At 65.6% G+C, this 52409-nt stretch carries 40 protein-coding genes and 1 pseudogene; 25 read left to right on the forward strand and 16 right to left on the reverse strand.

Features of this window, described 5'->3' with window-relative positions; translation table 11 throughout:
• Positions 1-442 (forward strand): annotated as a pseudogene (locus E4L98_RS30175) (hypothetical protein); the annotation flags it as partial.
• Here E4L98_RS30175 and rsmI read toward each other — a convergent pair.
• Positions 439-1347 carry a 16S rRNA (cytidine(1402)-2'-O)-methyltransferase gene (gene rsmI / locus E4L98_RS24420; protein WP_135204137.1) on the reverse strand — a complete coding sequence of 303 codons (909 nt, stop codon included), beginning with the start codon at positions 1345-1347 and terminating at the stop codon, positions 439-441. The pseudogene E4L98_RS30175 and the gene rsmI overlap by 4 nt on opposite strands.
• Positions 1348-1495: 148 nt before the next feature.
• Here rsmI and E4L98_RS24425 point away from each other — a divergent pair, with 148 nt between their 5' ends.
• The 5 genes from E4L98_RS24425 to E4L98_RS24445 all read left to right on the forward strand — a co-directional run bounded on the left by E4L98_RS24425 (position 1496) and on the right by E4L98_RS24445 (position 8223).
• Complete coding sequence (locus E4L98_RS24425) at positions 1496-2344, forward strand: DUF3108 domain-containing protein (RefSeq protein ID WP_229257549.1); 849 nt, start codon at positions 1496-1498, stop codon at positions 2342-2344.
• Position 2345: 1 nt separating this feature from the next.
• The gene (locus E4L98_RS24430; protein WP_135204139.1) at positions 2346-3107 is read left to right on the forward strand and encodes a DUF3108 domain-containing protein; all 762 of its coding nucleotides are present in this window, start codon (positions 2346-2348) and stop codon (positions 3105-3107) included.
• 132 nt (positions 3108-3239) lie between these two features.
• On the forward strand, positions 3240-4619 hold the full coding sequence (locus E4L98_RS24435) for a hypothetical protein (protein ID WP_135204140.1): 1380 nt from the start codon (positions 3240-3242) through the stop codon (positions 4617-4619).
• Complete coding sequence (locus E4L98_RS24440; RefSeq protein WP_135204141.1) at positions 4612-5382, forward strand: hypothetical protein; 771 nt, start codon at positions 4612-4614, stop codon at positions 5380-5382. Before E4L98_RS24435 ends, E4L98_RS24440 begins: the two co-directional genes overlap by 8 nt.
• Positions 5383-5385: 3 nt before the next feature.
• Positions 5386-8223 carry an ATP-binding protein gene (locus E4L98_RS24445; RefSeq protein WP_135204142.1) on the forward strand — a complete coding sequence of 946 codons (2838 nt, stop codon included), beginning with the start codon at positions 5386-5388 and terminating at the stop codon, positions 8221-8223.
• On the opposite strand, the gene E4L98_RS24450 is transcribed toward E4L98_RS24445, so the two are convergent.
• Both E4L98_RS24450 and E4L98_RS24455 read right to left on the reverse strand, forming a co-directional pair.
• A complete protein-coding gene (locus tag E4L98_RS24450) occupies positions 8220-8735 on the reverse strand; it encodes a hypothetical protein (protein WP_135204143.1) in 516 nt (171 codons plus the stop codon). The genes E4L98_RS24445 and E4L98_RS24450 overlap by 4 nt on opposite strands.
• A gap of 86 nt (positions 8736-8821) precedes the next feature.
• Positions 8822-9349 (reverse strand): CcdC protein domain-containing protein, encoded by a 528-nt coding sequence (locus tag E4L98_RS24455; protein ID WP_229257550.1) that lies wholly within the window; start codon positions 9347-9349, stop codon positions 8822-8824.
• Between the two features lie 107 nt (positions 9350-9456).
• Between E4L98_RS24455 and E4L98_RS24460 the strand changes: the two genes are divergently transcribed.
• On the forward strand, positions 9457-11913 hold the full coding sequence (locus E4L98_RS24460; protein ID WP_135204145.1) for an alpha/beta hydrolase family protein: 2457 nt from the start codon (positions 9457-9459) through the stop codon (positions 11911-11913).
• Between the two features lie 146 nt (positions 11914-12059).
• Here the strand turns inward: E4L98_RS24460 and E4L98_RS24465 are convergent, their stop codons facing one another.
• Both E4L98_RS24465 and E4L98_RS24470 read right to left on the reverse strand, forming a co-directional pair.
• Entirely contained in the window at positions 12060-16583 is a 4524-nt protein-coding gene (locus E4L98_RS24465; RefSeq protein WP_135204146.1) for a translocation/assembly module TamB domain-containing protein, read from the reverse strand.
• A complete protein-coding gene (locus tag E4L98_RS24470; RefSeq protein WP_135204147.1) occupies positions 16583-18445 on the reverse strand; it encodes an autotransporter assembly complex protein TamA in 1863 nt (620 codons plus the stop codon). The genes E4L98_RS24465 and E4L98_RS24470 overlap by 1 nt, the downstream gene beginning before the upstream one ends.
• Before the next feature lie 101 nt (positions 18446-18546).
• Here E4L98_RS24470 and queC point away from each other — a divergent pair, with 101 nt between their 5' ends.
• Together queC and E4L98_RS24480 are read left to right on the forward strand one after the other, a co-directional pair.
• Positions 18547-19254: a 7-cyano-7-deazaguanine synthase QueC gene (gene queC / locus E4L98_RS24475; RefSeq protein WP_135204148.1), complete on the forward strand. Its 708-nt coding sequence runs from the start codon at positions 18547-18549 to the stop codon at positions 19252-19254.
• Positions 19255-22266, forward strand: a complete 3012-nt coding sequence (locus tag E4L98_RS24480) for a sensor domain-containing diguanylate cyclase (RefSeq protein ID WP_135204149.1) — start codon at positions 19255-19257, stop codon at positions 22264-22266. It begins immediately after the preceding gene.
• A 4-nt stretch (positions 22267-22270) separates the two neighbouring features.
• Here E4L98_RS24480 and E4L98_RS24485 read toward each other — a convergent pair whose 3' ends face one another.
• Both E4L98_RS24485 and E4L98_RS24490 read right to left on the reverse strand, forming a co-directional pair.
• On the reverse strand, positions 22271-22663 hold the full coding sequence (locus E4L98_RS24485; protein ID WP_135204150.1) for a hypothetical protein: 393 nt from the start codon (positions 22661-22663) through the stop codon (positions 22271-22273).
• Between the two features lie 492 nt (positions 22664-23155).
• Positions 23156-24226 carry a porin gene (locus tag E4L98_RS24490; protein ID WP_229257551.1) on the reverse strand — a complete coding sequence of 357 codons (1071 nt, stop codon included), beginning with the start codon at positions 24224-24226 and terminating at the stop codon, positions 23156-23158.
• 76 nt (positions 24227-24302) lie between these two features.
• Between E4L98_RS24490 and E4L98_RS24495 the strand changes: the two genes are divergently transcribed.
• The 3 genes from E4L98_RS24495 to E4L98_RS24505 all read left to right on the forward strand — a co-directional run bounded on the left by E4L98_RS24495 (position 24303) and on the right by E4L98_RS24505 (position 27564).
• Positions 24303-24791, forward strand: a complete 489-nt coding sequence (locus tag E4L98_RS24495) for a hypothetical protein (protein ID WP_135204151.1) — start codon at positions 24303-24305, stop codon at positions 24789-24791.
• A 180-nt stretch (positions 24792-24971) separates the two neighbouring features.
• Entirely contained in the window at positions 24972-25511 is a 540-nt protein-coding gene (locus tag E4L98_RS24500; protein WP_167761435.1) for an FxDxF family PEP-CTERM protein, read from the forward strand.
• A gap of 109 nt (positions 25512-25620) precedes the next feature.
• The gene (locus E4L98_RS24505) at positions 25621-27564 is read left to right on the forward strand and encodes a GAF domain-containing sensor histidine kinase (RefSeq protein WP_135204153.1); all 1944 of its coding nucleotides are present in this window, start codon (positions 25621-25623) and stop codon (positions 27562-27564) included.
• 92 nt (positions 27565-27656) lie between these two features.
• On the opposite strand, the gene E4L98_RS24510 is transcribed toward E4L98_RS24505, so the two are convergent.
• Positions 27657-28427, reverse strand: a complete 771-nt coding sequence (locus E4L98_RS24510; RefSeq protein WP_135204154.1) for an alpha/beta fold hydrolase — start codon at positions 28425-28427, stop codon at positions 27657-27659.
• A gap of 135 nt (positions 28428-28562) precedes the next feature.
• Here E4L98_RS24510 and E4L98_RS24515 point away from each other — a divergent pair, with 135 nt between their 5' ends.
• On the forward strand, positions 28563-29213 hold the full coding sequence (locus tag E4L98_RS24515) for a hypothetical protein (RefSeq protein ID WP_135204155.1): 651 nt from the start codon (positions 28563-28565) through the stop codon (positions 29211-29213).
• A gap of 132 nt (positions 29214-29345) precedes the next feature.
• Here the strand turns inward: E4L98_RS24515 and E4L98_RS24520 are convergent, their stop codons facing one another.
• Entirely contained in the window at positions 29346-30851 is a 1506-nt protein-coding gene (locus E4L98_RS24520; protein WP_135204156.1) for a response regulator, read from the reverse strand.
• 396 nt (positions 30852-31247) lie between these two features.
• Here E4L98_RS24520 and E4L98_RS24525 point away from each other — a divergent pair, with 396 nt between their 5' ends.
• Together E4L98_RS24525 and E4L98_RS24530 are read left to right on the forward strand one after the other, a co-directional pair.
• Positions 31248-33449 (forward strand): rhamnogalacturonan lyase family protein, encoded by a 2202-nt coding sequence (locus E4L98_RS24525; protein WP_229257552.1) that lies wholly within the window; start codon positions 31248-31250, stop codon positions 33447-33449.
• An 11-nt stretch (positions 33450-33460) separates the two neighbouring features.
• Positions 33461-34015 carry a PEP-CTERM sorting domain-containing protein gene (locus E4L98_RS24530; protein ID WP_167761437.1) on the forward strand — a complete coding sequence of 185 codons (555 nt, stop codon included), beginning with the start codon at positions 33461-33463 and terminating at the stop codon, positions 34013-34015.
• On the opposite strand, the gene E4L98_RS24535 is transcribed toward E4L98_RS24530, so the two are convergent.
• Complete coding sequence (locus E4L98_RS24535) at positions 33951-34871, reverse strand: LysR family transcriptional regulator (RefSeq protein ID WP_135204158.1); 921 nt, start codon at positions 34869-34871, stop codon at positions 33951-33953. The genes E4L98_RS24530 and E4L98_RS24535 overlap by 65 nt on opposite strands.
• A 101-nt stretch (positions 34872-34972) precedes the next feature.
• Here E4L98_RS24535 and E4L98_RS24540 point away from each other — a divergent pair, with 101 nt between their 5' ends.
• Complete coding sequence (locus E4L98_RS24540; protein WP_135204159.1) at positions 34973-36178, forward strand: MFS transporter; 1206 nt, start codon at positions 34973-34975, stop codon at positions 36176-36178.
• A 3-nt stretch (positions 36179-36181) separates the two neighbouring features.
• Here E4L98_RS24540 and E4L98_RS24545 read toward each other — a convergent pair whose 3' ends face one another.
• Complete coding sequence (locus E4L98_RS24545; RefSeq protein WP_135204160.1) at positions 36182-38104, reverse strand: PhoX family protein; 1923 nt, start codon at positions 38102-38104, stop codon at positions 36182-36184.
• Between the two features lie 209 nt (positions 38105-38313).
• Between E4L98_RS24545 and E4L98_RS24550 the strand changes: the two genes are divergently transcribed.
• Positions 38314-38799 (forward strand): DUF3016 domain-containing protein, encoded by a 486-nt coding sequence (locus E4L98_RS24550; protein ID WP_135204161.1) that lies wholly within the window; start codon positions 38314-38316, stop codon positions 38797-38799.
• Here E4L98_RS24550 and E4L98_RS24555 read toward each other — a convergent pair.
• A complete protein-coding gene (locus E4L98_RS24555) occupies positions 38796-39239 on the reverse strand; it encodes a thioesterase family protein (protein ID WP_135204162.1) in 444 nt (147 codons plus the stop codon). The genes E4L98_RS24550 and E4L98_RS24555 overlap by 4 nt on opposite strands.
• An 80-nt stretch (positions 39240-39319) precedes the next feature.
• On the opposite strand from E4L98_RS24555, the gene E4L98_RS24560 reads away from it, so the two are divergent.
• A complete protein-coding gene (locus E4L98_RS24560) occupies positions 39320-39793 on the forward strand; it encodes a hypothetical protein (protein WP_135204163.1) in 474 nt (157 codons plus the stop codon).
• 54 nt (positions 39794-39847) lie between these two features.
• Positions 39848-41686: a GGDEF domain-containing protein gene (locus E4L98_RS24565; protein WP_135204164.1), complete on the forward strand. Its 1839-nt coding sequence runs from the start codon at positions 39848-39850 to the stop codon at positions 41684-41686.
• A 100-nt stretch (positions 41687-41786) separates the two neighbouring features.
• Here E4L98_RS24565 and E4L98_RS24570 read toward each other — a convergent pair whose 3' ends face one another.
• The 3 genes from E4L98_RS24570 to E4L98_RS24580 all read right to left on the reverse strand — a co-directional run bounded on the left by E4L98_RS24570 (position 41787) and on the right by E4L98_RS24580 (position 47158).
• Entirely contained in the window at positions 41787-42488 is a 702-nt protein-coding gene (locus E4L98_RS24570) for a dienelactone hydrolase family protein (protein ID WP_135204165.1), read from the reverse strand.
• 77 nt (positions 42489-42565) lie between these two features.
• Entirely contained in the window at positions 42566-45472 is a 2907-nt protein-coding gene (locus E4L98_RS24575; protein ID WP_135204166.1) for a DUF6701 domain-containing protein, read from the reverse strand.
• A gap of 78 nt (positions 45473-45550) precedes the next feature.
• Positions 45551-47158 carry a M28 family peptidase gene (locus E4L98_RS24580; RefSeq protein WP_135204167.1) on the reverse strand — a complete coding sequence of 536 codons (1608 nt, stop codon included), beginning with the start codon at positions 47156-47158 and terminating at the stop codon, positions 45551-45553.
• A gap of 174 nt (positions 47159-47332) precedes the next feature.
• Between E4L98_RS24580 and E4L98_RS24585 the strand changes: the two genes are divergently transcribed.
• The 5 genes from E4L98_RS24585 to E4L98_RS24600 all read left to right on the forward strand — a co-directional run bounded on the left by E4L98_RS24585 (position 47333) and on the right by E4L98_RS24600 (position 49350).
• Positions 47333-47707, forward strand: coding sequence for a hypothetical protein (locus E4L98_RS24585; protein ID WP_135204168.1), 375 nt, complete (start codon positions 47333-47335; stop codon positions 47705-47707).
• Complete coding sequence (locus E4L98_RS30180) at positions 47704-47871, forward strand: hypothetical protein (RefSeq protein ID WP_167761438.1); 168 nt, start codon at positions 47704-47706, stop codon at positions 47869-47871. Before E4L98_RS24585 ends, E4L98_RS30180 begins: the two co-directional genes overlap by 4 nt.
• Positions 47868-48719: a hypothetical protein gene (locus E4L98_RS24590; protein WP_135204169.1), complete on the forward strand. Its 852-nt coding sequence runs from the start codon at positions 47868-47870 to the stop codon at positions 48717-48719. The genes E4L98_RS30180 and E4L98_RS24590 overlap by 4 nt, the downstream gene beginning before the upstream one ends.
• A 141-nt stretch (positions 48720-48860) precedes the next feature.
• Positions 48861-49079, forward strand: coding sequence for a hypothetical protein (locus tag E4L98_RS24595; RefSeq protein ID WP_135204170.1), 219 nt, complete (start codon positions 48861-48863; stop codon positions 49077-49079).
• Positions 49080-49119: 40 nt separating this feature from the next.
• Positions 49120-49350 (forward strand): hypothetical protein, encoded by a 231-nt coding sequence (locus tag E4L98_RS24600; RefSeq protein WP_135204171.1) that lies wholly within the window; start codon positions 49120-49122, stop codon positions 49348-49350.
• Positions 49351-49514: 164 nt separating this feature from the next.
• Here the strand turns inward: E4L98_RS24600 and E4L98_RS24605 are convergent, their stop codons facing one another.
• Positions 49515-50504: an alpha/beta fold hydrolase gene (locus tag E4L98_RS24605; protein WP_135204172.1), complete on the reverse strand. Its 990-nt coding sequence runs from the start codon at positions 50502-50504 to the stop codon at positions 49515-49517.
• Between the two features lie 169 nt (positions 50505-50673).
• Between E4L98_RS24605 and E4L98_RS24610 the strand changes: the two genes are divergently transcribed.
• A partial coding sequence (locus tag E4L98_RS24610) for a DEAD/DEAH box helicase (protein ID WP_135204173.1) occupies positions 50674-52409 on the forward strand: 1736 nt, incomplete at its 3' end.

Raw genomic sequence — 52409 nt, forward strand, 5'->3', positions numbered from 1 at the left:
CGCCAGGGCCGAGCCGCCGCCACCGCCCAAACAGCCGCCGCGCCAGAGGCAGAAGCGGGAACTGGCGCGTGCCGACCAGGCGCCACGCGCCAGCGCGCCGCTCTCGGCTCCGGCGGTGGTGGCCCAGCCCAAGCCCGCCGAATCGCAGGCCATCACGCTGCCGCCGGCCGCCGATCCTTTCCACCCTGAACAACAGCCGAAGCAATTCGACATCAACGCGGCGCTGAAAACCGCGCGCCAGGTGGCCAACGAGAAAGATCCCGCCCGCGCCGGCCTGCCGGTCGCGCAGCTGGAAGCGCATCCGCTCTATCCGCAAGATCACGAAACCAGGCTGCAAAAGGGCGTGGCCAGCGCCAAGAAATATGACTGTCTGCAGGCCGGTGCCGGCGCCGGCCTGCTGGCGCCGCTGGTCTGGATCGCCGACAAGCACTGCAAGTTTTAGCCGGCTGGTTTCAGCTCCAGCGCACGCTGGTACAGGGCGTTTTTCTTGCGGCCGGTGATCTGCGCCGCCAGCCCGGCGGCCTGTTTTACCGGCAACTCCGCCAGCAGGACTTGCAGCACGCGGTCGGCCTCGGCATCGTTTTCGCCGTCTTCGGGCAAGGCGCCTTCCAGCAGGATCACGAATTCGCCCTTTTCGCGGTGGCCGTCGGCCTTGATCCAGGCTTCCGCCTCGGCCAGCGGGCACCGGTGGATTTCCTCGAACATCTTGGTCAGCTCGCGCGCGAACACCACCTGGCGCCGCGGCTCGAACACGGTCGCCAGCGCATGGGCGCAATCGAGGATGCGGTGCGGCGCCTCGTAAAACACCATGGTGGCCGTCACCGCGCGCAGGCTGGACAGGACATTCTCGCGCTGTTTGGCCTTGGCCGGCAGAAAGCCGACAAAGTAAAACTGATCGTTCACCAGCCCGCTGGCCGACAGCGCCGTCACCGCCGCCGACGCACCCGGCAGCGGCAGCACGCGGAAACCGGCCGCGCGCACCGCGTCGACGATGCGCGCGCCCGGGTCCGACACCGCCGGCGTGCCGGCATCCGACACCAGCGCGATCCGCTCGCCCTCCCGCAGCCGCGCGATCAGCGTCTCGGCCGCCTCGCGCTCATTGTGCTGATGCGCGGCAATCAGCGGCTTCTGCAGGCCGAAGCGGCCCATCAGCGTCGCCGTATTGCGCGTGTCCTCACATGCCACCGCATTGACCAGGCTCAAAACGTGCAGCGCGCGCAGCGTAATATCGGTCACATTGCCTATGGGGGTCGCCACGACGTACAAGGTTGCGCTAGGATAGGTCTGATGCGCCGTTTCGCTCATGACGGGCAAACTGGCAATGAAACTGGATACGAGGTCGCTCATTGGAGGTAGGATGAAAAGTGTGAGGTTGACGCTGTTGTACTCATTGTGGTGCCTGAGCGCCGCAGTGCTGAGTGCGTGCAGTACGCCGTTTTGCGACGCGCCGGGAGGATTGTGCGCGCCCCAGACGGCAAAAACAAGTGCGCCACCGGTGATCGAATACAAACCGCAGCCGCAACCTCTGCCCAAGCCGCCGCCGGAACCGGAAGCGCCGGCGGCCGAAGTGTTTGCCGTCACCGCGCCGGGCGAGACCGCCGCGCCGGCCGCCGCGGACGGCGCGACACCATCGGCCGCCGTGCCGGTGGATGCGCCGCGCCAGGGCGGCCGGCGTTACAAGGTCAATCTGCCGCCATCGGCCAGCTTCGACGTGCACGTCGACCGCGTCGATGCCGACGGCACCAAATGGACGGGCTCCGCCACCATGTCGTGGCATACTGACGGCAGCCACTACACCGCCTCGGTGCAGGCGGGCGTCAGCCTGCTGATCGCCCGCATCAACCTGCTGTCGCTGCGCAGCGAAGGCACGATAGACGATTACGGCATCGCCCCGGCCACGTTCACCGAAAAGCGCGCGCGCCGCTCGGAGACCGCGACCCACTTCAACCGCGACGCCGGCACCATCACCTTCTCGGCGTCGGAGGCCAGCTACCCGCTGCTGGTGGGGGCGCAGGACAAGGCCACGGTGCCGTTCCAGCTGGGCGGCATCGGCCGGGCCGACGTCAACCAGTTCGGCAGCGATATCGATATCCAGGTTGGCGAAGACAAGGAAGCGACCATATTCCGCTTCCAGCTGGTGGGCGAAGATGAAATCGAAACCGACATGGGCAAGGTGGTCACCTGGCATCTGACCCGGCCACCCAAGCCCGGCACGTATTCGTCCAGGCTGGACATCTGGCTGGCGCCGGGACTGAACTGGTATCCGATCCGCATCCGCAACACGGAGGCGAGCGGCGCGCTGACCACGCAGACCATCACCAAAATGAAAGAATTGAGTAAATAGTATGAATAATATCACCCACTTCTGCGCTGCCCTGCTGCTGGCCGCGGCCGCCCACGGCGCCAGCGCCGCGCTGGAACCTGCGTCGGGCGAGCACCCGAGCGTCAAGCGGCCGACCAACATGCCGCCGTCGGCCGACCTCAGTTACAACCTGAAGATCAAGCAGAGCGGCCTGTCGCTGAACGGCGTGGCCACCATCCAGTGGCGCGCCGGCGACGGCCATTACTCGATCCTGACCGAAAGCCGCGCCTCCATCTTCGGCAAGGTGGTGGAAAACCGCAGCGAGGGCGCGCTGGACGAATTCGGCATCGCCCCGGTCACCTTCTATGAAAAACGGCTGCGCAAGGAACCGTACACCACCAGCTTCAAGCGCGACGCCAGGACCATTGCATTCACCGAAAGCGACGCCACCTATCCCATCCTGGGAGGGGAGCAGGATCGCAGCAGCGTGACCTGGCAGCTGGCCGCCATCGCGCGCGCGGCGCCGGACAAGTTCAAGCCGGGCAGCGAATTCCACCTGTTCGTGGCCGGCCGCCGCGACGCCGAGCAATGGAGCTTCAAGGTGATCAAGACCGAGAACGTGCAGACCGGCGCCGGCGAGATCAGCGCGGTCCACCTGGTCAAGGCGCCGCCGCCGGACGCCAAGGGGCAGCAGGTCGACCTGTGGCTGGCGCCATCCATGGACTGGTACCCGGTGCGGGTGATGTTCAACGACACCGACGGCGACTTCGTCGACCAGACGCTGGAAAAGGCCGTGAAGAAATAGCGTCCTGCTATACTGACGCCCCTCGCTTGAAGTCGGGGTCAGAGCCGACATTCGGACATTGAATCGCATGCGATTCAATGTCCGAATGTCGGCTCTGACCCCGAATTTGTGCATTGCGTAGAATGGCAAAGAATGATCGAACCGATAACAAGTGAAGCCGCGCCCGAGCAGGCGCCGGACCCGCAGCTGCAGAACGACGCGCTGCAGGCCCACTTCCAACCCCATATATCCGCCGATGAAATCGAGCAGGTGTATCACCTGAAGCGCGCGCAGCCGCTGCTGCAGGTGTTTACCGCGCTGTTCCACGGCGGCTTCGAGGGCGTGCTGGTGCGCCTGCTGGTGCTGCGCGAGCTGGCCTCGGACACCGGTTCGACCAGCTTTACCCGCGCCGACATCAATACCCGTCTGGCCTATCTGCTGCCGGAGTCGCTGGAGACGGTGCTGATCCGTCTGCGCTCGAATCAGCTGCTGGCCTGGGACGCGCAGCAGGCCGTGTACCGCGTGACGCCGATGGCGCGCAATGTGCTCTCGGCCATCGACAGCCTGCTGGCCATGGGCCGCGAGGAGGACGACAACGCCGAAATGGGCTTCCTGCTGTCGCAGGTGGCCGGCGCCCAGGTGATGGGCGGCGTCACCGTCGACCAGCTGCACCATCTGCTGGGCCGCCTGGTGGAACTGACGGAGGAATTCTCGGACGCCATCGCCTCCGGTTCGGAATTCCGTTTGCGCGCTTCGCAGGCCAAGTGGCACATGGCCTGCGACTGGGTGGAGAAGGGCTCGGAAATCCTGCGCGCCATCACCACCGACGAAAACGCCGACAGCGCCACCCACAAGGCGGCGCAGGCGATCGGCCGCGCGCAGTCGGCGCTGCTGAACATGCAGGGCATGTTCTCGCGCGCGCTCAACCAGATCGAGCGCCAGCGCGTGCACCTGGGCCAGTCCGGCCTGTCCACCACCGATATCAAGCGCTGGCTGCTGGAGCACGAAGACCTGGCTTCGCTGGCCACCGACGCCATTGACCAGCCGGTGGTGCCGTTGTTTATGACCCCCGCCGAGATGATCGACGTGGCTGAAACCGAACTGATGACCGACCGACCCGATCCCGCCGTGAATAACGGCCTGCCCACCGGCACCGATGCCCCGACCACCGTCAGCGACGGCCCCGCCATGCAGCAGGAGCTGGACGACTGGCTGGCGCGCCTGTCCGATTTCGCCGCCCTGGGCAATTTCCCCAGCGTCGCCGAGGAGGCGCCGAAAGCCATCGCGGTGCAGGATTCGCTGCTGCCGGCGTCGTTCGCCGTGGCGTCCTACCGCGCCTCGCTGCTGCCGCTGCTGGGCGACGCCGAGGAAGCGCGCCTGCAGGGCGCCACCGCCGAACTGGCGCGCCTGCCGATGAAACTCACGCTGCAAGATGAACTGGTCCAGCTGCCCGATCTCGAGGTGGCGGCCATGTCCCTGGCCTCCCTGTCACTGTCCTTGAATCCGGAAGGCGAGAAGAAGTCCGATGAATGATGATGCACAAATCCTGATCGCGCGCCTGCTGACGCACCAGACCCTGCGCCGCGACGACAAAGCCGTCAAGCGCGTGCTGTCGGATGAACAGTTCCGCGCCGAAGTCGATGCCCGTCTGCTGGCGGTCGGCATGAAGCTGCTCGATAACGTCTATGCCGACCACGTGACGCTGGCCCTGCACCGCGCCATCGAACCGAAGATTTTCGGCGCGCGCGATGTCTGGCAAAACAATAACTTCGGCTTGTCGCGCGACGGCGTGGCGCTGCTGGTGGTGCTGTGGGCGCAGATCATTCTGCCCAAGCGCGAACGCCAGGAGACGCACCAGCACGCGGAGGACGATCAGAACGATATGTTCGGCACCGAGAAGCCGCTGCCGCGCGCGGAAGACACCTCGATCGGCATCGCCTACAAGGCGCTGCTGGCCGACTTCGGCGACAAGCTGGGCAAGAAGACCCGCCTGGACATGAACCTCGGCATCCTGGGCAAGCTGGGCTTCATCGAGCGTCGCGGCGACGTGATCGTCGAGGGCCCGCTGCTGGACCTGCTGATGGATACCGATCTGCTGAAGGAACGCATCGTCAACGGCGCCCTGGCCGACGTGTTCAAGCGCGCGCCGGCGCAGATCATCGCCGTCCCGCGCAGCACGCCGCCGATCGCGGTGGAGGAAACCGCCGCCGCGCCGGTCGAGGAAGAAGACATTCTGCCGGCTTTCGAAGCGCCGCCGCCGGCGCCGCTCGACGACGACACTCCAGCCAAGGACTAAGCCATGTTTCAAATCAAATCGCTAGAACTGGTCCACTGGGATTACTGGCAACGCATCAAGAATATCCCGCTGGACGCCAAGATCATCACCATCGCCGGCCAGAACGGCTCCGGCAAGACCACCTTGCTGGACGCGCTGCGCACGCTGTTCGGCCTCGATTGCTCGATGGGCCGCACGTACAAGCACTACGCCCGTCACAGCGGCCAGCAGACCGCCTGGCTGCGCGCGGTGGTGGACAACAAGCCGGTCGGCCGCCAGCTGTCCAACCGGCCGTTCCGCAGCTCCGGCTTCTTCGCCGAAGACGAGGTGACGCTGTTCTGCCAGGTGCAGAAGAACGGCGGCGACTGGAAGCGTCAGTACCTGATGCGGCCCGGGAATGTGCAGATCGAGGAAGTCGGCGAAGCCACCGACTGGCTCGGCGTGGAAAACTACCGCAAGCGCCTGGCCAACGCCGGCCTGTCGCCGGCCATGGCGAAAGTGCTGGCGCTGGAGCAGGGCGAAACCGACAAGCTGTGCGAATACGCGCCGCGCCAGCTGCTGGACCTGGTGTTCCAGGTGTTCGGCGACAAGGAGGTGCTGGACGCCTACGACGAGGCCAAGCGCCACCAGCGCGACACCGAGACGGAGCTGAAGCGCTTCGAGGCGGAGCTGGAGGCTTCCCGCACCAATCTGGAAGGCTTGCGCCTGCGCGTCGCCAACTACCACCAGTGGGAGACGCTCAACCAGGAGCGCCGCAATCTGCAGGAAGAAGTGCTGCCGACGCTGGAATACCACGAGGTGCGCGAAAAGCACGCGAACCTGAGCCGCCAGCTGCGCGAAGCGCGCAAGCCGCTGATGCAGGCCGACGCCCAGCTGGCCGACAAGCGCGCCATGCTGGCCGCGCAGGCCAAGGCGCTGACCGACGCCCAGCAGCACGAAACGGTGCTGGAGCAGGAATCGACCTCGCTGCAGACGCGCCTGACGCACATCAACGGCAAGCTGAAGCCGCTGGAAAGCCTGCTCGAGCAGAAGGCGCGCCTGCAAAAGCTGGCGGCCGATTCCGGCGCCGACCTGGCCGAAGTGGCCAAGACGCTGCAGGAAAAGGAAATCGAACTGGCGCGCCAGCGCACCGCGCGCGACGCGGTGTCGGCCAAAATCGCCGGCGAGCTGTCGACCATCTCCGCATTGCAGGGCAAGACCGCGATGCCGGAACCGGAAGCGCAGCGCGCCATGCGCCGTGTGCTGAACGACGCCGGCATCGGTCACGTCATGTTGTCCGATATCGTCGAGGTGACCGACGCCAGGTGGCAGGGCGCGATCGAGGGTGTGCTGTCGGGCTATGCCTCGGTGGTGCTGCTGGATAAACCGTCCGACGCCTCGGCCGCCTACCGGCTGGCGGAGAAGGAACGCTATCGTCACTTCATCGTGCCGGACCTGGTGCACGCGCCGACCATCAAGGACGACAGCCTGATGTCGGTGGTGAAGTTCTCGGCCAAGGTGCCGGCGTGGCTGGTGGAACAGCTGTCGCGCATCACCCGCGTCGACAACGTCGATCAGGGCGCGAAGCTGGGCAGCCATGAAGAGTGGATCACGCCGGAAGCCTATCACCGTGAACGCCGCGGCGGCCGTTCGCTGTTCGTGGAAGTGTCGCGTTACCGCTTCGGCTCCGCCGGCCGTACCCAGCGTCTGGAGGCGATCCAGAAAGGCCTGCCGGCGCTGGAGGCGCAGGAAGACCAGCTGACGCTGGTGGTGTCCAAGCTGGCCGCCGAGATCAGCGCGCTGAAGACGCGCCTGGCCGGCGTCGATGCGGCCAAAGAGCTGTCGGCACGCTCGGAGGAATTCGACGAGGCGGAACGCAGCATCGCGCCGCTGCGCAACGAGCGCACCGAAGTCGGCGCGCGCCTGGGCGAGCTGCAGAACCTGATCAAGAACGCGGTGGTCACGCGCACGCGCGCCGACACCACCTGGCAGAACGCGCGCTTTGCGCTGTCGGAAGCGGAAGCGGGCATGCGCCTGAACCACAAGCGTCAGCTCGAGCAGCGCAGCGATCACGCGCGCGTGCTGCTGGGCATGCGCAAGAGCTGGCGTCATCTGCCGCAGGGCTGGCGCCGCATTGCGCGCCGCCTGGCGCTGGTGAAGGAACATCAGAACGCGCACCAGGTCACGTTGCGCATCCACAGTCTGGAAGCCAGCCTGGCGCGCAGCGACTGGGAACTGGATGCGACCGTGATCGACCAGTATCAGCGCCTGAACGACCAACTGAGCTCGCGCCAGTCGGAAACCGAGGAACGCCGCTACCAGAACAACCGCGCGATCGAGGCCACCGGCAACGCGCGCGGCGCCTACATCGAGCGTCTGCGTTACACCATCAAGACCTATGCGGCCAACATCAAGGAGCTGGGCCAGCTGGCCGGCATTGAGGTGCAGGCCGACCCGGTCAAGCTGGAAAACGACGACGTGCAGCTGGCGCAGGCCGGTCTGCATGTGCGCTTCAAGTTCGACGGCAAGGGCGTGATCGGCATGAACGACGGCGAGGCGTCCGGCGGCCAGCAGGTGATGAAATCGCTGGTGCTGCTGATTGGTTTGCTGAAATCGGACGAAGGTTCCGGCGGCTTCGTGTTCATCGACGAACCGTTCGCCCACCTGGATATCCGCAACATCCAGCTGGTCGGCGAGTTCCTGAAGAACACCGATGCGCAGTATCTGATGACGACGCCGCTGACCCACAACACCGACGTCTACGATCCTTCCGAACTGACGCTGATCACCAGCAAAAAGAAGAAGGATACGCAGTGGGCGCAGCCGATCTTCGTACTGCAGCGCCGCCAGCAGCAGGAGGCGCCGAAGAAGGCGGCCGCTTAAGAGGCCAACAGCTGATCGAGTTGCTGCACCAGCAGGGCCGCGGTATCGCGGCCCTTTGCTTTGGTGACGCCTTCCAGATAGGGCGTGCGCAGCTGGCGCAGGTCGTCCACGCTGCCGGCCTTTTCCACCTTCAGCTGCAGGGTGAAGCCGCGCAGGCCCATGGTGCTCTTGATGGTCTTGTTATAAAAGTCGTAGACCGACTGGAATTGCCGCACCTGCTCCGGCGTCGGCAACCCGGGCAGCGGCGCCGCCTCCGCTTCGGGCAAGGGTTCCGGCTCCGGCTCCGACAGGCTCGCGTAACTGGTGGCCAGCACGATGTAGCCGCCATCCAGCAGTTCCTGCAAGGCGCTGGCGGTCAGCCCCAGTCCCGCCACATTGCGCAGCAGTTCGTCCTCGGGCCGGCGGCCGTCCACCAGGACCAGCAAGGTGCGCAGCCGCGTCGCAAGCTGGTGCTTGCGGGTCGCGATCTCCTCCCTGCCTTTGGCAGTCTTGTCGTAGATGGACGTATTCATAAGCCGTGCAATCTTGTTGCCGTGCGGATAGATTCAGCATACCACCAAATCGCGGCCGCACCGCACGCTTACGATAGCACTGTGGCTTATTTAATGTCGAATATGTCTATCGGGCGCGGCACCGGCTTTTGCGTGCGGCGCCACTGGATCAGCAGCCAGGCGTACAGGCCGAAATAGCCGCCCAGCAGGCCGAACACCCAGGCCGATAGCGGATTACCCAGGAAATCCGGATCGAGCGGCATGCCATTGTGCATATGCAGATAGGCCTCAAATAAGCGGTAGATGAGGCGGCTGATGAACAGCATGGCCACCAGCAGGCTGAGGGTGCGGTTGGGCGTGTAGAAAAAGCCTTCGGCGCGGTTTTCCAAACGGGTCAGCTTCATGTTGCGCTGGCCGAGGAGGGCGCCGACGATGGCACCGGCCAGCAGCGCCGCCAGCGCGATCCAGTTGCCGAAGATGTTGATGGCCACGCCCAGCAGCATCACGCCCATCACGCACAAGGTCAGATAGTGATGCCACATTTCCGACTTGGTGCGGCTCATGAGGCGCTTGAGGCGCGAATAGATACGCCATACCGCCAGCGGCACCAGCAGCAGCAGTACGAGTGTGGTCATTTCCATAATCTGTCCGAATGCATGTACATGAAAACAGAGATTGTACGGCACGAATCGGCAATCGCGGCTAGGATAGACGAACTGAGCAACCTGACCGGAAGGATTCCATGAACCAGCCAACCTCTGAGTTGCAATCGAATACGGGCCTGATGGCCGCCTTGCCGCAAGCCGGCGCGGAGCCGGGTGGTTATCGCCTGCCGCCTGCCGCCTTGCAGGCCCTGGTCGACGCGCCGCGCGCGCCGGCACTGAGCCTGAGCCCTCAGCGCGACATGGTGGCGGTGATCCAGACGCCGGCGCTGCCCGGCATCGCCGAAGTGGCGCAGCCGGAGCTGAAGCTGGCCGGCCTGCGCATCAACCCGCGCATCCATGCTTCCTCCCGTTTTTCCTTCGGCACCGGCCTGAGTCTGATGGCGCTGGCGACGCGCGAGGAAATGGCGATCGGCGGTCTGCCGTCCGACCTGCGGGTGGCCGACTGGAGCTGGTCGCCGGACCAGCGCCACCTGGCGTTCAGCCACGTGGCGCTGGATGGCGAGGGCGGCGCCATGGAACTGTGGCTGGTCGATATCGCCGAACGCCGGGCGCGCAAGCTGTCGCCGCAGCCGCTGTCGGCGGTGCTGACGCGCGGCTTCAACTGGCTGCCGGACAGCAGCGGGCTGCTGGTCCACTGGCGTCCGGAAGGCATGAGCAAGCCGCCGGCCGCCAGCGGCATCCCGAACGGGCCGATACAGCAGGACAGTGACCCGGATGGCAATGTGCGCCAACTGCGCACCTATCAGGATCTGCTGAAGAACGAGGACGACGCGCGTCTGTTCGAATACTACATCACGGTACAGATGGTGCTGCTGGACCTGGACGGCCAGGCGCGCCCCATCGGCGCGCCGGACCAGTTCACGCGCACCTCGGTGGCGCCGGGCGGCGAGTATCTGCTCACGCAAAGCATCACGCGGCCGTATTCCTACATCGTGCCGGCGCATGGCTTCGGCGAGCGCATCGAAGTGCGCGACCTGCACGGCGAAGTGGTGCACGCGGTGGCCACGCTGCCGCTGGAAGAGGGGCTGCCGCCGGGGAACGACGCGGTGTCGGCCGGCGTGCGCCACGTGTCGTGGCGCGCCGATGCGCCGGCCAGCCTGGTATGGGCCGAGGCGCAGGACGGTGGCGATCCCGCGCGCGAGGTGGTGGACGGCATCCGCGATCTGGTGCTGTTGCACGCGGCGCCGTTCCGCGAGCCGCCGCTGGTGCTGGCGCGCCTGACCATGCGCTTCGCCGGCATCGCCTGGGGACGCGACGACGTGGCGCTGATCAATGAACGCTGGCACAAGACGCGCGCCTACAATCAGTGGATGATCGCGCCCGGCCATTTGTCGACGGCGCCGGAGCTGATCCACTCGGGGTCCTACGAGGATCGTTACAACAGCCCCGGCTCACCGGTCATGCGCGCCGATGCCAGCGGTTTCCCGCGGCTGGTGATCGGTCCCGGCACCACCATCCTGCTCGATGGCGCCGGCGCCACACCGGACGGCGAACGCCCTTTCATCGACCGTCTGAGCCTGACCACCAGGCAGAAGGAGCGCCTGTTCCAGAGCAGCGCGCCGTACTACGAAAACACGGCGGCGGTACTGAACGAGGATGGCACGCTGCTGCTCACCACGCGCGAATCGCCGACCGAACGGCCGAACTACTACATCCGCGATCTGACCAAACCGGAAGGCGGGCAGTTGACGGCGCTGACGCATTATCCGCATCCGACGCCGCAGCTGCGCGACGTCTACAAGGAGCAGATCCGCTACGTGCGTGAAGACGGTGTCGAACTGACCGCGACGCTGATGCTGCCGCCCGGTTACGATGCGCAGCGCGACGGTCCGCTGCCGCTGCTGATGTGGGCCTATCCGCAGGAATTCAAATCCACCGGCGCGGCCAGCCAGACCACCGGCTCGCCGTACCGCTTCAACGCCGTCAGCTACTGGGGGCCGGCGGCGTTTCTGGCCACCGGGTATGCGGTGCTGGACAATCCCTCCTTCCCCATCGTCGGCAGCGGCGACGAGGAGCCCAACGACACCTACCTGCAGCAGCTGGTGGCGTCCGCCCAGGCGGCGGTGGAGGAGGTGGTGCGGCGCGGCGTCGCCGACCGCCACCGCATCGCCGTCGGCGGCCATTCGTACGGCGCCTTCATGACCGGTAACCTGCTGGCGCACACGCGCCTGTTTCGCGCCGGGATCGCCCGCAGCGGCGCCTACAACCGCACGCTGACGCCGTTCGGCTTCCAGTCGGAAGACCGGCCGTTCTGGCAGGCGCAGGCCGTGTACCAGGCCATGTCGCCGTTCAATAACGCCGACAAGATCAAGGATGCGCTGCTGCTGATCCACGGCGCCGAGGACAACAACTCCGGCACCTTCCCGCTGCAGAGCGAGCGCATGTTCCAGGCCATCAAGGGATTGGGCGGCACGGCGCGGCTGGTGATGCTGCCGAACGAATCGCACGCCTACCGCGCGCGCGAGTCCATCATGCACATGCTGTACGAGACCGATGCGTGGCTGGAGAAATACGTGCGCAACGCAAGGGCGTAAAATAGGGCGCTGTGAATCCGACTGGAGCGACAGACCATGAAATTATTTCACCGCGCCCCCGATCCCATCCCGGCGGACGATCCCGTGCCGCCGAACCTGCCGCATCCGGTACCGCAGGATGATCCGGTGCCCGATCATAATCCGTCCTAATCGAAGGCCCAGGTGTAGAGCACGTCCAGCGCGTTGTTGGTGCCGGTCTGGAACTGCAGCGTGATGCGCGGGTTCAGCTTGTACTTCAGTTTGACCAGGCTGGTCGCGGTGCTGGCGCCCTGTTCGAAGCTCAGGTAGGCCCGCGCCGAGATGCGCTTGCCGACCGTGACCACGGTGTTTTGCAGCCCCGTGGCGGCGCCGGCGGTGGAGGTGCCGGCCGCCTGACCCAGGCCCAGTTCATCCACGCCCAGTTTGCTGGCCAGCTTGCCCTGGCCGCTGCCGCCGAACAGTGCGCCCGCGGCGGTGCCGAGCAAGGCCATCTCGTTGCCCTGGGTGTTGTCGATGCCGTGGCCGAGCACCAGCCAGGCCAGTTTGTCGCTGTCCGAAACGGTCGGGTTGGAGACCAGCTTGGCCTGCGGTGCCAGCGCCGTGCCGCGCACTTCGACGCCGGCTTCCACGTTGGTTTCGCTCAGCGCCTCGCCTTCCGGGCGGCGGCGCACGGCGAGGATGTTCAGGCCCGGATTGTCGTAGGCGCCGGTGAAGTTGATCACGCCGCGGTCGATCGCCAGTTTCTGTCCGTACGCCGCGTAGGTGCCGTTGACCACGCGGATGCTGCCGTTGACGCGTGGCGGACGGCGGTCGGCGATGCGGATGCGCAGCGTGCCGGCCAGTTGGGCTTCCAGTCCTTTGCCTTTCAGGTTGAAGTCGTCGCCGAGGTCCGCTTCCACGTCGATATTCAGCGGCATGCCTTGCGGCGCCTTGGCCGCCGGTTTGGATTTGCCGACGATGACCACGTCGTCGCTGAGCGTCGGCGTGTCGGCGCCGGCCAGTTCGATGTTGGCGCGGTCGGCGCGGAATTTGCCGTCCAGCTGGAAGTGCCTGGCGTCGCGCACCAGCGTGCTCTGGCCGCTCAGCGTGAGGATGCGGTCGGGGCGCGACAGCACTTCCAGTTTGTCGGCGCCGAGCTTGAGCTGCATGGTGGCCTCGTTGCCGGCGTAGCGTATCCAGCCATCGGCCTGCGCGCTGCCCTTGTTGCCGGTGAAGGCGAGCTTTTGCAGCTGCAGCTGGTCGCCGGTCAGGTGGGCCAGCAGCTGGCCGTTGCGCAGCTTGATGCCCTGGTCCAGCCAGTTGACGCTGAGATTGGCGCCGGTGATGTCGCCGTTCAGCTGCGGCGCGGCGATGGTGCCGCTGCCGCTGATGTCGGCCTTCAGCGTGCCGTCGATTTCCAGACCCGGCTGGCCGGCCAGTGGCGCCAGCCACGCCAGGGAGCCCATGTTGGCACTGCCGCTGACGGTGAAGCTGCTGTCGTCGGCCAGGCGGCCGTCGCGCAGCTGGGCACTGCCATCGAGTCTGGTCTGGCCGATACGCTCGCCGTCGACGTTGAGCTGCACGCGCAGGGTGCCGTTGTTGACGTCGGCGCGCGCGTCCAGCGTGCGCAGGCCGAGCGGCTGCGGCAGGTCGGCGCCGGTGATGGTCATGTCGCCCTGTTCGCGGTAGACGTGCGCCATGCCGGCCAGCGTTTTGGTCGCGGCTTGCAGGTCCAGGTTCCATTCGGCGCCGATGGCCAGGTTGCTGCGGACATTTTCGCGCCAGGCGTCGGAGAGCTGGGCACGGTAGTTGACGGGGACGCCGGCGGCCTGGCCCTTGCTGCGCCAGGCGGCGCCATTCTTTTCCAGGTAGTCGATGCGCAGCGCGCCTTTGGGCAGGTTGATGGTGGCGCCGCCCAGCGCGATCCGCTCTGGTTTGGACAGACCGGCGACGCCGGTACCTTCCGGTGCGACCAGCTTCAGCGACGCCGGCGCGGCCAGCGTGAACCCGAAGCGACCCTTGTTTTGCAGGGTGTCGATGGCGCCGGTCCAGGTGTCGTTGGCCCAGCCGCCTTTGACGCGTAGCGCGGCGTCGAAGTCGGGATTGCTGGCCGTTAGCTGGATGGTGTGGGCGGAGCGCGTGCCGCTGGTCTGCAGCCGCGCCTTGTCGAGCGAAATCGCCGGCGCGACGTAGCGAGTGATTTCGAGGTCGCTGACCAGCGGTACGTCGGCCATGACATCCGCTGCCGCAGCGTTGCGCCGCGCAGCATCGCCCGTCGTTACACTCCGACCAGACGTGGCGCCGCCCGCCGCGCCGCGCCGCGTGGCTGCGTCGCTGCCTGCCGCCGTTGAACTGGCGGCGTTGGCCATGGCGATGGTGTTGCCGAGAGTGGCGCTGCCGTGGATGGCGCCGATCTGCTGCTGGCCCGGTGCGCGGATGTCCTTGCCGTCCAGCGTAACGGCTACCGCCGGCCGCGCCGTGGTGCCCGATAGTGTGCCGTTGGCGCGCAATGCGCCGCCGAACTGCGGCCCCAGTGCGCCCAGCTGCGGCGCGTCGAGCCGCCATTCCAGCTTGTCCAGCGCGCTGCCGAAGCTGCCCTTGGCCTGCAGGCTGTTGGATGCCAGATGCAGATCGATATCCGCATCGCCGATGATATTGCCCTTGGAGGCCGTCAGCTTCGCGTGGCCGGACAGCGGTGCGTTGGCAAACGTGGATGGCTGCAGCGACACGTTTGCGCTGGCGCGCCAGACCTCGGCCAGATGCGCTTCCGCGCTGAAGGTCGCGTTGACCGAACCCGCCTGCGCGGCGCCGAAGCTGGCCGGGTTCACGCGCTGTACGCTGCCGTTCATCTTCAGCTCCGGCGTGCCCTTGACCATGGCCACATCGCCGCTCGCATGGATCGCGCTGTCAGAGGGGCGCTTGGCGGAAGCGAAAGCCAGCCCCTTGGCGTCGGCTTCGAAACTGCTGCGCGGCGTTGCCATGGTGCCGGTGATGGCGCCGGATGCGCTCAGGGCGCCCAGCAGGTCGCTGCTCAGTACCGATAACTGCTTTGCGTCGACTTTCCAGCGCAGCTGTTCGCCCGGCGCGCCGAAACTGCCGCTGACGTCCGCCGTATTCTGCGCCAGCGCCAGGTGCGCATCGACACCGCTGATGTGCCGCGCATCCGCATTCAGCCTGCCGTTGCCGGTGAAGGTCTGGCCGGCCACCTTGCTCGGCTTGATCTGGAAGCCGGCCGACACCTGCCATTCCGGCGCGAGCGCGCCCTTGGCGCTGACCTCCGCGTTCAGGTCCGCCAGCGGATAGCCGCTGCCCAGCGCCGACGGATCGAAATGATCGGCCACCAGCCTGGCGCTGAACTCCTGCTTGTCCTTCAGGCTGGCCTGGCCGGTGGCGCTGATGCTGCCTTGCTTCGCCAGCAGCCGCACCTGATGCAGCTGCAGCAGCGCATCCGCCAGCGTGGCTTGCAGATCGAGTCGCACCCCCTTGTCGGCCAGCGCCGCCGTCAGCGACTGCTTGACCGGTGTGCTGGTCAGCGCGATATCGCCGGCGATCGCGGTTTTGTTGATGCTGCTGTGGATGTCCTTCAGATCCAGCCGCTCGGTATGCAGCTTGAAGGTGGCGGCATCGATCCCTGCTTCCGGTCCGCTGCGATCCACCTTGCCGCCGCCGGTGAACCTGCCCGCCGCGCCCAGGTCGAGCAGCACGTTATCCAAAACAGAGGAGGTGAGCGTGCCGTCCAGCCTTCCGCTGAAGGCTTGCAGCGGCAGCCCATGCTGGTCCAGCGGCGCGGCCTTGCCCTGATTGAGCAGCGCGAACTGGCCGGACAGCTTCTGATCCTGGCCGACGTCCGCGTTCAGCTTCAGGCTGAACTTCGCCTGCGGCCACTCGGCGTTGAAGCCTGACGGATCGAGATCCCGGCCGGTCAGGTCGATGGCGCGCAGGATGATGGTGTCGAACGGCGCCAGTGCCAGCGCCGCTTCGCCGCTGGCGCCATTGGCCGAGGCTTGCGCCTTCAGCCGCAATAGCGCCAGATCGCCGCCGGCCTGCGCGGCCAGGCGCGCATCGCCGGCGGTTTGCGTCAGCGTCGCCTTGCCCTGCAGCGGATAAGGCTTGACCCCGGCGATGGTCAGCTCGGCGGCGACGTCGCCGAACGCCGTATGCGCGGAAGCGTCGCGCAGCTGCCAGCGCGCGCGGTCTCCCTCCAGCTTGAAGCGCAGGCGTTCGATCACGTTGCTGCCGCTGTCGCTGGTCAGCGTCAGCTTGTCGAGCCGCCCGTCCGAGACACTGAGCCTGATGGGCGATGCCAGCGTCTCCGGCATCCTGGCCGGTTCCGACGGACCGGTGCTTTGCACCAGCAGGCTGCGCGCATGCAGTTCGCTGATGGTCAGTCCCGCCGAAAAATACTGCAACGGCGACCAGTTGATGTCGATCTGCTCCGCCGTGATCACGCTGTCCTTGCCGCGGAAGACCAGCTTATCGATGTGCATGCGGTGATACAGCGAGCCGGATACGCCCGTCACCGTAATCTGTCCGCCGCTGGCGTTCGACAGCCGCTGCACCAGCTGCTGCAGCGTCGATTCGCGGCCCAGCAGCCAGAGAGCGCCGCCCGCCAGCAGCACCAGCACCGCCAGGCCGATCGCCACGAAGCGTGGCCAGCGGCGGCGCTTGGTGGCGGCCTTGGTCTCTTGCGGATTATCTTGTTGGTCAGCCATCAGAAAGTGAACCCCAGCGAGAAGTGCAGACGCGCCTTGTGCACCGCGTGGCCGTAAGCGATATCGACGTTGATCGGCCCGACGGGACTCTTCCAGCGCGCGCCGACGCCATAACCGGATTTCGGATGCAGGGCGCTGAACGAATCGCCGGCGTTGCCGGCGTCGTAGAACACCGCCGCGCCATAGGCCGGCTTGAACCAGTACTGGTACTCGGCGCTGGCCGTCAGCAGATAGCGGCCGCCGGTGATCGCGCCGTCCACCGGCACGCCCAGTTCCTGGTAGCCGTAGCCGCGCACCGACTGGTCGCCGCCGGCGCGGAACAGGTACACCGCCGGCACGCCGTTCTTGTCGCGCGAGGTCAGCGCGCCGAATTCGCCGCGGAAGATGGCGTTCGACTGGGTCCCCAGCGGCAGGTAGGTCACGCCGCGCAGGTAGCCGCGTACGAACGCCTCATCGGTCAGCACCGGCAGCAGCGCGCCGCCCAGCTGCGCGTTGATCGCGTAGCCTTTGGTCGGGAACAGCAGGTTGTCCAGCTTGCGCCAGGTGACGCCGTAGGTCAGCGGCAGGCTTTTGCTTTGGCTGGACGGGATACCGCCCACGGTCTTGGTCTCGGTCAGCAGTTCCAGCGTCAGATTCCGCTCCAGCAGCGGCGTGCCCCAGGCGCGCTTGGCGGCGAGGCTGGCCACGCTGGTCACCTCGCCCGAAATGTCGCTGCGCTGGAACGAGGCGCCGATGCTGTCGTTATAGCCGTCCGGCGTCACCGGGAAATAGAAATTGCTGGTGGCGGTCTGCTGCTTGGTTTCCAGCGTCAGCGCGCTCTTCATGCGCAGGCCGAACACCGACAGGTCGTCGTAGGTCAGCGAGGCGCGATTGCCGGTGTTGGTCGAATAACCGATACCGGCGCTGACGTTCTTGCGCTTGTTCTCGACCACGCGCACCAGCAGCGGCAGCGGGGGCATGGCCTGCTCCGCGTTCTGCTCCGGCGTTTTGGCGGCGGCGTCCAGCTGTTCGTTGAGGATGGCGCCGACGTCGCCGCTGACTTCCACGCTGGCGAAGTAGCCGGTGTCCTGCAGGCGCGACTGGTACGATTGCAGCGCCGCCTCGCTATAGTAGTCGCCCGGATGGATCTGGTTCAGGTTGCGCACCACCGACTCCGGATAGCGCTTCAAGCCTTCGATGCGCAGCTCGCCGAAGCGCATCTCCGGACCGCTGTCGATCACCACGCGCAGGTTGGCGGTGTGCGCTTCCGGATCGACCGTGGCCTGGCTCTCGACCAGCTGCGCGCGCGGGTAGCGTGTCTGCACCACCGAGCGCAGCATGGCGCGCTTGGACGATTCCCACTCGTCCTGGCGGAACACCCGGCCCTTGTTCAAAGGCCACGCCGATTTGAGCGCGTTGAGGTCGAAGTGCTGTTCCGGTTTCTGGTCCGGCGGCGCGGCGAAGCCCTGCATCACCAGGTCGACCGCGTCAACGCGCACCGGCTCGCCCGGTTCCACCTTGACCAGCACCTGCGGCGTGCCCGTTTCCCGGTCCAGGCGGGCGCTCACCACGGGCGAATAATAGCCTTCCGTGGCCACCAGCGTGCGGATCTGTTCGGGCGCCACGCGCACCAGCCGTTGCAGCTGTTCGCGGTCGATGCGGTCATTGCCGCGAAAACGCTCCAGATCCAGGTTCTTTTCCAGCAGCGCGCGGATGTCGCCGGGGGCGTCGATGCGCACGTCGTATTTCAGGCCCTCGGCCGCCCGCACTGGCGCGGCCACAGTGGCCACGCTGGCCACGATCAGGCAGGCGAGTACTTTTGCCACAACTTGTGCCAAAATTCGCAGTCCTGCCCGTTTTTTTGCTGGCGATGCCGGTAACATGAGACTCCATGGGTGTACGCTAGAATGTACGCTGATAAGCATGTTACCGGATTGCCCCAAAAGATGGCGTACTAATAATATTGCCTCATCTGGAAAACACTATGCTGCCTACCGATTCCGCTCTGGTCCTGTTTAGCGGTGGCCAAGACTCCACCACCTGCCTGGCCTGGGCGCTCAAACATTATGCGCGCGTCGAGACCATAGGCTTCGACTATGGCCAGCGCCATGCGGTCGAACTGACCGTGCGTCCCAAGCTGCTGCAAAGCCTGCGCGAACATTCCGCCGACTGGGACGCCAAACTGGGCGAAGACCACATGATCGACCTGTCGCTGATCTCCGCCATCTCGCAGACCGCGATGACCCACGATATCGCCATCGAGACCCAGGCCAACGGCCTGCCGAACACCTTCGTCCCCGGCCGCAACCTGCTGTTCATGACGGTGGCCGCCACGGTGGCCTACCGCCGCGGCCTGACGGTGCTGGTGGGCGGCATGTGCGAAACCGATTTCTCCGGCTACCCGGACTGCCGCGACGACACCATGAAGGCGCTGCAGGTGGCGCTCAACCTCGGCATGGACCAGCGCTTCAAGCTGGAGACGCCGCTGATGTGGCGCGATAAAAAACAGACCTGGGAACTGGCGATGGAACTGGGCGGCCAGCGGTTGGTCGACCTGATCCGCGACGGCACCCACACCTGCTACCTGGGCGAGCGCGGCGCGCTGCATGACTGGGGCTACGGCTGCGGCACCTGCCCGGCCTGCGTATTGCGCGCGCGCGGCTACCATCAGTTCGTGGGCACCGAGGTGTAGATGCCTTCTCCACCTCAGGCACGGCCGCGCCGCCTGCTGCAGAATCTGCTCTCGCCGGGCGTTCTGCCGCTGCTGGTACTGGCCAGCTGCCTGGGGATCACCGCCACCCTGTGGCACGGCGCCGACGCCGACGCCGAGCACGATGCGCAGAGCGATTTCGATGGCCGCGTGCGCGAGCTGGTCAACAATCTCGATCAGCGCATGCAGACCTATGTGCAGGTGCTGTACGGCGTGCAGGGACTGTTCGCCAGTTCCGAGGAAGTCGACCGCGACGAGTTCCGTACCTATGTTCAGGCGCAGGACCTGCAGCGCCACTTCCCCGGCATCCACGGCGTCGGCTACATCCGCCTGATCGGCGCGGACTGGCGCGAGGCGCACGAGGCGGCCGTGCGGCGCCAGGGCTTTCCGGCGTACCGCGTATTCCCGCCGACGGCGCGCGGCTGGCTGGCGCCCATCGTCTATCTGGAACCGTTCGACGACAACAACCGCGTGGCCTTCGGCTTCGACACCGCGTCCGAGCCGCACCGCCGCGCCGCGCTGGAGCAGGCGCGCGACGCCGGCCTGCCGGTGATGAGTTCCCGGATACGGCTGGTGCAGGAGGCCGGCAGTCCACCGCAATCGGGCGTGCTGGTGGTGCTGCCGGTGTATCGCCATACGCGACCGGTGCGCACGCTGGCCGAGCGCCGCGCCGCCATCGCCGGCTGGGTGTTTGCGCCGTTCCGCATCGGCGATCTGATGGCGGGGCTGGGGGGGCCGCGCGCCGCCGCGCTGGATATCGAAATCTACGACGGCGACGCCATCACGCCGGAGGCGCGCATGTACGACAGCTGGCCGGTGGCGGGCGAGCCGCGGCGCAGTACGCGCCAGCAGATCAGCATTGCCAATCACCGCTGGACGCTGCGCATTTCCGCGGCCGGCGGCGCGGCGCCGGCACGCAGCGACAAGGCGCGGCAGATCGCCGCCACCGGCGTGGCGCTGAGCCTTCTGCTGGCGTGGCTGACATGGCTGCTGGCGCGCAGCCGGTTGCGCGCGCGCGAGGCGCTGGCGCACAGCCGCACGCTGGCCGGCGAATTGCAGGAAGGGCAGACCACGCTGATGGTGCTGGCCGACAGCGCGCAGCGCAGCCAGACCATGTTGCGCAGCATCCTGGATTCCACCATCGACGGCATCCTGGTCGACAACCTGAAAGGCACGGTGCTGAATTCCAACCGCCGCTTCCGCGAATTGTGGAACGTGCCCGAGCACCTGGACTGGCAAAGCGACGGCGCGGTGCTGATGGCGCACATGTGCGCGCAGCTGCGCCACCCCGAATGCGGGCCGCAGCTGGAGCAGCCCGGTGAAGCACACGAGATCCTGCATACCCGGGACGGCCGTGTGATCGAGAAGTTCACGCGCGGCCTGCAACTGGGCAGCGAGCCGGCGCGTCTCTGGACCTTTCGCGACATCACCGAGCGCACCCGGATCGAGCAGCGCGAGCAGACCCGCAGCCGGGTGCTGGAACTGCTGGCCACCGGCGCGCCGCTGCAGACCATCCTGGAAAGCGTGGTACTGGGCGTGGAGGCCGACAACCAGGACATTTTGTGCAGCATCCTGCTGCTCGACGAACGCGGCGAACGGCTGCTGGTCGGAGCCGCGCCCAGCCTGCCGGCGTTCTACAACGCCGCCGTGCATGGCATGGCGGTCGCCCACGGCGTCGGCGCCTGCGGCGAGGCGGTGGTGACGCGCAGCCGGGTGATCGTCGAGGACATCCGCAACGCCCCGAGCTGGCTGACGTACCGCGACCTGGCGCTGCAGGCGCGCCTGGGCGCATGCTGGTCCGATCCGATCTTCAGCGTCAGCGGCGCGGTGCTGGGTACCTTCGCCATCTACCACCGCGCGCCGCGGCGGCCGACGCTGGCCGACATCGCGCTGATCGAACAGGCCGCGCGGCTGGCCGGCATCGCCATCGAGCAGGCGCGGGCCGCGGTGGCGCTGCGCGCCGGCGAGGCGCGCTTCCGCAGCCTGTACGATCACGCGCCGGTGGCCTTGTGGGAGCAGGACTGGTCGGCGCTGCGCGGCGCGCTGGCGGAACTGGAACTGTCGGGCGCCGACGAAGTGGAAGCCTATCTGCTGGCCAATCCCAGCCAGCTGCGGCGGCTGGCGTCGCTGGTGCGCATCCTCGACTGCAACGCCGCGGCGCTGGAACAGGTGGCCGCGCCGCCGGGACGCAAGGACATGGCCGAACTGACGCTGGCGCAGAACTTCGACGCCAGCGCCATGCCCAGCTTCGCGCGCGCGGTGGCCGCGCTGGCGCAGGGACGCCACTTTTACGCCAGCGAGGGCAGCTTCGAGCGTCTGGATGGCGTGGCGCGCCTGAACGAACTGACCTTGCTGGTGATGCCGGGCCATACGCACAGCCTGGATTTCGTGATCGTGTCGACGCTGGACATCACCGAGCGCCAGCGCATGCACGACGAGTTGCGCGTGCTGGCCACCACCGACTTCCTCACCGGCCTGCCGAACCGGCGCGAATTCATGCAGCGGCTGGCGCAGGAGCAGGGGCGGGTGCAGCGCGACATCGCGGCCTGCGCGGCGGTGCTGCTGCTCGACATCGACCACTTCAAGCGCATCAACGATGAACATGGGCACGCGGCCGGCGATGCGGTGCTGCGCCAGCTGGCGGAACTGATGCGTGAAGGCCAGCGCAAGATCGACATGCTGGGCCGCATCGGCGGCGAAGAATTTGCCATCCTGCTGCCGGGCACCGAGCTGGACGCGGCGGCGGTGTTTGCCGAGCGTCTGCGCCAGCGCGTGGCGCAGATGGCGCTGCGGCTGGACGATGGCGTCGCGCTGCACATCACCGTCAGCATCGGCATCGCCGCCATGGGCGGTAAATATCCGGGCAGCGACCCGGCGCTGATACGTGCCGATCAGGCCCTGTACAGCGCCAAGCGCGGCGGCCGCAACCGGGTGGTGACGCTGGACGTGGAGGCGGACCGGCCGGGGCATCAGGTCCCGGCCGCTTCCGGTTGAAAGCTTAGACTGGCTGTTCCAGCGCGGCCTGGGTGCGCAGCTTGCGCGGACGGGAAACGAAGAACCAGTACAGGCCGAACGGGATCAGCAGCGGCAGCAGCAGCGGTGACACCAGCGCCACGGCGATCGCCGCCGCCAGCGCCACGCCGGCCACGGCCACGATGCCGAGTCCGGCGAACAGCACGCACAGGAACATCGCCACCGCGGTCATGATCACGCCGGCCAGCAGCAGGCCGGCGCCGCCGAACAGCACGCTCAACACGGCGCCCAGCGGGCCGTCGAACTCGTCGCCATCGATATTCACATGCATGCCGTCGCCGAACAGCGCCTGGCCGACCGCCACGGCGAACAGCAGGACAATAAGGGTAAGTATCAGTTTTTTTGCGGTGATGTTCATGGCTGGCCCCGTTGGGTTTATTGTTCAATGCCGTCTGGCATGATCAAACTGTAGCGGCGGCGCCCCGCGCCAGCCAGCGGCGTGCGACAGACCGGCAAATTTGCGGCATGAAACGCGCGAGATCGGGGTCAGAGCCGACTTATGCCTTGATTTAAAGATATGGTGAACTAGACTGTAAATCTCACTCGCAATATGGAGGGTATAACATGGCTTGGCTAGCAATAAGCGAGGGTCAATCGTTATCCTCGGCACGCAAACGGCCCCGGCGCCAGCGCAGCGCCCTGCAGCTGTCCGGCGGAGGCCCCAAGGGCCCGCCTTCGGCACCGCCGACGATTCCGCCGATTATCATCACGCCATTTACCTATCAGCTGCCGGAACCGGCCATCGATCCGCGCATCGCTCCCCCCAGGCCGCCGATCGCCGAACGGGCGCCGTGCATGACCTGTTGAGGTCGGTATCCGAAGGAGCCCGCCGTGGCGCGGGCTTGCCGTCTCAGAAGTTGTGACGCACGCCCAGGACTATGCCCTTGAGCGTGGCGCCCGGTTGCGCACCCAGGCTGTTGATGGCGAAGTCGACCACGCCGCGGCGCTCGTTGTGGATGTGGCTGTAATACGCGAAGACACTGCTGCGCTTGGACAGGGTGTAGTCGTAGCCGGCCGTGTAGTGGGTGGCGCCGGTGTCGGCCCCCTTGCGCGCGAAGCCGATGGTGACGCCGTCCGGCGCACTACCGCTGCCGTCGCCGGCGTGGCCGATCCCCAGCTTGAAGCCGTGCGCGCCGCGCTGGTGCGTGACCGACAGGTAGACGTCGTTGCGCTTCAGCGTGCCGGCCGCGGTCTCATAGCGCAAGCGTTCGCCGATCAGCGCCACGCGGGTGTTGTCGAAGCGGTAGGCGGCAGCCAGCTTGGCGGCGCCGTCGTTCAACCCCGGCCCCTGGTATTCGTGGTGACGCTCGTAGGCGGCGCTCAGGTACCATGGTCCCTGTTCCCAGATCAGCGCGCCCGAGCTCAGCGACGGTTTGGCGCCGCTGGCCGGCCGCTCCTCGCTCAGTCCCTGGGCCACCCGCAACTGCAGGCCGTGCCACAGCGGCGTCCAGTAGTGCACGCTGTTCTGCTGGCGGCGGTCGAAGGAAGAGGTGTCGCTGGTGTTGTTGACGGTGGCGCCGGCACCGTTGCCCATGATGCTCATATAGCCGGCCGTGGTCGGATAATACGGGTCGAGGCCGGTGGTGGCGCCGTTGTAGGGCGTCACCCAGTTGCCGGCGAACAGGGTGCCGGCCGCGCCTTCGATGCCGAGGCGGGTGTCGCGCGCGGCCGGACTGCCGGCGCCGGTGTCGGGCGCCAGCGTGCCCTCGATCTGGAACAGGATGTGGGTGCCGCCGCCCAGGTCTTCCGTGCCCTTGAAGCCCAGCACCGAGCGGTAGTTGCTTTCGCGGTTGACGCGCTGGCCGTCATTCTCCAGGCTTTCCAGACCGACGTTGAGGCGGCCATAAATCTGGACGTTGCTCTGGGCGTAGGCGGGGCCGCACAGCGCGGCGAGCAGAACGGGGAGAATCTTGCGCATCATGAAGGTTTCCTGTTGTTGATACTGAGCCAGCCCTTTATTATTCCAGCCCCCTCCCTATTTCGACACGACCATAAGTATGAGCATAGCCTACCCAAATCCAGACGACGAATCCCCGGTGCAGGAAGACCGCTTGTGGCAAGGCAATGGCTGGACCGCGCGCGTGATCAAGAACGACGATGACGATGGCTGGGCGGTGGCCATGATCAAGGATGGCGAGCCGGAACCGGCGCTGGTCGGTCCCTGGACCATGGGCCGCGACAAGAAAAATCCCAAGCCGCTGGACGTCAACGCCTTCAACACCCTGGTCAAGACCGCCAGCGAGGTGATCCGCCGCCACGAACAGCAGCTGCACGCCCAGTTGCACAAGAATGTGACTGTCGGTAGCGATGACGGGCCGGTCAAGGTTTGTCTCGACATCACGCCGGACGAAGACGATCCCTATGCCACGCTGAGCGCTTTCGACGAGTACGGCGAGGCGCTGGCGCGGGTGCGCGTGCCGCCCACTTTCAAGCTCAGCGCAACTTCTGCTGCCAACTGGATCGAAAATGGTTACAAAAAACCCTGAGGAAACTATTTGCCCGGAAGCCTCTGTATTTGAGCAGAATTAAGATTTCGTTAAATAAACGTGTAAGTGGATGTAACATTCAATCGTGCGATCCCGTTTTTCCCAGGCATGTTTGCTACATTGGCATCTCCTTTCTGCGGTGTATCAACACCGCTTTTTTTTGACCAAAAGGAGGTACAGATGAAAAATGTAAAACGCATCCTGGGTGCGATCGCGGTATCCGGCGCCGCGCTGTTGGCACAAGGCGCCATGGCGGCTGACGTCAGCAATCCGGACATGGCGCTGGACGTCGCCGGCGGTGGCAGCGTGCTGGGCCATGTATTCTCGATGGGCAACGCCGGCAACGGCTTCTCCGAGCGCTACACGTTCTCGGTCGGCGCCGGCAGCACCATTTCGGCCGACGTCTTCTCGTTTGCCAGCAGCGCCACCACCGGCCTGGATATCCTGGGCCTGAGCCTGTTCAATGCCGACGGCCTGGTGGTCAAAGGCACCGGCTCGAGCGGCACGCTGGATCACTGGACCCTGACCTCGAATGCGCTGGCCGCCGGCGATTATTTCCTGCTGGTGAGCGGCACCGTGCTGTCCAACGGCCCGACCTTCTACAGCGGCGGCGCCACCGTGACCGCGGTACCGGAACCCGCCACCTACGGCATGCTGCTGGGCGGTCTGGGCCTGGTGGGCGCGCTGGCACGCCGACGTAAGCAAACCGACGCCGCGTAAAGCAACCTCTCGCGCACTGCGCAAGCCAGGTTGCCAGGGCAACCTGGCTCCTCCCGGCGCTTCTCTGATAGTATTTCCTATGCGCATGAATGCTCACATAGGAAAATCGATGGAAAGTCGCCTCACCCGGCTGGAAGCCGTTCAAACCGTGCTGCTCGAAATCGGGCAGAAATCTAGCAGCTGTACCGACATCAGCGAATTCCTGCAGGCGGTGCACGCGGCGCTCGGGCGTATCATGTATGCCGCCAACTTTTTCGTCGCGCTCAGCGACGAGAACGGCCCGCCCAACATGGTGCGCTTCGTGTACTTCGTCGACGAAGTGGACGACCCGCCGCAGCGCGACGAGCTGTTCGAACTGGTGGCCGGGGAGTCGCCGACCGCGGCGGTGATTCTCAGCCGCGAGCGCATCGTCATGACGGCGGCCGAGCACCAGTCCAAGCGCGAAGACAACGCCGAATTCGGCATCGGCACCATTGCCGAGCACTGGATGGGCTGCCCGCTGTTCGACCACAATCACCAGATCCTCGGCGCGGTGGTGATCCAGAGCTACGACAAGGAACACACTTTCAGCGACGAAGATCAGGCGCTGTTCGCCCTGATCGCCAACCACGTCTCGAGCGCGCTGCAGGGTCTGCAGAGCATGGACCGGCTGGAGCGCGCGGTGCAGGAGCGCACCCGGCAGCTGCAGCACGAGGTGGCCGAGCGCCGCCGCGCGGAAAACATCCAGCGCGGGCTGTACGAGCTGGCCAACCTGTCGGCCACCGCCACCGGCGGCAGCCGGCTCAATATGCGGCTGCACCAGATCATCAGCGAACTGGTGCCGGCCAAGAATTTCCTGATGGCGCTGTACCATCCGGACACCAACGAGATCAGCATCCCGTATTTCGTCGACGAGAAAGACGAATACGCGCCGGTGCGGCGCTTCGACTACGGCCTGGGCATGAGTTCCTACATCCTGCAGCGCAAGCAGGCCATGCTGCTGGATCGCGAGGGTTTCCGCGCGCTGGTCGACAGCGGCGAAATGGAACATCCGCTGGGCAATGTCGACATCGCCAGCTGGATGGGCGCGCCCATGCTGCTGGGCGACAAGGCCTACGGCGTGATCATCGTACAGAGCTATGACGACACGGTGAACTACACCCAGGCCGACCTCGACATTCTGGCGTTCATGGCCAGCCACGTGGCGGTGGCGATTGCGCGGCTGCAGGCCGACCGCCAGATCCGCCAGGCCAAGGAAACGCTGGAACAGCAGAACGCCGCGCTGGAGAACGCGCTGACCTCGCTGAAAGATGCGCAGGGCGAGCTGGTGCGCCAGGAAAAGCTGGCCTCGCTGGGACGGCTGGTGGCCGGGGTGGCGCACGAAATCAACACCCCGCTGGGCATCTGCGTCACCGCCACCAGCCACCTGGTGGAAGAACTGAAACTGACGCGCGAAGACCTGGCCAACGGCGCGCTGGACGAAGAGGGGCTGAACGGCTTTTTCGACATCATCGACCAGTCGCTGAAGATCATGACCACCAACACCCAGCGCGCGGCGGCGCTGGTGCGCAGTTTCAAGCAGGTGGCGGTGGACCAGTCGTCGGACGACATCCGCAGCTTCAACCTGCGCAAATACCTGGACGAAGTGCTGCTGTCGCTGCAGCCCAAGCTCAAGGGCAAGCCGATCACCATCGACATCGCTTGCGACGAGCACATCAACATGGCCAGCTTCCCGGGGGCGATCTCGCAGATCGTCACCAACATGGTGGTCAACTCGCTGGTGCACGGCTTTGAGGAAGGGCAGAGCGGCAAGATCAAGATCAGCGGCAGGGTCGACGGCGATAATGTCGAGTTCGACTACAGCGATGACGGCGTCGGCATGGACAGCGCCACGCTGGCGCAGCTGTTCGACCCGTTCTTCACCACCAAGCGCGGCTCGGGCGGCAGCGGGCTGGGCGCGCACATCCTGTACAACCTGGTGACGGGCGCGCTGGGCGGTAGCGTCAAAGTGGCCAGCGCGCCCGGCATGGGCCTGCACTACAAACTGCGCTTCCCCAAGGTCAAGCGCAAGTAATCCGGGGTCAGGTCTTCCATTGCGTCACGAGCTCTGCCGTAGCGATAGCTACGGCAGAGCTCGTGACGCAATGGAAGACCTGACCCCGGAGTTTACTTGGCGGCTTCTTCGATCAGCTTGGCCACTTCGGCCGGGTGCGAGGTCATGACGACGTGCGAGGCGCCGTCGATGGCCACGGTTTTTTTGGCGTTGGCGCGCTTGGCCATGAATTCCAGCGCGGCGGCCGGGATGTTCTTGTCGGCCTTGCCGTACACGAACCACGAGGGGATGGTCTTCCAGATCGGCGCCGGCGACGCTTCGTTCAGCGCGGCGTCGGTGATCGGCCGCTGACCCGCCGCCATCAGGCGCGCCTTGGCTTCCGGCACGTCGGCGGCGAACTGGTCGTGGAATTTGGCTTGCTGGATGTACAGGTCCTTGCCGCCATCGGCCAGCGCCACCGGCGGCGCCAGGGTCGGGCCCAGGGTGCTGCCGGGGAATTTGCCCGACAGGCCGACCGCCGTCTCGCCCGCTTCCGGCGCGAACGCGGCCACGTACACCAGGGCCTTGATGTTGCCGGCGCCGCTCACCGCGCTGATCACCGAGCCGCCGTACGAGTGGCCGACCAGCACCACCGGCCCGGACACGCTTTTCACCACTGCGGCCACGGCGGCGGCATCGCCCTTGACGCTGCGCAGCGGATTGGCGGCGCCGATCACGGTGTAGCCGTCTTTTTCCAGCTTGGCGGTGACGCCGTCCCAGCTCGAGGAGTCGGCAAAGGCGCCATGCACCAGGACGATGGTGGGCTTGTCGGCGGCGTGAGCCGGTGCGGCCAGGACGCCGGCCAGGGCGGCGGCGGCGGCGCAGCGGCGGAACAGGTGGTTCATGCTGTTTCCTTTCTTTCGTTCGTGAAGATGCGCCGATACTAGCAAGGATTCACTCCGCCTTGATCACCTGATCGGGATAGCAATTGCTCTATCGTTCATTTAACGCGTGGCCGCCGCCGGTCGCCCGTATTGCGTATGATCTCGCTTACCAATGCCATCTTCGCCGCCAGCGCCTTGCAGGACCAGTTGCTGCAGAAGCGGCTGGCCGAGGCCCGCAAAAAGGCCGATGCCATCAATGGCCTGTCCGCCCGCGCCTCCCAGGAGCAGAAGGCCCAGGCGCGCGAACGCATCGCCGAGCTCAAGAAGCAGATCGAGGCGCTGAGGAAGATGTTGGCGATGTTTGGCACCGGCAAGGATGCCAAGGCGTTGCTGCAGCAGTTGAAGCAATTGGCCAGCCAGCTGAAACAGGCGGCCGATGTGTTGAAGGCGCCGTCCGGCGATGCCGGCGTGTCCACCGCGCCAGCGGACGCTTCGGCGGCCGGCACGGACAGCAACGCCACCGGCGCCGCCGACGCTTATGTCGACGGCCGTAACGCCTATGCCGAGCAGCAGGCCGCCGCCGATGCCGACAGCAAGGCCGATAATAGCGCCGATGCCGATGCCGATGCCGATGCCGATGCCGCCAGCGCTGGCGCCGCCGCCGCAGTGCGCATCGCCGCCACGCCTGTCGATGCGCAAGCCGCCGAAGACCAGAAGCAGGTGGAGGAGGTCACGAACGCGCTGAAAGCGCTGCGCGCCACGGCCGAGCAGATGGCCAAGCGCCAGGAACAGCAGGCCCGCCGCTAGACGGTCGGTCGCGCAGCCGGCGGCGCGCGTAGTCGCCCCGCTCGAGCGGCGGATCGCCGGACAGCCGGCGACCGCCGGCGCGCAACGGCGCCGGTCGCGCGACCAGCGTCATCGCGGCATGGCGCCGCCGGCTCAGTCGGGCAGGCGTTCGTTGATGGCGATGGCCTTGTCGATATTCTTGATCAGCAGGTCGACGTACACCGGGTCCAGATGGTGGCCGGCGACTTCGCGCAGGTGTTCGATCACACGTTCCACCGGCCAGGCATCCTTGTAGCAGCGCTTGTGCATCAGCGCGTCGAACACGTCGGCGACGGCGACGATGCGCGCGTACAAATGGATGTCCTCGCCCTTGAGTCCTTGCGGATAGCCGCTGCCGTCGTATTTCTCGTGGTGCTGGTGGGCGATCACGGCGGCCGCCTTCAGGATCGGACGCTGCGAGCCATCCAGGATGGACAGGCCGACCGCCGGGTGCTGTTTCATGATTTCCCATTCGGCCGCGTCGAGCTTGCCGGGTTTCAGCAGCACCGCGTCCGGGGTGGCGATCTTGCCGATGTCGTGCATCGGCGCGGCGTGGCCGAGCACCGCCACTTCGTCGTCGGGCAGGCCGGCTTCGCGCGCCAGCATGTGGCACACCTCGGCCATGCGGCGCACGTGGTTGCCGGCTTCGTTGGAGCGCGATTCGACCACGTCGCCCAGGCGCAGGATCAGCTCGGCCTGGGTGTCGGTGATTTCCTGGTTCAGCAGGATGTTGTCGAAGGCGATGGCGACGCCGGAGCAGAATAGTTCCAGCAGCTTGGTGTCGATGTCGGAGATTTCTTCCACGCCCTTCAGCACCAGCAGCGACGCCTTGCCGCTGGCGTTGGGGAAATAGCCGATGTAGGTGTCGCCCTGCACGCGCGAAATCTTGTTGCTCTTGGCCTGGTCGAGTTCGGCCAGCACTTCCGGTGTCAGCAGGGAGCCGTCCTCGTCGCCGATTTGCGCCAGGATTTCGTAATCGTTCTGGCCGCTGATGGCGGTGGCGCCGCGCAGGCGCAGCAGCATGCTGTGCTCCAGTCGCAGCAAGGCCACCACCTGCTGCAGCAGGCCGTTGGCGAAGTCTTTCAGGTTGCGCTGGCGGAAGATGTGCGAGGAGGCGGCGATCACGCGCTCCAGCCCTTCGCGGTAATTGATCTGCGCGCGGTGCGCTTCCTCCACCTTCATAATGTCGCGGTAGGCGCGCAGCGCGGCAAAGGTGGTGGTGAACAACTTGGTGCGGTCGAGCTCGGTCTTTTCCTTGTAGTCGTTGATGTCGTAGTTGACGATCACGCGTTCCTCGGGCGCCTGGCCCGGCTGGCCGGTGCGCAGCACGATGCGGGTGAACTGGTTGTCCAGGTCTTCGCGCATCCAGCGCGCCACTTCCAGGCCGCTGTCTTCCTTTTCCATCACCACGTCCAGGAACACCAACGCGATATCGGTTTCGCGCGCCAGCACTTCCTTGGCCTCGGCGCCGCTGTAGGCATGCACGAAGCTCAGCGCGCGACCGTCAAGGCGGAAGCGGCTCAGCGTCAGTTTGGTGATGTCATGAATGTCCGGTTCGTCATCGACCAACAGAACTTTCCAAGGCGCTAGCTTGGGCCCAGCAGAAGACAAGAAGGACATATGAACAAATTCCGCAAATGAAGACCGCTACAGTGAATTTCCCGATTGTAGTCTTAGACAAGCCTATTAACAACAGGCAATAAATATTCCCTGTTGCTCCGCACAACAACCGTCCGGCTTTATTGTACGCCGCGAACCCTGCCGGCGGCGCTGCCTTCCTTTCGGTCAGCGCATGTATGGACGAAACAATACTTCGTTTTTGGCAATATTGCTATCAAAAAATCACAAAGCTCGGTAAAAACGCTATCGGCCGCGCTCCGATCATGAGCGTGATTCTTTTGACATCGAAAAGAATGCCGCGCGCCAGCTCATTAGAATGGCTGGGCGCGCGCTGACAACCATCCTCGACTTCACAAGAACCAGGAGACATGTATGAGATTGCGTCTAGCTTCATCTATGCTAATTTGCCTGCTGGCGGCGGGCACCGCCAGCGCCGTAACCACCTCGCCCGGCAAGCAGATCGAGTTTCTGAATCGCGGCGCCGTCGCGATCAAAACCGACACCGGCGTGTTCATCAGCTGGCGCCAGCTGGCCACCGACGAGAACGGCATGCTGTTCAACGTCTACCGCGACAACGTCAAACTCAACAGCGCGCCACTGAATGCGCTCAACTTTAGCGATGCCGGCGGCAACGAGGCCGCCAGCTACAGCGTGCGGCCGGTGGTCAACGGCGTCGAACAGGCGGCCGCCGGCGCCGGCAGCACCTGGGGCACGTTCTACAAGACCATCCCGGTGCAGGCGCCGCCGGCTGGCGTCACCCCCACCGGCGAAGCCTATACCTATGAGATCAACGACGGTTCCGCTGCCGATCTCGATGGCGATGGCACGTATGAACTGATCGTCAAATGGCAGCCCACCAATGCCAAGGACAATTCGCAATCGGGCTACACCGGTAACACCTATCTGGATGCCTACAAGCTGGACGGTAGGCGCATGTGGCGTATCGACCTCGGCCGCAATATCCGCGCCGGCGCCCACTACACCACCTTCCTGGCCTACGACTTCGACGGCGACGGCCAGGCCGAGGTGATGGCCAAGACCGCCGACGGCACCATCGACGGCCAGGGCGTGCTGATCGGCTCGGCCAGCGCCGACTACCGCAACAGCGCCGGCTACGTGCTGAGCGGTCCGGAATATCTGACCGTGTTCAACGGCCTGACCGGCGCCGCCATGAAGACCGTCAATTACCTGCCGGCGCGCGGCACCGTGTCGGCGTGGGGCGACAGCTATGGCAACCGCGTCGACCGCTTCCTCGGCGGCGTGGCCAACCTGGACGGCAACCGCCCCAGCGCCATCTTCTCGCGCGGCTACTACACGCGCGCCGTGGTGGCGGCCTGGGACTGGCGCGACGGCGCGCTGACCAGCCGCTGGGTGTTCGACACCGACGTCGCCGGCAGCGCCGCGCGCGGCCAGGGCGCGCACTGGTTCGCCACCGGCGATGTCGACGGCGACGGCAAGGACGACATCGTGTACGGTGCCGCCACCATCAGCAGCTATGGCCAGCTGCTGTACACCACCGGCCTGGGCCACGGCGACGCGCTGCACTTCGGCAAACTCGATCCCAACCGTGCCGGCCAGCAGATCTACATGGTGCATGAGACGCCCTCCGCCTATGGCGCTTACGGCTCCGAGATGCACGACGCCGCCACCGGCGCCATCATCTGGGGCGCCAGCGGTGCCAATGCCGACGTCGGCCGCGGCGTCTGCATCGACATCGATCCCGACCATCCGGGCGAGGAATGCTGGGCCAGCCGCGGTGGCCTGCGCAGCGCGACCGGCGAGCAGCTGTACACCGGCACGCCAAGCGGCACCAACTTCGCGGTCTGGTGGGATGGCGACCTGCTGCGCGAGATCCTGGACAACGTCTCGGTGCGCAAATGGGATCCGGCCACGCACGCCACCAATCCGGTGATGGATGCCGGTCCGCTGGGGGCGGCCTCCAACAACGGCACCAAGGCCACGCCGGTGCTGTCGGCCGACCTGTTCGGCGACTGGCGCGAGGAAATCGTGCTGCGCAACAGCAGCAACACCGCGCTGATGGTGTTCAGCACCACCACGCCGACCAGCACCCGCATCGCCACGCTGATGCACAACCCGCAGTACCGTACCCAGGTGGCGGGACAGAACGCCGGCTACAACCAGCCGCCGCATCCGAGCTTCTACCTGGGAGCGGGCGCCACCAGCTTCCCGCAGGATCCGGTGCACATCCCGTATGACGGCAGCGGCACGCTGCAGGCGGAGACAGCCATCGTCGATGGCGGCACAGCGGCGCGCACCGACCGTGGCGGCTATCGCGGCACCGGCTTCCTCAGCTTCCCGGCCAGCGGCGGTGGCGCCGAGTTCGCGCGCATCAATGGCGGCAGCGGCGGCGTCAAGACCGTCACCATCCGCTACGCCAACGGCAACCCGACCCCGCGCACCGGCGTGTTGCGCGTGAACGGCGTGGCGCAGCCGATCACCTTCCGCATCACCGGCGGCTGGACCAACTGGAGCACCGCCACCGCCTCGGTGACCCTGGCGAAAGGCGCGGTCAACACCCTGCGCCTGGAATCGACCGGTCAGGGCCTGGGCAATATCGATGAACTGACGGTTCAATGAAAGGATTGCACATGAAAAAACTTCTCACTTTGCTGGCGCTGGTTGCCGGCCTGGCGCCACAGCTGGTGCTGGCGGCGAGCAACGGCTGGTATCAGCTCGACGCCACCTGGCGTGACGGCCACTTCAGCGGTCATTTCCTGTACGACAGCAGCGCCGTCAACCACGTGCTGGAAGTGACCGGCACGCTGACCGACCTGGCCCAGATCACGGCCATCAACCAAGTGGTGAATCCGGAAGATCCGCAGCTGGAATCGTGGATTTTCTTCGGTAACACCAACCTGGCCGATCCGGGCGGCCACGACGCCGGCTTTTACCTGTACCTGCTGGAGCAGGGCGGCACGCTGAAGCTGGATACCACGGCCAGCAACAGCCTGTACGACTGGAGCCACGACTTCGCCTACTATCATCCGGGCCAGCTGGACGAGTCGCCTCTGCAGTCCTACACCATCACGGCGGTGCCGGAGCCCAGCATGGCACTGCTGCTGCTGACCGGGCTGGCGCTCAGTTGCGCGTCAGCGTGGGCCAGGCGGCTTCGGGAGCGTGCATGGCGTCGGCCAGGTAATTGACCATTGAGGCGATCCGGGCGGAAACGGTGGAGTGCTGGTAGTAGACGGCGTGAACGGGCTTGAGCTTGTTCAGCGTCAGCTGCGGCAGCACCTCCACCAGCCGGCCTTCGGCCACGTCGACCGCCGTCATGAAGTCCGACAGGCAGACGATGCCCATCGCCTGCAGGGCCAGATGACGCAGGGTTTCGCCGCTCGGCGAAGCCAGCGCCGGCGTGATCTGCAGCGGTTTGCCGTCGGCCTGCAACAGCGGCCACTGATTCAGGATTTCCGGCTCGCTGAAGCCCAGCAGTTCGTGATGGGCCAGGTCGGCCACCTCGTGCGGCACGCCGTTGCGGCTGAGATACGCCGGGCTGGCCAGCAGCCGGATACGGGTGTGGCCGAGCAGGCGGCTGTACAAGGTCGAATCCTTGAGCTCGCCGATGCGGATGGCCAGGTCGACGCGCCGTTCCAATAGATCGATATAGCCCTCATTGCTGCTCAGGCTGAGCTCCACCTGTGGATGCAGGGCGCGGTAGCCCGGCATCAGCGGCACCAGCACGTGCAGCATGAAGGGTGTCACCGCGTCCACCCGCAACGGGCCGGACAGCTGGCCGCGGCGCGCCATCGCCCGGTCTTCCGCCACCCGCACCGATTCCATGATATTCCTCGCATCCTTGACGAAAGCACAACCCTCGTCGGTCAGGTCGAGGCGGCGCGTGGTCCGGCGCAGCAATGTGGTTTGCAGCTTTTCTTCCAGCCGCGCCAGCAGGCGGCTGATGGACGATACCGGCTGCCCCAGCCGGTCGGCCGCCGCCGTCAGCGAACCGCTGTCCACCACCGCCAGAAACACCGTCAGTTCGTCGAGAGCCAGCTTCATTTTTCGATTATCCGCAAAAGTATTTTGAAGATTATGGGCTTTATCCGGGAAAGTCGCACCTGCATAATGTTCAGCAGAGTAATCCTTCCTACGGACAAACTATGCAAACCTCACCTTCCCGCAGCGCCGCGCTGCCACTGCTGGCGCTGGCGATTGGCGCCTTCGGCATCGGCACCACCGAATTTGGACCCATGGGCATGCTGTTGACCATCGCCCAGGGCGTTCATGTTTCCATCCCTACCGCCGGCCTGCTGGTGTCGGCTTACGCCATCGGCGTGACGCTCGGCGCGCCGATCATGACCTTGCTGCTGGCGCGCTGGCCGCGCCGCAAGGCGCTGATCGCGCTGATGGCGATCTTCGCCATCGGCAATGTGCTGTCGGCGCTGGCGCCCGGTTACGCCAGCCTGATGGCGGCGCGCGTGATCACCAGCCTGACCCATGGTGCTTTCTTCGGCATCGGTTCGGTGGTGGCGGCCAGCCTGGTGCCGCGCGAAAAACAAGCCAGCGCGGTGGCCGCCATGTTCCTCGGCCTGACCATCGCCAACATCGGCGGCGTGCCGGCCGCGACCTGGGTCAGCGAAAGCCTGGGCTGGCGCGAATCGTTCGGCGCCATCGGCACGCTGGGCGTGCTGGCCATGGCCGCGCTGTTCCTGTTCCTGCCGCAGGGCAGCAAGGGCAGCGCGCCCGATGTGCGGGGCGAACTGAAAGTGCTGCTGCGTCCGGTGGTGCTGCAAGGGCTGCTGACCACGGTGCTGGCCTCGGGCGCCACGTTCGCGCTGTACACCTACATCAATCCGGCGCTGCAATCGTTCACCCATGCCACGCCGGGCTTCATCACCGCCATGCTGGCGCTGGTCGGCGTCGGCTTCACCATCGGTAATTCGGTGGGCGGCAAGCTGGCCGACTGGTCGATCGACAAGACGCTGATCGGTTTCATGCTGCTGGAAGCGGCCGTGATGCTGGCCTTCCCGTGGCTGGCAAAGACGCCTGCTGGCGCCGCCGCCGGTCTGCTGGTGTGGGGCGTGGCCGCCTTCGCGCTGGTGCCGCCGGTACAGATGCGCGTGATGCGCGCCGCCACCGGGGCGCCCGGTCTGGCCTCGTCGGTGAACATCGGCGCCTTCAACCTGGGCAATGCCATCGGCGCAGCGCTGGGCGCGGCCGTGCTGAACGCCGGCCTCGGCTATGCTGCGGTGATGTATGCCGGCGCCGTCCTGACGGTGCTGGCACTGCTGCTGGTGCTGTGGGGCAGTACGCAAAAAAACCCGCAGGGCGCCGGCGAGGGCGCGCCCGCGGGCTTCATCCACTGACGCTTAGAACGTCAGCGCCGGGAAGCCGGTGATGTAGCCGACCGCCGCGCCGTAACGGTCGCGGTAGTTGGCGCGGATCAGCGGGTCCAGCGTCGCCTGGACCTTGCTGTGCAGCGATTCCCAGTCGCCAGGATGCTGGAAGTTGCTCATGATGTAGGCGAAGCCGTTGATGTCGTCCACCGCGTGCAGGCCGGTCGATTCGGCGCCCGACGGCGTCGACAGGAGACGCGTCAGCGCCTTGGTGTCGACGTTGTAGGCCCACAGGAAGTTGTTGACGTGGGTGCTGCTGTCCTCGCCGATGAACAGGGTGCGCAGCTTTTCCGAGAACTTGATGTTGTCCGGATTGGCCACCTTGTCCGGGTTGGCCTTGTTGCCCAGTGCGTCAGGCGTGGCCAGGTCTTCGCTGACCAGCGCCGGCACGGCAGCCATGTCGACCGGCACCCATTCGCTGTTGATGGCCGCGCCGCTGCTGTCGCTCTGGCCGCCTTTCATGTTCAGCGCATACACGGCGCCCGCTGCCGGACCCTTGATGGCAATGCCGCCGGAGCCATTGGTCATCGCCGAACCGATGGCCGCGATGGCCGAGTAGGCGATCTTGTCCTTGGCGTTGACGGTGGTGCCCTCCATCTTGGTGAAGCCCATGCTGCCGCCTTTCAGCGCGGCGTAGCGGTGGGTTTCCAGGAAGGCCGCGGCCTGTTCCATGCCCGGCTTGATCTTGACCCAGTTCGAGGTGCCGTTGAACGGGATCTTGGTGAACGAGGCATCCGCAGGATCGCTGGTCTTCACTTCCAGGATGTCGGACGCTTTCAGCTTGTCGGCCAGGGCCTTGATCTCGGCCGAGCTGGCGCTGCCCAGCTTGATCCACGACAGCGTGGCCGAACCGCCGTTATCGGTGCTCTTCTGCGTCCATTTGGCCACGTACAGCGAACCGCTCGACAGGTCCTGCGCCTTGTCGGCGACGAACATGAACAGGCCGCCGTTGGTGGCGTCATCGCCCATCAGCGTGGTGCGCTCATCCGGCATCACCTGCACCAGTTCGTGCGAGATGCGGCCCAGGCAGTAGTGCTTCTTGCACGAGCCGGTGCCGTCCGGGTTGACGGTGATTTCCGGCAGGTGGCCGTAGTGATACGGGTTGGCCTTGGCGGCGTCGCCGTACAGGTTGCTGCTGAAGTTGGCGAACTGGGTGTTGCTGGCGATGGTGGTCGCGTCCGGCTCGTACTCTTCGCTCGACAAATGGGTGTTCCATGGCGAACGGCTGGCGCCGCAGGTGATCCACAGGCCGTTGGCGCCGCTGGTGTCGACGTTATGGTATTTGACCAGCGACAGCGCGCCGGTACTTTTGTCCTGGTCCAGCGTCAGGATCGCGATCGGCGACGGCAGCATGCCGTACATGGAATCGCCCTTGACGTTGCGGGTGGTGTATTCGAACTGCACCACGGCGAACACGGTGTTGCCCTTGACGCCGCTGACGGTGGGCGCGGCCAGCTTCAGCAGCGAGGTGCCGTCCGGGCAGTCGGAGAAGAACTGGCGCGTGCCGGCGTCGGTCTTGTCCAGGATGGGCTTGTTGTTGATGTCGTAGTAGCCGCCCGCCAGAATGGTGCCGCCGCTGCCGTTCGGCACTTGCGCGCCGGTGATGAAGAAGGTCTGGTACGCCAGGTTGAACGGCACGGTCTTGCCGTCCGAGTACAGCGCGTTCATGGCCGAGCCCACCGTGGTGGTGGCCATTTTCGGCGCGTCGGCCAGCGACGGCGCGGCCATGCCCTGGAAGGTCACGGACATCAGCTGTGGCGCCGGCGCGGCGGTGTCGCCGCCGCCGCAGGCGGATAGCAGGGCGGCGGTGGCGCTGCCGCCGGCCAGCGGCAGCAGCGGCGCGCTGGACAGGAATTTCAGAAGACTACGGCGCGATGGATCGAGTTGCTCGGTCATGGTGGTTACCCTGTTGTGGTTTGTGGCGGCGGCAATCTTAAAGATTTGTTATGACAGGGTTGTGACAATGCGATACAAAACGATACCGGGCGATACCGGGCGATACATGGCGAAAACGCGCGGATGATTGGTAACAAACTTATTCAGCGCGGGCGCGGGCCGGGGAAAAGGTCTATATTGTTTCCATGAACCCATGAAGGAGTAGCATCATGCGCCTGTTGAAATTTTCCGTGCTGGCCGCGCTGCTGGTCGCCAGCAGCGCCTGGGCCGAAGTCATCGTCACCTACACCAAGCCCGACGATTACACCGACGTGTCGCGCAGCGTTATCGAGCGCGAGCGGACGCTGAAAGCGTTCAGCGACTACTTCGCCACCCTGGACAAGAAGCTGCCCGCCGGGCAGACGCTGAAGATCGAAGTGCTGGATATCGACCTGGCCGGCCGCGAATATCCGCGCCGCTTCAGCGGCGAGGATATCCGCATCATGAATGGCGGCGCCGACTGGCCGCACATGCATCTGAAGTACACGCTGGAGCAGGATGGCAAGGTGATCCGCAGCGGTGACCAGCAGCTGTCCAACATGAATTACCAGAACCGCACGATGGGCTATTTCGACAGCGATCCGCTGCGCTATGAAAAGCAGATGCTGGACGACTGGTTCAAGAAGTCCATCGTGCCCAAGGTGGCCGCGCGCTAATCGACGCGGTTGACCTTGGGGAATTTGGCCAGGAATTCCTCCGGCATGGCGGTGACCTGGCTGGTCTTGTAGCTGAAGAAGACGAAACCGTACTTGGCCATCGCCACCAGCTTGCTGTCGCGCGGGCGGGTGACGCGGAAGATGATGTCGCCGCCGTACTGGTTGAAATCCATTAGCCCCACCTCGAACAGCAACTGGTCGCGCGCATGCGCCTCGGCCTTGTAGGTGGTGGCCAGGTCGGTGACGATGATGCCGAGGCCGTCCGTGCCGGCCTCCTGCACGCCGTGCTCGTACAGAAAGCGCGCGCGTGCCTCCGACAGCATGGAAATCATCGAATCGTTGCCCAGGTGGTTGCCGGCGTTGATGTCGGTCACGCGCACCGTGAGCTGGGTGGAAAAATAATATTGGTCTTCGGGGAAGTCCAGTTTCAGGCGGGCCATGGTATTCCTCTGTCTTTTGCGGCAGGACCGCGTCGGTGTTCCTGTGTAGGATCAGTGTGTCCCTTTTGAAAGGATACGCCATGATCTACGGTCTGACTTACCTTGGAGTGATCCACACCCTGATCAGCCTGGTTGCGGTGGCCGCCGCGCTGGTCGCCTTCAGCCGCGACGGCAGCATCGACCCCGCGCGGCCGATGGGCAAACTCTATCTCTGGAGCACCGTGCTGACCTGCCTGACCGGCTTCGGCATTTACCAGCACGGCGGCTTCGGCAAGCCGCACATGCTGGGCATCATCACGCTGGTGGTGCTGGGCGTGGCCTGGCTGACCGGCCGCCGCCAGTGGGCCGGGGTCAGCACCGTCTGCTTCACACTGACGTTTTTATTCCACATGATACCGGCCGTCACCGAAACCAGCACACGTCTGCCGTACGGTTCGCCATGGCTGTCCAGCCCCGAGGCGCCCGAGCTGCAGGCCATCACCGGCGTGCTGTTCGTGTTGTTTGTGATCGGCGCCATTGTGCAGGTACGCAGATTGAAGCGACACCAAAAGTAGTGCAATTATTATATTTCTATGTCACCATGCAAGCGAGTGTTTCCAGGAGCGAGCATGCTAACCAGCGAGTTGCAGGAACCGGAGGCGGAGCAGCGCCGCCTCGCGGAGCTGTCCCGTTACGCCATCACGCTGGACGCGTCGGATCCCAAGCTGGATCTGATCACCGAACTGGCCATCAAGTCGGTGGGCGCCGACATCGGCGGCATCAGCATCGTGTATCAATCGCAGATCTGGCTGCCGTCGCGGGTGGGCATGGATGTGCGTCACGTGCCGCGCGCCGGCTCGTTCTGCACCTGGGTGGTGGGCAAGGCCTCCGAGGCCGATTTTTTTGAAGTGCGGGACGCCAGCCAGGACCGCCGCTTCCGCAACAACCCGCTGGTGACTTATCCGCCGCATTGCCGTCATTACGCCGCCGTGCCGCTGCATGGCGCGCGCGGCTACCTGCTGGGTACGCTGTGGGTGATGAGCAAACCGGTCCGCCGGCTCGAGCCCGAACAGGTGATGATGTTGCGCGGCATGGCCAGGCTGGTGGTCGACACGCTGGAACTGCGTTATTGCGACGAAGTGACCGGCATGTCCAACCGCAACGTGTTCGTGCACCATCTGCAGCTGGGGCTGGAACAGACCACCATGCCGCACGTGGTGGTGGGCTTCGTCGACCTGGCCGACTTCCGCCGTCTCAACGATGTGTTCGGCCGCGCGCAAGGCGACCTGGTGCTGCGCGAAATCGGCCAGCGCCTGGCCGGCTGGGCCGGGCCGGAGAACCTGGTCGGCCACCTCGGCGGCGACCAGTTCGCGTTCGCGCTGTTCGGCGAGCGCGACGAGCACGCGCTGCTGCTGGAACAGCTCAAGGACGTGATCAGCCGGCCGCTGGCGGTGGGGCGCGGCAGCACGCATGTGCTGCATGGCCGGATCGGCATCGACCACCACGATTCGCCGTATGGCGGCTCGGCCGTGGCGCTGCTGGACGCGGCCGACACGGCGGCGTCGTCGATCGGCGGACCGCTGCAGCGCAGCACCGTCAAGGAATACGGCGCCGAGCTGCTGGCGCGCTCGCACATGGTGTTCGAACTGCAGGCGGCGCTGGACCGCGAGCCGCAGCACGGCGCGCTGATCGCCCACTATCAACCGCAGGTCGATTACGCGCGCGGCACGCTGATCGGGTTGGAAGCGCTGGTGCGCTGGCAGCATCCGGTACGCGGCATGGTGTTCCCCAACAGTTTCATCCCGCTGGCGGAAAGCACCGACAAGATCTACCAGCTGGACATGCTGGTGCTGGAGCAGGTGTGCCGCGACATGCGCGCCTGGCTGGACGTCGGGCTGCCGGTGGTGCCGGTGTCGCTGAACTTTTCGCGCCGCTCGCTGCTGCATCCGCAGGTGATCGGCGATCTGCAGGCGCTGCTGGCGCGTTACGCCATCGACGGCAGCATGCTGGAGTTCGAGGTGACCGAGAGCCAGCTGCTGGAAACGGGCGAGGTGGTGGCGCCGCGCGTGGCGCAGTTCCGCGCGCTGGGCGCGCGCATCGCGGTCGACGATTTCGGCACCGGCTATTCCAACCTCGACGCCATCAGCAGCTTCCCGTTCGATCGCCTGAAGGTGGACCGGCAGTTCGTGCACGGCGTGGCCGACAGCGACAAGGTGGCAGGCCTGTTCCACCTGATCCAGGGCATCGCCGAGCTGTTCAAGGCCGAGCTGCTGTGCGAGGGACTGGAGGAGGAGGCCGATCTGGCCTGGCTGGCGCAGCGCGGCGCGGACCGCGTGCAGGGCTGGTATTTCAGTGCGGCGCGCACGCCGGAAGCCATCGTGCGCATCCTGACCGTCCTGCGCGAGCGCACGCCGGACGCGCCGGCGCTGACGGTGCAGCAACTGCGCCTGCTGCTGCAACGCGCTTAGCGGCTGCTTCAAAAAGCCCGCAGCCTGGTTGCGGCTCCTCGCCATGCAAGCGCACTGTCATCGTCGCCGCGCCTCGCCGCGCGCATTTTGAAACCGCCTTCTAGAGGTTTTCGCTCAGGAACACCAGCGTGTGGCCGTGCGCTTCGGCGGCGCCGCGCTGCTGGTAGGAGCTGCGGTGGTTGCAGTTGAAGCCGTGCTCGGCGCCTTCGTAGATGTGGATCTCGACCTGCTCATTGTCCTCGAAGCGTTCGGCGATGCTTTTCACCGCGTCCATCGGAATATGGCTGTCGGCCGAGCCGAAGTGCATCAGCAGCGGCACCTTGATTTCCGGCGCGCGGTCCAGCGCATTCTGGATGCCGCCGCCGTAATAGGCCACGGCGGCATCGACCAGGCCGTTGGCGGCCGTGTGGTAGGACAGGCGGCCGCCGAAGCAGTAGCCGAGCGACGCGATCTTCGCGCCGGCGGTGGCGTCCAGGCCGCGCAGCACCTTGAGCGTGGCGGCGATGTCTGTTTGCGCCTTGGCGAAGTCGGTGGCCTGCATCAGTTCGACCGCGCGCTTCCAGCCGGCGTCGTCGTAACCGAGTTCGATGCGGGCGCCATGACGCCAGAACAGGTCGGGCGCCAGCACCACGTAGCCGTCGGCGGCGTACTGGTCGGCGACGTTGCGGATGTGCTGGTTGACGCCGAAGATTTCCTGCAGCAGCACCAGGCCCGGCCCCTTGCCGCCGCGCGGCAGCGATAGGTAGGCGCCGAAAGTGCCGTCATCGGTGGTGACGTCCAGCCACTGGGAATTGGTTTCCATGGTCTTCCTTGTCGTGGTTCAGAAAGCGGCCATGCTACTCCGTTTTGCGGCGCCGTGCAGCGCGGCTCAGTTGCAGCTCAGTTATAGATTTCGCGCGTGTAGACCACCGGCCCGGAACGGTAGGTGCCGAAGGTGATGCGGCCCGGATCGGTGAATGGCAGATAGGGAATCACGGTGGTCAGGGTCAGCTTGGCAGACCCGGTGGCCAGGGGAGCAGCGACCACAATGATGCCCTTTCCGTTCTTGAAACTCAGCGGCGAATTGGTCTGCAGCTTCAGCTGGTTGCAGTTGAGTGTGCTGCCGCTGCAGTCGAACAGCACGCTGCCGGAAGTCAGCGACACGTTATAGCCGCTGTCCGGCGATACTGGCCCGTACAACGGGTTAAAGATCCATACCGGCGTGCTGGAGCCGGACGCCACATAGTAATATTGCGCCCGCACCTCGACCGGCAGTGCGGCGTTGGCCGAGCCGTACGCATTGGCAGTCTGTGTGCGTCCGCTGACCAGCGTGATGGAGGGCTCGATGCCGCCCAATTGCGAGGTGGCGCCATCGGCATCGGTGGCGCGCACAAAAACGGTGGTCTGAGCACCAGGCGAGATGGCCGCGCCCGACTGGCTGGCAAGCTCGCTGAGGAACTTCAGCCCCGGCAGGCTGATGCTGCTGAGCTGGCCTACACCGGCATTAAAGGTATAGGCATAACTGTCCTTGGTGCTGGAGGATACATCGGTCACGGTGGCCGCCGCCGCGCCATTGGCGCCAGCCGCCGCCGACAGCTTGATCGCCTGGGCGACCGCATCGCGGTAGTTTTGCGACACCCCGCCGGCGCTGTCCTTGTACGCGGTGACCTTGAGCGGAAAACCCTGGCCGGAATAGACAAAATAGTCGGTGGCGCCGGCGCTCGCGCAGGGATTGCTGTAGCTGCTCATCGCGGCGCAGCTCATCAGATTTTTGCTGGACAGGATGACGCTGTCGAAATGATGCGGCACGAAACGCAAATCCAGTTTGCCGACGGGATTAAAACCGGTCACGCTCTTGCCCATGTAGTAGCCGCTGCTGTTGGCCACCTTGACGTCCAGCGTAAGCGTGCCGGTCTCCGGAAATATCCATGATCCCGTGCTGTCGCTCCTGCTGGTGGCGACGCCGTTATAAATCGCGTTGAAAGCGCCCTTCGTCATGGCACTGATGCCGGCGCCGCCGGCGGGTTGACTGAGGCTCGGCGCAATGACAAAGTTCTCCTGGCTGCTTTCCCGGCCAAAGTTGGGCGTCACCTGCTTGTTGGCGTTCAGTGCGCTGACGGTCAACTGGAAGGCGTCGCTGGCACGCGCGAAAGCGCCGTTCTTGAGCACATACGGTAGCGCGACCAGCGATTTGGCATCGATTTTGAAGCTGTCGGGCGAGGTGGTGAAATTGGTGTTGCCGCTGGCGCCCAGATTGGCGCTGGTGTAACTGGCGCTGATGCTCATCTGGCCTACGTCGGCATACGACAGGCTGGGCGTGGCTTTGCCGGTGTTGTCGAACGTAATGTTAATGGCTTTGCTGGCGCCGCAAGTGATCTGATTGGCGCTACCGCTGCCGCCGACCGACACCGGCAAGCCGCCAGCCTGCGCCGCGCTGGATGGATTCATGTAGCCGCAACTGAAGGTGACCGGCACCGTGCCTTGCACCAGCGGCACGCAGGTACCGGGATTTTGCGCAGAGGCCTTCAACGCCTGGATGGTCAGCGTGGCGCCGCTCATGGACACGTGATCCGGCGCGCTCAGTTGCAGGCCGGCGTCGCTGAACACCATGTTGCAGCTGGTGTTGTTGGCGCCCGAGTTGACGCAGGTGTTGGCGTTGCTGATGGCGCTGCTGGTGGCCGACAGCGTCGCCGTGCCGGCGGTCGGCTGGCTGACCGTGCCGCTGCCGCTGCCGTTGAAGCTGACGCTGCCGCCATTCGGCGACAGGGTGACGGTGGTGCCGCCGTTGTAGGTCGAGCTGCAAGTGGCGTCGGCGCAGGCTTTCAGCTGCACGGTCTGGGCCTGGCAGGTCAGCCCCTGACCGCTGTGGGTGATCTGGATATGGTGGGCGCCGGACGCGGCCGGCGCGCCGCAGGTCGGATGGTAGTTGGCATCGGCCTTGGTGACGCAGCTGCACAGTGCCGCGCCCGGTCCGGTGCAGGTGATGGTCTTGGTGACGCTGGCGCCCCAGTCGAGGTAGATCGCGTTGACCGCGGCGTTGCCGTTGATGACGTCGCCGCTGGCCTTGGTGGTGACGTTGCGCGCCACCAGGTCGCCGTTGATGGTATCGCTGGAGCCGATGCTGACATCGCCCGTCATGGTCACCTTGCCGTTGATGACCACGCCGCCGTCGTTCATGGTCAGGGCGCCGCCGCTGACGTTGCCGTTGATCGAGTTGTTGCTCTCGATGGTGACCGAAGAGCTGGCCTTGATGTTGCCGTTGACCGAGCTGTTGCTGGCCTTGACCAGTACCGTGGGCGCGGTCAGGTCGCCGACGATGCTGACGTTGGAGGCCAGCGTGATGGTTTTGCTGGCGGTCAGATCGCCGACGATCTTGGTGGTCGAGCCGCTGCCGATATTGATGTTGGTGGCGCTGATGTCGGCGATGAACGATTGCGCCTGGTTGCCGGCGCTGAAGGTGCCGCCGGCCGTGAAGGTGCCGCCGCTGACTTTCAAATTGTTCGGGTTCATGTCGGCGATGTTGATGTCGCCGTTACCCTTGGTCAGCAGCTGGGCGCTGCCGCTCATCTGCAGGCTCTGGTTATAAGTGAAGCTGACCGAGGAGTTGACCTGCACCGTGTAGCCGCTGGCGATGATGATGACGTCGGTATCGCTGCTGTTCGGCAGGCCGCTGTTGCAGGTATAGACGGTGCCGCTGAGCGGGCACACCGGCACCACGCCGCTGCCGTTGAAATTGAACGTGGTCGCCCGGGCCGCGGCGGCGCACAACATGAACAGAAAGACAAGCCACACGGAACGTAGTTTCATAAATCACCTGAATATGTGCCTGAATTATAGGCGGATTCAGCTACTAGTTTCCGTGTGGCACCCTCATGAACGCTTAAATTAACGCTTGAGCCGGCCGAAAGCGTCGCCTGCTTTCCACGTTTGCATCTTCGGCTGGTTGGCGACGTAGTAGCCGAGGTTGAGCGTGAACTGCGCCTGCTGCACCATGCCGGACAGATCCCAGTCGGCGTGGTATTCGTCGGACGGCTGGTGATAGTCGTTCTTGAACGCCACCAGACGCGCGCGCGACTTCTCCTGGTCGTTGACGAAATCGAAATAACCGTCGCCCGAGAACACCGCCGAGCCGACGTTGAAGGCCGGGACGCCGCTGCGCGCGAAGTTGAAGTGGTCGGCGCGGAAGTAGGCGCCCGACAGGTCGGGAATGGCCGGCGCCAGTTTCAGGCCCATCTGCTTCGCCACCACGCCGGCCGCCTCGTACAGGCTGCTGCGCTCGGCGCCGGCGACGCCGATGTCGCGCGTCTTGCCGACGAAGTTCATGCTGTCCAGATTGAGGTCGGCGCTGGTCTTGTTCAGCGGCCAGGCCGGATGCTGCACGTAGGCGGCGCTGCCCAGCAGGCCGGTTTCCTCGCCCATCGGCCACAGGAAGACCTGGGTGCGCCTGGCCGGATGCTTGACGGCTTCCTGCGCCATGGCCAGCAGCGCGGCCGCGCCGGAGGCGTTGTCGATGGCGCCGTTCCAGATGTGGTCGCCCTTGGCGCTGTCGTCGATGCCCAGGTGATCCCAGTGAGCCGAGTAGACCACCGCTTCTTCCTTCAGCTTGGGATCGCTGCCGGGGACGATGCCGACCACGTTGTAGTCCTCGATCTGGCGGATCGCGCTCTTGATCTCGGCGTGCACCTTGAGCTTCAGGTCGACCGGGCGGAAATCGCGGCGCTCGGCGTCGGCGCGCAGTTTGTCGAGGTCGAAGCCGCCGGCGGCGAACAGCTTTTGCGCGGTGTCTTCCTGCAGCCAGCCTTCGATCGGGTTGCCGCTGCCGGCCAGGTGGAAGCGCTCGTGCGCGAAGCTGGTGGCCGGCACGCTCCAGCCGTAGGAGGCCGACGGCGTGGTGTGGATCAGCAGCGCGCCGGCCGCGCCCTGGCGCACCGCTTCCTCGAACTTGTACAGCCAGCGGCCGTAGTAGGTGTAGGCCTTGCCGGCGAAACGGTTGGGCTCCTCGGCGGTCGGTTGCGGGTCGTTGACCATCATGACCAGGATCTTGCCCTTCATGTCCACGCCCTTGTAGTCGTCCCATTTCTCCTCCGGAGCGATGGCGCCGTAGCCGACGAACACCAGCGGCGCGTCGATGCTGATGTTGTCCTTGCCGCCCATGGTGCCGAACACGATCTCGCTGGCGTTGGCGGGCGTGATGCTGTTGCCGCCGGCGGCGTCGAAGCGCACGAAGCTGCCGGGCAGCAGCTTGGTGCCCTCGATCTTCACCGCCTGCCGATAGCCGCCGTCGGCCAGCGGCTTGAGGCCCAGCACGGCCGCCTGCGTCTCCAGATAGCGCACCGCCAGGGCGCCGCCGCGCTGGCCGGTGCCGCGGCCTTCCAGCATGTCGTCGGCCAGGAAGGACAGGTGAGCGCGCAGCGGCGCCTCGGCGACGACGGGTTGCTGGGCATGGGCTTGCAGGGCAAGGCCGGCGGCGAGGGCGATCAGGGTCAGACGCATGCTTACTCCGTAGATGATGAAGGCAGAAACCGGTCATCTTACTTGAATTCAGCGTGCGCGGGCCACCATTGGTGCCTGCCGGGAATCATGGTGGGCCGTGGCGCGGCACTGCCGTCGGGCGGCGCGCGGAACTAGAATCGTCCGCACTCCCTGTGATCGGAAAAGGAACTGTTCATGCGTATTCTTGCTCATACCCTGGCCATGGCGCTGGCGGCGGGGCCGTTGTTGGCGGCCTCGGCGGCCGAGGTGCAATCCATCTCGCGCCTTGCGGCAGGTCCGGACGATATTCTGTTTGTGGCTGACTGGAAAGCGGCGCGCGTGCATGCGATCACGCTGCCGCCGGCGACCCCGCCGGCGGCCGGCGCCGTGTTCAATATCCTGGACCTGGAGCCGCGCCTGGCGCGGCAGGTCGGCGGTGCGCGCGTGAGCGTGGAGGACATGGTGGCGCGCCCGGGCAGCGGCGAGGTGCTGGTCGCCTTCAGCTATGGGCCCAAAAAACTGCCGGCGCTGGTGGCGATCACCGCCGACGGCAGCCGATCCGCGCCATGAGCTTTGCCAGCTGGGGCGGCAAGGAGTATCTGGTGGCGGCCTACACCTGCACGCCGCTGGTCACCATCCCGCTCGATGCATTGATGGTGCGGGGCGGGAACCAATCCATCCTGCCATCTGGGAGTATGCTTCTGGTTTTATTCTCCGAAAGGGTGCGGCCATGAACCCCATCAACGTGCTGTTGCAGACCACCATAGAAACCACCGACAACGACTGGCACATCGGCCGCTTTTCCCTGCTGCGCGATCTGCTGGCCAGTCTGAAAGACGCAGAAGGGCGGCCGTTGTTCGCCGTCACCGCGCGCGATCGCGGCCCGGTCGGACGGCCCGATCCAGTGCTGTCGACGCTGGCGGACAGCGATTACGATCAGGTCTGGCTGTTTGCCGTCGATACCGGCGACGGCCTGCATGCGCAGGACCGCGCCGGTCTGGAAGCCTTCCATCGCCGTGGCGGCGGCCTGATGCTGACGCGCGACCACATGGACCTGGGCTGCTCGATCTGCTCGCTGGACGTGCTGGGCGGACTGCACCTGTTCCACAGCCATAACCGCGAGGCCGGCAGCGCGCCGCCGGCGCCGGACGACCGCGGCACACCGGCCATCCTGTGGCCGAACTTCCATTCCGGCGCCAATGGCGACGCCCAGCGCATCACCATCGAAGGCGAGCGGCACCCGGTGCTGGAAGGCGTCGACTACCTGCCCGCGCATCCCCACGAGGGCGCGGTGACGGCGCCGGCACATTCGTCCTCGGCGCGCGTGATCGCCACCGGCATCAGCAAGGCCACCGGCCAGCGCTTCAACCTGGCGGTGGCGGTGGCACCGTCGGACGGACATGGTCCGGCGATCGCGCAATCGACCTTCCACCATTTTGCCGACTACAACTGGGATCCGGCCATGGGCTGTCCCGACTTCGTCAGCGAGGCGCCCGGCGACGGTCTGGCCGCCAACCCGGAAGCGGCGAGGTCGGTGCGGCGCTACGCCGGCAACGTCGCGCGGTGGCTGGGCGGCCGGTGAGTCCATGGTGCTTGCTTGTAAGCAAACGTAAGTATCGGTAAGACTTGTAAAGGTGGTCAACGGGGCGGTAGCGGCCGGCGTTTTTTGCTCATGCGACACGGGAATCGTCCCGATGCCGAAACCTCGAAAAGGAAACACATCATGACCAAAGTAATCGCTTCTCTGATCGCCGGCCTGTTCGCAACCGCAGCATTCGCCCAGGCGCCTGCGACTCCCGCAGCCGCTCCGGAAACCAAGCCCGCGGTGGAAAAGACCGAAGCGAAACCTGTCGCCAAAAAGAAGGCCCACAAGGTCAAGAAAGAAGAATCCAAGACCGTTGAAGCAGCACCCGCCGCCGCAGCGCCAGCAGCAAGCAAGTAATACCATATAAACCGTATAAACAGTTCAAGGAGTCCAAATCATGAAAAAGATTATCGCCACCCTGATCGCCGGCCTGTTTGCTTCCGCTGCCTTTGCCCAGACCCCGGCACCCGCCGCCTCGGCTTCGGCCGCCGCGTCGGCCTCGACGCCGCCGGCCGCCAGCGCACCGGTCGTGAAGAAAGCGCACCACGGCAAGAAGAAGGAAAAAGCCGCCGCCGAGGCAGCATCGTCGGCAGCACCTGCCGCCGCCGCTCCCGCCGCCAGCAAGTAATCCGCATCCGCGCGTGACGTACCGCCCCGGACCCTCCGGGCCTGGGCGGTGCAAGAGGAAGGACGGCTTCCAACCCCGTCCCCCTGCACATCGGGGTCAGAGCCGACATTCGGACATTGAGTCGCGCGCGACTCAATGTCCGAATGTCGGCTCTGACCCCGATCCTAGCGGCGCAGTTCTTCCAGCAGCACTTTATGGAAGGCGGCCGGGTCTTCCATCTGCGGAGCGTGGCCCATGCCTTTCATCTCCACCAGATGGCCGTGCGCCAGCTTCTTCACCGCTTCCTTGCCCAGCACGTCGTAGCGGCCGATGCGCGCCTTGACTTCGGCCGGGGCGGCATCCTTGCCGATGGCGGTGGTGTCGGCGTCGCCGATGATCAGCGATACCGGCGCCTGGATCAGCGGGAATTCATAGATCACCGGTTGTGTCAGGATCATGTCGTAAATCAGCGCCGAGTTCCAGGCGACGATCTTGTGTCCCGGTCCCGCGTTCAGACCGGCCAGCATGTCCACCCATTTTTCATACTCGGGCTTCCAGCGGTTGACGTAGTAGGTGCTCTTTTCGTAATTGCGCACGCTGTCGGCCGAGAGTTTCAGTTCGCGCTCGTACCACTGGTCGACGCTGATCGGCGGCACGCCCAGCGCTTTCCAGTCTTCCAGCCCGATCGGGTTGACCAGCACCACGCGCGACACCGCCTGCGGGTACATCAGCGCATAGCGCGCCGCCAGCATGCCGCCGGTCGAATGGCCGACCACGATGGCACGGTCGATGCCCAGCTGCTTGAGCAGGCCGTTGGTGTTGGCGGCCAGCTGCTGGAAGGTGTACTGGTAGTGCTCCGGCTTGGTGGAGGCGCAAAAGCCGATCTGGTCCGGCGCCACCACCCGGTAGCCGGCCTGGCTCAGCGCCGCGATGGTCTGTTCCCAGGTGGCGCCGCAGAAGTTTTTACCGTGCAGCAGGACGGCGGTCTGGCCGTTGGCCGCGCCGCTCGGCTTGACGTCCATGTACGCCATCTGCAGCGCCACGCCTTGCGAGCTGAAAGCATAGTGCTGCTGGGGATAGGGATAGGTGAAACCCTGCAGTTCGGGACCATAGGTAGCGGCCAGCGCCGGCACGGCGGACAGGGACATGGCCAGGGAGAGTAGCAGTTTGCGCATGGAGTCGGCTCCGCGGATGAGACAAAGCGCTACTATAGGCGCTTCGCCGGATTCGTGCATTTTGCCGGTCATTTCGAGTAAAAAAACGCCAGTTCGGCCCAGACAATGTAAACTACGCGTCAATTTCTTTCGCAATTAGGCGATTCGAACAATTTTTGTGAGTGACGCCATGTCTGCATCCCCAGTATCCCCAATTGCCCTTTTTTCTGATCTCCATCTCGGCGCGCCGCTGCTGCAGGCGCTGAATGACGTCGGCTACGAGTCGCCGTCGCCGATCCAGGCCGCGACCATCCCCTTGCTGCTGGACGGCCAGGACGTGCTGGGCCAGGCCCAGACCGGCACCGGCAAGACCGCCGCCTTCGCGCTGCCCATCCTGGCGCGCATCGACATCAAACAGACCGCGCCGCAGGCGCTGGTGCTGGCGCCCACGCGCGAGCTGGCGATCCAGGTGGCGGAGGCGTTCCAGACCTATGCCGCCCACATCCCCGGCTTCCATGTGCTGCCGATCTACGGCGGCCAGAGTTACGGCCCGCAGCTGTCGGCGCTGCGCCGCGGCGTGCACGTGGTGGTCGGCACTCCGGGCCGCGTGATCGATCACCTGGACAAGGGCTCGCTCGACCTGTCGAAGCTGAAAACCCTGGTGCTGGACGAAGCCGACGAGATGCTGCGCATGGGCTTCATCGACGACGTCGAGCGCATCCTGCAGGAGACGCCGGAGTCGCGCCAGACCGCGCTGTTCTCGGCCACCATGCCGCCGGCCATCCGCCGCATCGCCAATACCTATCTGCGCCAGCCGAAGGAAATCACGGTGGCGGCCAAGACCGGCACCAACGAGAACATCCGCCAGCGCTACTGGCTGGTGTCCGGCATGCACAAGCTGGACGCGCTGACCCGCATCCTGGAAGCCGAGAACTTCGACGGCATGATCATCTTCTCGCGCACCAAGCTGGGCACCGAGGAGCTGGCGCAGAAGCTGCAGGCGCGCGGCTTCTCGGCGGCCGCCATCAACGGCGACATCCAGCAGGCGCAGCGCGAGCGCACGGTGCAGATGCTCAAGGACGGCAAGATCGACATCCTGGTGGCGACCGACGTCGCCGCGCGCGGCCTGGACGTGGAGCGCATCTCGCACGTGGTCAACTACGACGTGCCGCACGATCCGGAAAGCTATACCCACCGCATCGGCCGCACCGGCCGCGCCGGCCGCAGCGGCGAGGCGATCCTGTTCATCACCCCGCGCGAAAAAGGCTTGCTGAAGATGATCGAGCGCGCCACGCGCCAGCCGATCGGCCAGCTGGAGCTGCCGACCATCCAGGCGGTGAACGATGTGCGCATCGCCAAATTCAAGCAGCAGATCACCGACACGCTGGCCGAGGGCGGGCTGGAACAGTTCCAGTCGCTGATCGAGGATTTCGAGCAGGAGCACAATGTGCCGGCGGTGGAGATCGCCGCCGCGCTGGCCAAGCTGGCGCGCGGTGAGGTGCCGCTGCTGCTCGATAAAAAGCAGCAGACGCAGTGGGAGGAGCGCCCGGCGCGCCAGAGCTTCGACCGTCCGGAGCGTGCGGAACGCGGCGAGCGTCCCGAGCGCGCCGAACGTTTCGGCAAGAAGGAGCGCATCGCGCGCGAGTCGGAGCCGGGCATGCGCACCTACCGCATCGAGGTCGGCTACCAGCACGGCGTCAAGCCGGGCAACATCGTCGGCGCCATCGCCAACGAGGGTGGCATCGATTCGAAGAACATTGGCCGCATCGAGATCTTCGACGATTACACGGTGCTGGACATGCCGGACACGCTGAGCCGCGAGGCGCTGGAAATGATGGCCGGCATCCGCGTCGCCGGCCAGCCGCTGCGCATCAGCGTCGACGGCGAGGGCGCGCCTGCGCCGGCCGCAGCTGCGCCGGCCCGGGC

The organism is Duganella callida, from assembly GCF_004614165.1.
GTDB classification, from domain to species: domain Bacteria; phylum Pseudomonadota; class Gammaproteobacteria; order Burkholderiales; family Burkholderiaceae_D; genus Rugamonas; species Rugamonas callida.

Excerpts from the sequence above, each read along its gene's own strand:
- rsmI (WP_135204137.1), bottom strand. The coding sequence starts at position 1,347 with ATGAGCGACCTCGTATCCAGTTTCATTGCCAGTTTGCCCGTCATGAGC.
- E4L98_RS24430 (WP_135204139.1), top strand. The coding sequence starts at position 2,346 with ATGAATAATATCACCCACTTCTGCGCTGCCCTGCTGCTGGCCGCGGCC.
- E4L98_RS24435 (WP_135204140.1), top strand. The coding sequence starts at position 3,240 with ATGATCGAACCGATAACAAGTGAAGCCGCGCCCGAGCAGGCGCCGGAC.
- E4L98_RS24440 (WP_135204141.1), top strand. The coding sequence starts at position 4,612 with ATGAATGATGATGCACAAATCCTGATCGCGCGCCTGCTGACGCACCAG.
- E4L98_RS24445 (WP_135204142.1), top strand. The coding sequence starts at position 5,386 with ATGTTTCAAATCAAATCGCTAGAACTGGTCCACTGGGATTACTGGCAA.
- E4L98_RS24450 (WP_135204143.1), bottom strand. The coding sequence starts at position 8,735 with ATGAATACGTCCATCTACGACAAGACTGCCAAAGGCAGGGAGGAGATC.
- E4L98_RS24455 (WP_229257550.1), bottom strand. The coding sequence starts at position 9,349 with ATGACCACACTCGTACTGCTGCTGCTGGTGCCGCTGGCGGTATGGCGT.
- E4L98_RS24460 (WP_135204145.1), top strand. The coding sequence starts at position 9,457 with ATGAACCAGCCAACCTCTGAGTTGCAATCGAATACGGGCCTGATGGCC.
- E4L98_RS24465 (WP_135204146.1), bottom strand. The coding sequence starts at position 16,583 with ATGGCTGACCAACAAGATAATCCGCAAGAGACCAAGGCCGCCACCAAG.
- E4L98_RS24470 (WP_135204147.1), bottom strand. The coding sequence starts at position 18,445 with ATGTTACCGGCATCGCCAGCAAAAAAACGGGCAGGACTGCGAATTTTG.
- queC (WP_135204148.1), top strand. The coding sequence starts at position 18,547 with ATGCTGCCTACCGATTCCGCTCTGGTCCTGTTTAGCGGTGGCCAAGAC.
- E4L98_RS24480 (WP_135204149.1), top strand. The coding sequence starts at position 19,255 with ATGCCTTCTCCACCTCAGGCACGGCCGCGCCGCCTGCTGCAGAATCTG.
- E4L98_RS24485 (WP_135204150.1), bottom strand. The coding sequence starts at position 22,663 with ATGAACATCACCGCAAAAAAACTGATACTTACCCTTATTGTCCTGCTG.
- E4L98_RS24490 (WP_229257551.1), bottom strand. The coding sequence starts at position 24,226 with ATGATGCGCAAGATTCTCCCCGTTCTGCTCGCCGCGCTGTGCGGCCCC.
- E4L98_RS24495 (WP_135204151.1), top strand. The coding sequence starts at position 24,303 with ATGAGCATAGCCTACCCAAATCCAGACGACGAATCCCCGGTGCAGGAA.
- E4L98_RS24500 (WP_167761435.1), top strand. The coding sequence starts at position 24,972 with ATGAAAAATGTAAAACGCATCCTGGGTGCGATCGCGGTATCCGGCGCC.
- E4L98_RS24505 (WP_135204153.1), top strand. The coding sequence starts at position 25,621 with ATGGAAAGTCGCCTCACCCGGCTGGAAGCCGTTCAAACCGTGCTGCTC.
- E4L98_RS24510 (WP_135204154.1), bottom strand. The coding sequence starts at position 28,427 with ATGAACCACCTGTTCCGCCGCTGCGCCGCCGCCGCCGCCCTGGCCGGC.
- E4L98_RS24515 (WP_135204155.1), top strand. The coding sequence starts at position 28,563 with ATGATCTCGCTTACCAATGCCATCTTCGCCGCCAGCGCCTTGCAGGAC.
- E4L98_RS24520 (WP_135204156.1), bottom strand. The coding sequence starts at position 30,851 with ATGTCCTTCTTGTCTTCTGCTGGGCCCAAGCTAGCGCCTTGGAAAGTT.
- E4L98_RS24525 (WP_229257552.1), top strand. The coding sequence starts at position 31,248 with ATGCTAATTTGCCTGCTGGCGGCGGGCACCGCCAGCGCCGTAACCACC.
- E4L98_RS24530 (WP_167761437.1), top strand. The coding sequence starts at position 33,461 with ATGAAAAAACTTCTCACTTTGCTGGCGCTGGTTGCCGGCCTGGCGCCA.
- E4L98_RS24535 (WP_135204158.1), bottom strand. The coding sequence starts at position 34,871 with ATGAAGCTGGCTCTCGACGAACTGACGGTGTTTCTGGCGGTGGTGGAC.
- E4L98_RS24540 (WP_135204159.1), top strand. The coding sequence starts at position 34,973 with ATGCAAACCTCACCTTCCCGCAGCGCCGCGCTGCCACTGCTGGCGCTG.
- E4L98_RS24545 (WP_135204160.1), bottom strand. The coding sequence starts at position 38,104 with ATGACCGAGCAACTCGATCCATCGCGCCGTAGTCTTCTGAAATTCCTG.
- E4L98_RS24550 (WP_135204161.1), top strand. The coding sequence starts at position 38,314 with ATGCGCCTGTTGAAATTTTCCGTGCTGGCCGCGCTGCTGGTCGCCAGC.
- E4L98_RS24555 (WP_135204162.1), bottom strand. The coding sequence starts at position 39,239 with ATGGCCCGCCTGAAACTGGACTTCCCCGAAGACCAATATTATTTTTCC.
- E4L98_RS24560 (WP_135204163.1), top strand. The coding sequence starts at position 39,320 with ATGATCTACGGTCTGACTTACCTTGGAGTGATCCACACCCTGATCAGC.
- E4L98_RS24565 (WP_135204164.1), top strand. The coding sequence starts at position 39,848 with ATGCTAACCAGCGAGTTGCAGGAACCGGAGGCGGAGCAGCGCCGCCTC.
- E4L98_RS24570 (WP_135204165.1), bottom strand. The coding sequence starts at position 42,488 with ATGGAAACCAATTCCCAGTGGCTGGACGTCACCACCGATGACGGCACT.
- E4L98_RS24575 (WP_135204166.1), bottom strand. The coding sequence starts at position 45,472 with ATGAAACTACGTTCCGTGTGGCTTGTCTTTCTGTTCATGTTGTGCGCC.
- E4L98_RS24580 (WP_135204167.1), bottom strand. The coding sequence starts at position 47,158 with ATGCGTCTGACCCTGATCGCCCTCGCCGCCGGCCTTGCCCTGCAAGCC.
- E4L98_RS24585 (WP_135204168.1), top strand. The coding sequence starts at position 47,333 with ATGCGTATTCTTGCTCATACCCTGGCCATGGCGCTGGCGGCGGGGCCG.
- E4L98_RS30180 (WP_167761438.1), top strand. The coding sequence starts at position 47,704 with ATGAGCTTTGCCAGCTGGGGCGGCAAGGAGTATCTGGTGGCGGCCTAC.
- E4L98_RS24590 (WP_135204169.1), top strand. The coding sequence starts at position 47,868 with ATGAACCCCATCAACGTGCTGTTGCAGACCACCATAGAAACCACCGAC.
- E4L98_RS24595 (WP_135204170.1), top strand. The coding sequence starts at position 48,861 with ATGACCAAAGTAATCGCTTCTCTGATCGCCGGCCTGTTCGCAACCGCA.
- E4L98_RS24600 (WP_135204171.1), top strand. The coding sequence starts at position 49,120 with ATGAAAAAGATTATCGCCACCCTGATCGCCGGCCTGTTTGCTTCCGCT.
- E4L98_RS24605 (WP_135204172.1), bottom strand. The coding sequence starts at position 50,504 with ATGCGCAAACTGCTACTCTCCCTGGCCATGTCCCTGTCCGCCGTGCCG.